Genomic DNA, 52,790 nt, shown 5'->3' on the forward strand with positions numbered 1-52,790 from the left:
GCACCACCCGCATCGTCGCGGGCGTGGGCGTGCCCCAGATCATGGCCATCGACAGCGTGGCCACGGCCCTGCGCGGCACGGGCGTGCCCCTGATCGCCGACGGCGGCATCCGCTATTCCGGTGACATCGCCAAGGCCCTGGCCGCCGGCGCCAGCACCATCATGATGGGCGGCATGTTCGCCGGCACCGAAGAGGCGCCCGGCGAAGTGATCCTGTTCCAGGGCCGCAGCTACAAGAGCTACCGCGGCATGGGCTCCATCGGCGCCATGCAGCAGGGCTCGGCCGACCGCTACTTCCAGGAATCGAGCACCGGCAACCCCAATGCCGACAAGCTGGTGCCCGAAGGCATCGAAGGCCGCGTGCCCTACAAGGGCTCGATGGTCTCCATCGTCTTCCAGATGGCGGGCGGCGTGCGTGCGGCCATGGGCTACTGCGGCTGCGCGACCATCGAAGAGATGAACAACAAGGCGGAGTTCGTCGAGATCACCACCGCCGGCATCCGCGAGAGCCACGTCCACGACGTGCAGATCACGAAGGAAGCGCCCAACTATCGCGCGGATTAGAAGGGTACATCCCCCTGAGGCGCTTCGCGCCTTCCCCCTTCTCTCGAACGGCTGCGCCGTTCGGGAAGGGGGACGCAGCCGGTACGGCGGGGCGGCCCTTGCACGGCTGCCCGCGCGTTGGGCCGCTGTGGCATTGTGTGCCATGACGAAATTGGCGCTTACGGACATTCTGGTCTGATTGTCATTTTCTGGTCGGTTTGGTAAAGTCTGGTCTGAATTCTTGTTCAGGCCAGACTTTTCTTTTTCCGGAAGCCTTTGCGCATGCAGACCGTCGGCATCTACGAAGCCAAGACCCGCTTTTCCGCGCTCATCGAGGCGGTGGAGCAGGGCGAGGAGGTGCGCATCACCCGGCACGGTAAAGAAGTGGTGCGCATGCTGCCGGTGCGGCGCCGGCCGGTGATCACCGACGAGCAGATCGCGCGCGAGCTGGGGCAGATCGATGCGCTGCATGCCAGCATCCGTGCCGCGACCGCGCACACGGCGGCGCCGGCCCTGCGCCGCAGCGGGCAGAGCACCGCCGCATGACCATGTCCACCACCGCCTTCGTGCTCGATGCCTCCGTGACCGCCGCCTGGCTGCTGCCCGATGCGGCCGGCGAACACACGCGGCGCCTCTATGCCCGCATCCGCCGCGACGAGGTCGAGCCGCAGGCACCCAACCTCTGGCAGTGGGAATGCGGCAACCTGATCGCGAGCGGCGTGCATGCCGGCCGCATTCCTACGGGGTCCGTCGAAGGCCTGTGGGCCGTGCTCGAGGCCATCCGCCACCGCGTGGAGCTGCACGAGCTGGCGCCCGCGCAGCACAAGGCCGTGCTCGACGTCGCGCTCGATACCGGCCTGCCCGTCTACGACGCCGCCTATCTCTGGCTGGCCCGCTCGCTGCGCCTGCCGCTCGCCACCTTCGATACCGCCCAGGCCGAGGCCGCCACGCGCACCGGCGTGGCGCTGCTCGATCTGTCCACGTTCTGAGTTCCTGCCGTTTTCTTACCGTCTTTTCCCGACCACCGTTTCGCACCCGATCGACCACCATGCAACACCAGAAGATCCTCATCCTCGACTTCGGCTCCCAGGTCACCCAGCTCATCGCGCGCCGCGTGCGCGAGGCCCACGTGTACTGCGAAGTGCATCCCTGCGACGTGACCGACGCCTGGGTGCGTGAATACGCCGCCGACGGTGCGCTCAAGGGCGTGATCCTGTCCGGCAGCCACGCCAGCGTGTATGAAGAAACCACCGACCGCGCGCCGCAGGCCGTGTTCGAGCTGGGCGTGCCGGTGCTGGGCATCTGCTACGGCATGCAGACCATGGCGCAGCAGCTCGGCGGCAAGGTCGAGGGCGGCCACAAGCGCGAATTCGGCTATGCGGAAGTGCGCGCCCACGGCCACACCGCGCTGCTGAAGGACATCGCCGACTTCACCACGGCCGAAGGCCACGGCATGCTCAAGGTCTGGATGAGCCACGGCGACAAGGTCGCCGAGATGCCGCCCGGCTTCAAGCTCATGGCCTCCACCCCCAGCTGCCCGATCGCCGGCATGGCCGACGAGGCGCGCCGCTTCTATGCCGTGCAGTTCCACCCCGAGGTGACGCACACCGTGCAGGGCCGCGCGCTGCTCGACCGCTTCGTGCTCGGCATCTGCGGCGTGCAGCCGGACTGGGTCATGAAGGACCACATCGCCGAAGCCGTCGAATCCATCCGCGCCCAGGTGGGCGACGAGGAAGTCATCCTCGGCCTCTCGGGCGGCGTCGATTCCAGCGTGGCCGCCGCGCTCATCCACCGCGCCATCGGCGACCAGCTCACCTGCGTGTTCGTCGACCACGGCCTGCTGCGCCTGAACGAAGGCGACATGGTGATGGACATGTTCGTGGGCAAGCTGCACGCCAAGGTCGTGCGCGTGGATGCGAGCGAACTCTTCCTGCGCGAACTGGCCGGCGTGAGCGACCCCGAGCAGAAGCGCAAGATCATCGGCCGCCTGTTCGTGGACGTCTTCAAGGCCGAGGCCGCCAAGCTCACGGCCTCAGGCGCATCGAAGAAGGAAAAGGGCGCCACCTACCTCGCCCAGGGCACCATCTACCCGGACGTGATCGAATCCGGCGGCGCCAAGAGCAAGAAGGCCGTCACCATCAAGAGCCACCACAACGTGGGCGGCCTGCCGGAGCAGTTGGGCCTCAAGCTGCTGGAGCCGCTGCGCGACCTGTTCAAGGACGAAGTGCGCGAACTCGGCGTGGCCCTCGGCCTGCCGCACGACATGGTCTACCGCCACCCCTTCCCGGGCCCGGGCCTGGGCGTGCGCATCCTGGGCGAAGTGAAGCAGGAATACGCCGACCTGCTGCGCCGCGCCGACGCGATCTTCATCGAGGAACTGCGCAACCACGTGGACCCCGAAACCGGCAAGACCTGGTACGACCTCACCAGCCAGGCCTTCACCGTCTTCCTGCCCGTCAAAAGCGTCGGCGTGATGGGCGACGGCCGCACGTACGACTACGTCGTCGCCCTGCGCGCCGTGCAGACCAGCGATTTCATGACCGCCGACTGGGCCGAGCTGCCGTACGCGCTGCTCAAGAAGGTGTCGGGACGGATCATCAACGAAGTGCGCGGGATCAACCGGGTGACGTACGACGTGTCGAGCAAGCCGCCGGCGACGATCGAGTGGGAGTAAATTTCTCCAGTTTCAGGACTTCCCATAGCGTTCCGGTTTTTCCGGGAAGCATAGTTCTGACAAGGGGTTAGCTTCTCACTCGGTGTCATGCCGTTTCACCGGTGCCCGACGCTTTGTCGGTACGGGTGACGGTACCGGTCACCTGATCCTCCAAATACCCAACTTGATACCGTCATCTGGTCTGACGGTATCAACTGACGGTATCACGTTGGAGGAAAAGATGATTACTGACAAGCAGTTACGGGCGCTGAAGGCATCTGACAAGGTCTACAAGGTCGCCGACCAGCAAGGGTTATACGTAACGGTTCTGCGAACGGGGAACATCAGCTTTCGATACGACTATCGGCTCAATGGACGCCGTGAAACCCTGGTGATCGGGCAGTACGATCCGGCGCTTGCGGCCAGGAAACCGCGTGAGATGGCGACGCTCGAGTACGGCATGCTCTTGTCGCTTGCCGAGGCGCGTTTGCTTCTGGCGAATGCACGGCGAACCATTGAGCAGGGCGAGAGCCCGTCTCGTGCGAAAGTGGAGAGGCGGGCGGAAGCCAATGAGGGGATGACGTTTGGCGGGTGGGCCGAAAAGTACTTCGCTGAAGCCAAGTTGGCAGAGTCAACCCGTGCGATGCGCAAGTCCGTCTACGACCGCAACCTAGCTAACGAGTTCGGCCGCCTCAAGTTGGAAGAGATCACGCCATCACGATTGATGGCGAGATGCGAAAAAATCAAAGAACGCGGTGCACCAGCGCCAGCCGTCCAGTCGCGAGACATAGTGCTGCAAATCTTCCGTTTCATTCAGGCGAGAGGGTTGAGGATCGAGAACCCCGCGGAAGCAATTCGTCCGAGCGCCATTGCTGCCTTCAAAGTCAGGGATCGGGCCCTATCGCCTGAAGAGATCCACAAGTACTTCAATGCGCTCGAGGAGGTCTCTTCGGCTGCGACCTTGCGCCTCGCAGTCAAGTTCATGTTGCTGACGATGGTGCGAAAGAGCGAGTTCACCCAGGCCAAGTGGGAAGAAGTCAATTTCGAAACGGGCGTATGGACGATTCCCAAGGAGCGGATGAAGGCGAGTCGACCCCACAACGTCTATCTCAGCCAGCAGGCCATCGACATCCTGGTGGCCTTCAAGACCTGCTACGGTGCTAGCCCCTACCTCCATCCTGGACGCTACGAGTCGGATTTCCCGATGAGCAATGGAACCTTGAACCGGCTCGTTGTCGCTGGCACCGAGGTGATCGTCGCTCGTGGTGAAGAGTTCGAGCCGTTTACGGTGCACGACCTTAGGCGGACCGCCAGTACCCTGCTGCATGAGGCGGGATACAACAGCGACTGGATCGAAAAGTGCCTTGCTCACGAGCAACGGGGCGTGCGCGCGGTTTACAACAAGGCGGAGTATGCCGAGCAGCGACGGGCGATGCTTCAGTCGTGGGCAGATATGGTGGATACCTGGATCGCGAATGGGCCCAGTCCTGTTCGGCCCATCAATCTGGGCTTGCCGCCGGAGACGCGCTTGGAGGAGTTTCAACTGCTGGGGCCAGCCCAGGCCGTGTGATCAGGACGCTGCGGAGCGCCGGCAAGCAGCATGGAACGTGCGGGAGGAGGTTGGTGCGAGCCTCCTTCTCACGCATCGTCCCGATTGTTCAGATCCCGTTGCGCCGCGATTGCTCAGTTGAACACCTCGACGCGGAGCAAGGACATAAAGCGAAATCTGGTGCCATAGGAAAGTCAGCCGGATACAGCGCCGTTGTCGGTGGCGCTCATTCCCCAACGCTTGAACGGCATCGGTTGGCCTCGTCAAATGGAGCTACCTCTCCATCTGATGAAGGACTGAGATGTTGACTGACAAGCAGTTGAAGATGCTGAAAGCGTCCAACAAGGTCTACAAGATCGCTGATCAGCAGGGACTATATGCCGCTGTTTTGCGCTCGGGAAACATAAGCTTTCGCTACGACTACAGACTTCACGGGCGCCGCGAGACGCTAGTCATTGGCCAGTACGACGCGGATCTGGGCGCCAAGCATCAGCGCGAATTGGAGCAACTCCATTTCGGCATGCCGTTGTCGCTTGCGGAGGCGAGATTGCTTTTGACACGGGCGCGACGATCCCTGGAGCAGGGAGAGAGTCCGTCCCGATCGAAGGTGGAGAAGCGGATCGAAGCCAGCGAGGCATTGACGTTCGGTAAGTGGGCAGAGAAGTACTTTGCCGAAGCAGGGCTGGCGGACTCCACTCGAGCAATGCGTAAGTCAGTCTACGACCGGAATCTCGCGACGGAGTTTGGCCGTTTGATGTTGGAAGAAATTACTCCCGTCCGGCTGATGGCAAGATGCGAGAAGATCAAGGAGAGAGGTGCGGCGGCGTCTGCGGTGCTGGCCCGCGAGATCGTGCTGCAGGTCTATCGTTTCATTCAGGCGAGAGGTTTGAAAATTGCCAACCCGGCAGAAGCAATCCGTCCGAGCGCGATTGCGACCTTCAGGGCGAGGGACAGGGCGCTGTCACCAGCCGAGATCCACACGTTCTTCAATGCTCTGGATGAGGTCGCTTCTGCCCCGACATTGCGCCTAGCCGTCAAGTTCTTGCTGCTGACGATGGTGCGCAAAAGTGAGTTCATCCAGGCCAAATGGGACGAGATTGACTTCGAATCGGGCATATGGACGATTCCGAAGGCGCGTATGAAAGCAGGCCGTCCACACAACATCTATCTCAGTCAGCAGGCGATGGGCATTCTGATGACACTCAAGGCTTGCTGCGCAGGGAGCTCCTATCTGCTTCCCGGACGCCATGAACGCGATTTCCCTATCAGTAACAGCGCGTTGAATCGCGTGCTGATGGTCGGCAGAGATGTGGTCCAGAAGCGGGGTGAGGGGATTGATCCCTTTACCGTACACGACCTCAGGCGTACGGCCAGCACATTGCTACATGAGGCAGGTTACAACACCGACTGGATAGAGAAGTGTCTCGCGCATGAGCAAAAAGGCGTCCGCGCGGTCTACAACAAAGCTGAATACGCGCAACAACGGCGAGGAATGCTGCAGGACTGGGCAGACATGGTGGAGTCCTGGATTCATGACGGCCCAAGCCCTGTATATGTCGGTGCTGGGCCTGGAGTCAGCAGAATAAGTGGCTTGATCAGCTCATCTGGACACGTAAGCCTCCGTGATGTGGCCGTGGTACCCCCCACTTCTTAGCGGTCGTCCTCGTGAGAGGGCATGCTCTCGCCCCACGGGTCTCACGGCGGCGTCGAGCTGAAATCCATTCTGCCTGCAGCGGCGCCAATGGAGTCTGGCTGCGCGTTTCGGCACCATGACGCCTGATTGCAGGTGCACATAGGGATCGGCCTTGTCGCTAGACAACCATGCGGCTGCTGGCGATCTGACTTTTCCCGAGCAGAGTCTGGATCTTCTGCAGCGCAGCACTGAGTTCGGCGTGGCTTCTTGCTCCACCGACGGAGATGCGAACGCCTGAGGGCAACTCGTCCTCTACGCCGAAGGCATTCGTTGCGGCGATGCGGACACCCATGTCTTCCAGGGCTTGGCTGAAGGCAGTTGGCCGCCATTGCGGCGGCAAGGGCAGCCACAGATGAATGCCACTCGGGTGCGCCTGGATGCTCCCTGGCAGAATCGAGCGCGCCAGAGCCTGCCGCGACCGGGCTTCGAGCTGGATTTCTCCCAGCAGCGACTTGGCGGTGCCGTTCACGATCCAGGTCTGGACCAGACCGGCGAGCAGTGCTGAGCAGCCCATGCTGGTCGCGGCGAAGCTCTCCAGCAGAGTGGTGGTGGCCTGACCGGACGGCGCTACTACGTAGGCTGCGCGCAGGCTCGGTGACAGGCATTTGGACAGCGAAGCCAGGTAGTACGAGCGCTCCCCTGATGTGCACGCCGAGATAGGCAGAGGTGCGTCGTTGAGCAAATGACGATACGGGTCATCCTCGATCAAGGTCACCTTCGACTTGCGCAGCACTGCTGCGATGTCCTGGCGCCGTGCAGTGGGCATGGTTGAGGCCGTGGGATTCTGGATCGTGGGATTCAGATAGAGCAGCCCCGCGCCCGTGTCCCGGCAACTGCGCTCCAGCGCGTCGGGAAGCATGCCGGAGGCGTCGCCTGGCACACCGATGATTTTGAGGCCCAGCGCCCTTGCTGCCCGTAGGAAGCCTGGATAGGTCAATGGGTCGCACAGCACGGCGTCGCCGCGCCGGGTGTGCGCCTGTAGCAGGTTGAAGATGGCTCCTTGCGTTCCGGCGCACATCAGCACTTGGCTTTGGCCCATGGCGTCCAGCATCGGGCCCAGCCAGGTCCGTGCCGCCTGCAAGGCTGTCGGCTCAAGCACTGGATGGTGGTAGCCGCTGACAGATTCCGCATCGTGCCGGGTCACTACCTCGGACATGCCCGCCTTGATGTGGTCAGCCAAGGCTCTATTGGCGGGCTGCGGCGGGATGTTCATGGCCAGGTCGACCATGCCCCGCTGTGAAGGATCGTAGGGTTCCGCGATGAAGGAGCCCCGTCCACCGAACGAAGCCAGCAGCCCTCGAACTCGCGCTTCGGCATAGGCGCGCGTCACGGTGGTCAGGTCAACACCGAGCTCGGTAGCCAGCCATCTTTGCGGCGGCACCTGATCGCCAGCCTTCAGTTCCCCGTTGCGCACGGCATGCGCGATCAGATCGGCAATCTGTAGGTATCTTGGCCCGCTGCCTGCAACGAGCGGCTTGAGCCAAGCGGGGCGCCGTTGCATGTCCGCTCCCTGGCTCACGGCCATGCCGCGTTCATGGGCTTGTCGATGTTTCATACGCTAGTGACTATAATACACATACACTTTTATTTTAACGCATACAAAATAAAAGTGTATGGATTTATTGTTCTCCCACTGAATGATCCACACCCGCCGCAGATGCGCTATGAGTCAATCACACATCCACCCGGCACCTGGCATGGGGACGCCTTTTCGGGCCCCGCAGACTGCCGATGCCTACACCGAAGTCATGGTGCCCGTTTATTCCCCGCTGGATGTTCTGGCGGTTCGAGCGCAGGGCGCGACGGTCTGGGACGCCGCAGGCAAGGAGTACATCGACCTGTCGGGTGGAATTGCCGTCAATGCCCTGGGCCATTGCCATCCCGCGCTGATTGAGGCGCTGACAGCCCAGGCCCATCGGCTCTGGCATATCTCCAACACCTACAAATCGGATTCCACGCTGCGCCTTGCCAGAGCGCTTATCCGGTTGACGTTTGCGGAGCGGGTGTTCTTTGCGAACTCTGGCGCGGAGGCGAACGAAGCGGCCTTCAAGCTCGCGCGCCGCTATGGCTTGCACCAGTCGCCGCGGAAATACGAAATCGTCGCGGCGCACAACAGCTTTCACGGCCGGTCGCTGTTCACCGTCAGCGTGGGCGGGCAGCCCAAGTACTCGAATGGTTTCGGCCCGGCCATCGAAGGGATCCGGCACGTGCCGTTCAACGACCTGGGCGCGTTGGAGCATGCCGTGTCGCAGAACACCTGCGCCGTGGTGCTGGAGCCCGTCCAGGGGGAAAGCGGTGTGCTTCCGGCCACGCGGGAATACCTCGCGTGCGCCCGTGCCCTGTGCGACCGCCACAATGCGCTGCTCATCTTCGATGAAGTGCAGACGGGGGTAGGGCGGCTGGGAACCCTGTTTGCCTATGAGCACTTCGGCGTGGTGCCGGATGTAATGACTATCGCAAAGGCCATCGGCTGCGGCATTCCGCTGTCGGCCATGCTGACGATGGACAAATTCGCCGAGCACCTGGGGCAGGGCACGCATGGAACCACATTTGGCGGCAACCCCTTGGCCTGCGCGGTGGGCGAGGCCGCGCTGCATGCGATCAGCCAGCCGGAATTGCTCTACGGCGTTCGGGAGCGCCATGACTACCTGGTCAGCAGACTGCGACAGATCGGTAAGCGCTACGGCGTTTTCGAGGAAGTCCGCGGCATCGGTCTGCTGATCGGCTGCGTGCTTGCCGAGCCTTGGCGTGGCAAGGCCAGAGAGGTTGCCAAAGCAGCGCTGGCGCACGGCGTCATGGTGCTGCAGGCAGGCCAGGACGTGATGCGGCTGGCACCTAGCCTCAACATTAGCTATCCCGAGATCGATGAAGGGCTCGCACGCCTTGAGGTCTTGGCCCAGGAGCTCAGTCACGAAGCGGTGATTTGCTAAGCCTGTCCCCGAACTCCCCACTTTCCATACCGACAACCCAGGAACCCGATATGCAGACCCCCCATCTCCCAATCTATATGGACTACAGCGCCACGACTCCGGTAGACCCGCGCGTCGTCGATGCCATGATTCCGTGGCTCCGGGACCACTACGGCAATCCCGCATCCAACACCCACGCCTGGGGTTGGGAGGCCGAGAAGGCCGTAGAGCGCGCCCGTGCGCACGTCGCCGCGCTGGTGGGCGCAGATCCGCGCGAAATAGTCTGGACTTCGGGCGCCACCGAATCAGACAACCTCGCCCTCAAAGGCGCAGCCCACTTCTACCAGGGCAAGGGCAAGCACCTCATTACGGTCAAGACCGAGCACAAAGCCGTTCTCGACACCATGCGCGAACTGGAGCGGCAGGGCTTTGATGTGACTTATCTCGACGTGAAGTCGGACGGCTTGATTGACCTCGAGACCTTCAAGGCGGCACTGCGCCCCGACACCATCCTGGCATCGGTGATGCTCGTGAACAATGAGATCGGCGTGATCCAGGACATTCCGGCCATCGGCGCCATCTGCCGGGAGCGCGGCATCGTCTTCCACGTCGATGCCGCCCAGGCCACGGGTAAGGTGGATATCGACCTCAAGACGTTGCCCGTGGATTTGATGAGCCTGGCGTCGCACAAGACCTATGGCCCCAAGGGCATCGGTGCGCTCTACATCCGGCGCAAGCCGCGCATCCGCATCGAGGCGCAGATGCATGGCGGCGGCCACGAGCGCGGCATGCGATCCGGCACTTTGCCCACGCACCAGATCGTCGGCATGGGCGAGGCATTCCGGCTCGCTGGCCTTGAGATGGGGACGGAGCGCGAGCGCGTTCGGATGTTGCAGCGCAAGCTGCTGAGTGGCTTGCAGGAGATCGAGCAGGTCACGATCAACGGCAACCTGGAGCATTCCGTTCCGCACTCGGTCAACGCATCGTTCAATTACGTCGAGGGCGAATCGTTGCTCATGGGCATCAAGGCCGTTGCGGTCTCGTCCGGATCGGCGTGCACTTCAGCCAGCCTGGAGCCCAGCTATGTGTTGCGCGCTTTGGGCCTGAGCGACGAGGTGGCGCACTCGAGCCTGCGGATCACCATTGGCCGCTTCACTCAGGAGCACGAGATTGATACGGCGGTGGCCGTCATCAAGCAGCACGTCGCCAAGCTGCGCGAGCTTTCGCCGCTGTGGGACATGTACAAGGACGGGATTGACCTCAGCACCATTCAATGGGCTGCGCATTGAGGCCGAGAGTGGAGAGCGCTATGAGAATTGCCTTCGTTGGTGCCGGAAACATGGCTTCCAGCCTGATAGCCGGAATGGTTGCCATGGGTATTGATGGAGGTCGCATATCAGCAAGCGCTCGGCGGCCTGAACAGCGAGAGCTGCTGAAATCGTGCTACGGGGTTGATGTTCACTCCAGCGCTGGGGAGTGCGCTGCCGGCGCAGACGTGGTGATCCTATCTGTCAAGCCGCAAGTGGCGCAGGTTACATGCCGGGAAATTGCACCGCATCTGTCCGACGATGCATTGATCCTCTCAATCATGGCAGGGATTCCTGTTTTGAACTTGCTGGCGTGGCTCAACTCTTCACGAACGTCTGCAAGGGCGATAGTCCGGTGTATGCCCAATACCCCAGCTTCAGTTGGCTTTGGGATGACGGCGTTGTACGCAAGTGCCGCCGTTAGTCCTTCTCAGAAGGAGTGCGCGTACAGCCTGATGTCCTCGGTGGGGCGGGCTATCTGGGTGGGCGATGAATGTCAGTTCGATGCGGTAACTGCTCTCTCGGGGAGCGGGCCAGCCTATGCATACTTGCTCATGGAGGCCATGGTTGAGGCAGGAAAGGAATTGGGGTTACCGTCTCAAGTCGCGGAGACCTTGACTCGGCAGACGATTCTCGGTGCCGCGCAATTGGCATCTGATCAAGGACGCGCCCTCCAGGAGCTTCGGCGACAAGTGACGTCGCCGCACGGAACTACCGAAGCCGCAGTCAACCTGCTTGAGGCGCAAGGCTTCAAATCGTTGGTTGGACGAGCAGTACGTGGTGCGGCACGCCGATCTGCAGAACTCCCGTTAGAGCTATAGCTGCTGGGTCCAGCGTCGACAGAGGGTAATCACTATGCGGCACGCCGCATACCTGGCTGCAGTCCATATGCCCTGTAGGGCCGATATACCTGAGGCACAGCATTGAGTCATTGTGCCGGCTTCCGCGTGTATCGAATTCGGCATCGATGGGGCGTAAAGAGGACTTGACAGTCGCTGCCATGAATATTGATTTCCAACTAGTATGCTGGTTATGGAACTTGTCGAAATCAATGGAAACCATTTAGAGGTTGAGCGCATTGGCGATTCTCCTGCCTCTGATCATCGGGCACCGCTTGTCTTTTTGCATGAGGGGTTGGGTTCCATCGCTCAGTGGGGCGATTGGCCGGCCAGCCTTTGCGCGGCGACTGGGCGGGAAGGCGTGGTGTATTCGCGGCGCGGCTACGGTGGCTCCAGCCCCGTGCCGGACGTGCGTGGCGCAGGGCGCCTTGGGCCCGACTACATGCATCGAGAAGCGTTGCAGGTGTTGCCTGCTCTGCTTGAGCGCATAGGTATCAGGCAACCGGTGCTGGTGGGCCACTCCGATGGCGGGACCATTGCACTCATCCATGCCGCACACCACCCTGTGTCAGCCTGCGTGGCACTGGCACCGCATGTGATGGTGGAAGACATTTCGGTCAGCGGCATCGAGGAAGCGCGACACGAATACGAACACGGCTCGCTGCGCGAGCGCCTGGCACGTCATCATGACGACGTGGACAGTGCCTTCTGGCAATGGAACGACGTGTGGCTTTCTCCTGCCTTCCGAGCCTTCGATATTCGCAAGGAACTCGGCGCCATCACAGCGCCCTTGTTGTGCATTCAAGGTGAGCAGGATCGATACGGCACGCTGGCCCAGATTCGCGATGTTCAGAGCGCTGTGCCTGCCGCTCTGCTGCTGGAAATCGCTGACTGTGGTCACTCCCCTCATCGTGATCAGCGGGACACGGTAAACGTGGCGATTGCGAATTTCTTGCGCGACGTGAACTGATAACGCCGGAGGGCTCAGGCTGGCTGCAGGTTTGCCGCAGAGAGCCCCCGATCAGGCGGAGGCGGGCCGAGTTTCCTCTACTCTGTATCGATCCGGTATTTGGCGACGGCCTCGCTTAGCTGGGCCGCGTCTCTGCTCATGAGTGCCTGGAATTCGCCAGGTGTGGAGGTTTGGGCGACCGCCCCGCTGATAAGCATCCCGCTGCGAACCTGTGGATCCGTCATTACCTTTCGCAGTGCGGCATTCAGCTTGGCGATCACTTCATCTGGCGTGCCAGCGGGAGCCAGCAGACCGAACCAAGCCTCGGAGACGTAGCCGGGAACGGCTGACTGAATGGTAGGAATGCTGGGAGCGATGGGGTGGCCGGGGCTGGCGCTCGCGATACCTAAAGCCCTCAATGTTCCTTGTTCCACCAGGCTCAGCATGTCGGCGGAAGGGGGCGTCAGCAGGATGTCGACTTCGCCGGTGCGCAACGCGAGCGCACCGTTGGATTGACCTTTGTAAGGAATGTGCTGCAGCTTGATTCGCGCGGCGTCGCCAAGACGCGCGGTTTCAATATGAGTGAGTGAAGCAGTGCCTGACGAGGCGTAGCGCAGTCCGTTGGGTTGTTCGCGGGCATAGTGCAGGAAGTCAGCGAGGTTCTTTGCGGGGAAGTCCGACTTCACCAAAAGAACCATGGGAGATGTCGTCAAGGTGCTGACTGGCTTGAAGTCCTTGAGCAGGTTGTAGCCAGCGCGCTTGTTCACGATGGGAGTGATGAGCAGGCCGTTGTTTGCGTGCAGGAGGGTGTACCCGTCCGGCTTCGCGCGCGCGACGCTCACGGCAGCGATTGCACCCGATGCGCCCGGCTTGTTTTCAACGATGACGGGCTGGCCAAGTGACTCGGACAGTGCCGTTTGGATCTTGCGAACCTGGATGTCACTGCCGCCGGCGGGATATGGAACCACGATGGTGATCGGCCGAGAGGGGTAGGGCTCGCTCGCGTTGGCGCTACCCAATCCGGCGGCGGCGAATACTGCGAGGGCGGTGAGCAATGAGAGAGGATTCATGGTTGTCTCCGGGTGTCAACAAGCGCAAATGGGATGAAGGTCTATGCAACACAGTGCGCGCTCCATGTGTACGTGCGGGGGCGCTACACAGATTCGGTCGATTGCCGCGAAGCTCAGGGCACGAGAAACTGGTTCGTCAAGGCAACCCAGTAGCTGGCTCCCACACCGATGAGGGTGTCGTTGAAGTCATATTTCGGGTTGTGGACGGCGCAGGCTCCCATCGCGTCTCCCGCTCCGTTCCCAACGAAGAAGTAGCAGCCAGGCACTTCCTGCAGCATGTAGGCGAAGTCCTCGCTGCCGAGCATGAGAGGCCCCTGATCGACGACCCGGTCCTTGCCTACGATCTGGTACGCAATATCGCGAGCGAATTCGGTCTCGGAACCGGACACTGGGGGCTCGAGCAAAGGTGGCGATGGAGGCGACCCCCGGGTGCGTGCTGTTGCCGTCGTCGTGCCGCACTTCGTCGCCGGCGAGCTTTCCGAATTGCTCGCCTTGGTCGCTACGGTCCTTGCAGCCGCGTGACTGCCGACGCTACCCACGGTGGCGGTAGGCATCGGTGCGGCGCTTCTGCTGCGGCAATTGTTGGCGTGAACGAATGTGGCCGCTCGGTGCCTCACGCGCGCCGTGGCTGCATCCACATCAGTGCGGCCCAAGGGGAAGGCCGTTGTCGTGAATTCTCAATGCGGCTAGCCGAAGCGCAAGGCGTGGCTGAGTGTTCTTCCATCGCCTCCATGTCCGGCGCACTTTGTCGGACGGGTTGGTCGAACGTTCCTAGCGCTCCGTCTTTTGGACGACGATGATGGTCTGCTGCATGAGCGCGCACAACGCTTCCGCTTCATTCTTGACGACGAATACCTCGGCCTTCGTAACGATCAGCGTTCTGCCCCGACGAACCACCTGCCCGCGAGCAATGAGCTTCTCGCCGTCCGCTGGGGCGAGGAAGTTCAGCTTGTACTCAACCGTCAAGACCGAAGCGCCTGCAGGAGTCATCGTCATCGCCGCGAAACCAGCCGCCGCGTCAGCAATCATCCCAACCACTCCGCCATGCACAAATCCGTGCTGCTGCTCGATGCCATCCCAGTGTGGGACATGGATCTCGGTGGCGCCCTGTTCGATAGCAGGCAACGTCGCCCGAATCAAGCGCATGGCCCTCTGCTTGTCGAAGCTGGCAGCAACATCTTGCCTGAAGTTGGGGTTGGCAGAGTGGGTCATGAAGCGTCCTCGTCTTTGCTTGCACAAGAAGCCGCCCAATCTGGCGCAGAGGACCTAGAGAGAGCGGTCAGCTTGATGGAACTAACAACCTATCTCAGTGCCTGAGGGTGGGGCCTCCTGGCGGACGACTGCCTCTGAATCCAAGCCGACAGTCGCTCAGTCGACACTGAGGCGATCGTGCGTCGAGCCTCTGGCGAAGCCCCGCCGTCCATCAGGCGCAGTCGAACGTCAGTTGCGGTTCGGTCTTGGCTTGCAGATCATCGCGGGAGACGCCGGGCGCAAGCTCCTTGACCACGAGTCCGCCGTCCGTTACGTCGAACACTGCCAAGTCTGTGATGATCTGGTTCACCACGCGTTGGCCGGTCAGAGGTAACGAGCACGCCTTCAGCACCTTCAACGCGCCGTCGCGCGCGACGTGCTCCATCAACACGATCACTCGGCGCGCGCCGCCCACCAGATCCATCGCCCCGCCCATGCCCTTGACCATCTTGCCGGGAATCATCCAATTGGCCAGATCCCCGCGTTCGCTGACTTGCATGCCGCCGAGGATGGTCAGATCCATGTGGCCGCCACGGATCATGGCGAAAGACATCGCGGAGGAGCAGATCGAAGCCCCAGGGGCCATGGTGATGGTCTGCTTGGCGGCATCGATCAGATCGGGATCGATCTCGTCTTCGAAAGGCGGCGGACCGATGCCGATCAGGCCGTTTTCCGATTGCAGCCAGACTTCCATTCCCTCGGGCACGTGGTCCACCACCTTGGTCGGCAGCCCGATCCCTAGGTTCACATAGTCCCCGTCGTGGAGTTCCTTGGCGGCGCGGGCCGCCATTTGTTCGTGTGTCCAAGCCATGTCGATCTCTCAAAGGTTGCGGGTGCGGAAGCTCTTGCGCTCGATGCGCTTCTCGGGATTCGGAACGACGACGATGCGATCCACAAAGATGCCGGGAAGATGCACCTCATCGGGGTCCAGTTGGCCCAAGTCCACGATCTCTTCCACTTCGGCGATCGTCACAGTCCCGGCCATGGCCACTTCAGGATTGAAATTGCGCGCGGTGCGGGAGAACACCAGATTGCCCGATGAGTCCGCCTTCTTGGCCTTGACCAGGGAAACATCCGCTCTCAAGGCACGCTCCATGACATAGGTTTGCCCGTCGAATTCGCGCGTTTCCTTGTTCTCGGCTACCACCGTGCCAACGCCGGTACGCGTGAAAAAGGCGGGTATGCCCGCGCCGCCGGCGCGCAGCCGCTCGGCCAGCGTGCCCTGCGGATTGAATTCAAGCTCCAACTCCCCGTTCAGGTATTGCCGCTCGAATTCCTTGTTTTCTCCCACGTAGGAAGAAACCATGCGCTTGATCTGGCGGGTTTGCAGCAGCAATCCCAGTCCAAAATCATCGACCCCGGCGTTATTGCTGATGCAGGTCAGCCCATTGACGCCGCTGTCGCGCAGTGCTTCGATCAAAGCGGAGGGAATTCCGCACAAGCCAAAACCCCCGACGGCAATGGTTTGGCCGCTTTTGACCACATCGCCTAAAGCGGCCGCCGAGTCTCCATATATCTTTCTCATTTCCGAATCAGCCTTTCAAGACAAATCAAATGGCGAGGAAATGCCATTCAATAGGCTGATGCTAGCGAGGCAGCGGCCGATTCGGCAACAGCTATGGGTGCAAAATAAGGGTGCACCTATGCACAACGATGACAATTTGATTGCGCATTCTGCGATCAGCTCGGGCGGCGGAACAGATCCGGATGCTGCTCGATCAGTTGGCGAATGTGGTCCCAGACAAAGCGGTAGCGCCTGATCTTCAGCAGATCTTCTGGCGCGGCAATCCACAGGCCACGCGTCATCAGCGGCTGGTCGGGAAAAACGCACACAAGGTCGTTGCCCTGGCGCGCGACATACGGCGTCAGCAGGACAAGGCCCAGGCCCGCCGCCGCTGCTGTGCGTTGAGCCAGGACGCTGGTGGTAGAAAAGCTGCGACGCGCGTTGGGCGTCAACTCTTGCAGGATCCGGTAGCGATCGCTGACCGATCCGTCGTGGATGTAGTCCACGAACTCTTGGTGGACCACGTCACCAAGTTCCCGGATGGGTGGGTGCGAGGTCCGGTAGCCGGGTGAGCAATACAGGAAGTAGTCCACCTGCGCCAGCCTTGCGACCTTGTAGCGACCCGCTTCCGGGGGCTCCAGGGTCACCAGAATCTCGACCTCCCGGGTCACGAGGCTGGGGAACTGGGGTTGTGCCATCAACTCGATGTGCAGCCCAGGGTGCTGATCACGCAACCGCGCCAAGCTGGGCGCGAGGACGTGGATGCCGAAGGCCTCGGGCGTTCCCACCCGCACCGTGCCTTCGATGACTTCCGCCTGGCCCAGGCTCTGCTCAACCGCTTCGAGCAGGGCAGCCTCCATCTTCTCGGCATTTGGAATCAGCCTTCGACCGGCGTCGGTGAGCGTGTAGCCGCTGCGGCGACGGTCGAACAACACCGCGCCCAGCTTCTCTTCCAGACGGTCGATGCGGCGCGAGACCGTGGAGTGCTCGATACCCAACCTCTCTCCGGCCAAAGAAATCGTGCCCAGGCGGGCCACCATCAAGAAGACTCTTAGGTCATTCCATTCCGGAAGCTGTTTCATAGGCTTATTGTGCATCAGTGCACAACAAGGGTGCAATCGTTTTCTTTCGCGAAGCAATGGTGCACCAGATAATTTAAAAGCCTTCAGCGAATATTTGCTCGTAGGTGCTCGGCGACTAACGCCACGCTCGGCTTCTAATTATTTGCCGCAGCCGTAGAAATAATAGGCATTGGAGACAAATATGTCATTCGTTGTGGTGCTGTGCGCCCTGGTATTTTTGATGCTCGCCGCATACCGCGGCTACAGTGTCATATTGGCGGCGCCGATTGCGGCACTCGGTGCCGTTATTTTTTTCGAGCCATCCGCCGTCGCACCGGTATTCGCCGGCGTCTTCATGGAGAAAATGGCGGGCTTTCTCAAACTGTACTTCCCGGTTTTCATGCTGGGGGCGGTGTTTGGCAAAGCGATCGAGTTGTCGGGGTTCGCGGAATCGATTGTGGCGACCGCGATCCGCTACTTTGGCCGCTCCAGAGCCAATCTCATCATCGTCTCGGTCTGCGCACTGCTGACCTATGGCGGCGTATCGGTGTTCGTCGTCGTGTTCGCGGTGTATCCGTTTGCGGCTGAACTCTATCGGCAAAGCAATATTCCCAAGCGCTTGATGCCCGGGGCGATTGCCCTGGGCGCCTTTTCGTTCACGATGGACTCGTTGCCCGGCACGCCGCAGATCCAAAACATCATTCCGACGACCTTCTTCAACACCACCTCATGGGCGGCACCGGTGCTTGGCGTGCTGGGCGCCTTGTTCCTGGCCGTGACTGGCCTGGCGTATCTGGAGTGGCGCCGCCGCGTAGCGGCCAGGAACGGCGAGGGCTATGGTTCCGATCACACCAATGAGCCGCAGCAACTGGCAGGGAAGCAGCTCCCATCGCCGCTGTTGGCCGTGCTCCCGCTGCTCGTGGTGGGGATCGGTAACTTCTGGCTGACGAAAGCGATCCCCCAGTGGTACGGCGCACTCCACAGCGTCAGCCTTCCGGGGCTGGCCAAGCCCGTGGAAACCCAAATCGCCGGCTTGACGGCAGTCTGGGCGGTGCAAGGAGCGCTGCTGCTGGGCATTCTTGTCGTGTTGGCTACTGCGTTCTCTGCGGTGAAGCAGCGTTTTGCCGAGGGCAGCAAGGCTGCCGTGGGCGGGGCGATGCTGGCATCCATGAACACCGCATCCGAATATGGCTTCGGCGGGGTCATCGCCGCGCTGCCCGGCTTCCTGGTCATCCGGGACGCTCTGCACAGCGTGCCGGACCCGTTGCTGAATGCGGCAGTCTCCGTGAGCACGCTGGCGGGCATTACAGGCTCGGCGTCGGGCGGCATGAGCATCGCGCTGGCGGCCATGTCGGAGAACCTGATCGCTGCGGCCAACGCCGCCCATATTCCGATGGAGGTGCTGCACCGCGTTGTGGCCATGGCCAGCGGCGGTATGGACACCTTGCCGCACAACGGCGCGGTCATCACCTTGCTTGCGGTTACGGGGCTCACGCACCGGCAAGCCTACAAGGACATCTTTGCAATCACGCTGATCAAGACCTTGGCAGCCCTGTTCGTGATTGCCGTTTTCTATCTCACCGGCCTCGTCTGACCCTCTCACTACCTTGGAGCTGAACATGACCCAGAGCAACCGTTATCAAGGCTATGAAGCCATCGAGTTCGATCGTCCGCTGGAGGGTGTACTGCGCCTGACCTTGAACAAGCCCGAGCGCATGAACGCCCTCGATTCGCGCGGCCATGCCGAACTTGCCGATGTTTGGCGCGAAATCGATACCGACCCGGACGTCAGTGTTGTCGTGCTGCGCGGCGCAGGGCGCGCCTTCTCCGCGGGCGGCGACTTCACCATGCTCAAGGAGATGACGGACGATTTCAACGTGCGTGCCAGGGTGTGGCGAGAGTCGCGCGACCTGGTCTACAACATCATCAACTGCTCGAAGCCCATCGTCTCGGCCATCCATGGCCCGGCAGTCGGTGCGGGTCTGGTGGCAGCCCTACTGGCCGATATTTCCATCGCGGCCAAGACGGCGCGCATCGTGGACGGCCACACCAAGCTGGGCGTTGCGCCGGGCGACCACGCGGCCATCGTTTGGCCGCTGCTGTGTGGCATGGCCAAGGCCAAGTACCACCTGATGCTGTGCGAACCCCTGAACGGCGAGCAGGCCGAGGCGCTGGGGCTGGTGTCTCTTTCCGTCGAAGACGACGCCCTGCAGGAGAAGGCTCTGGAGGTGGCGCAGAAGCTGGCGAACGGCGCGCCCGCAGCGCTGCGCTGGACCAAGTACGCGCTGAACAACTGGTTGCGCCAGGCAGGTCCGATCTTCGACACCTCGCTGGCACTGGAGTTCATGGGGTTTGGCGGCCCCGAGGCGCAGGAGGGTCTCGCCGCCTTGCTGGAGAAGCGCGCGCCGAAGTTCTCGCAGCGTACCCCTGTCTGAGCATTCGGGCCGTGTGCCCGAATGGCAGATCCCAAGAAATCATGACGCCGTGGTGGCGTCAGGCGCCTTCGTGGCAGGCCCGGCCCACGGGAAAGGGTGCGCCTGAGCCGCCGCAGCGAAGGAGACATGCACATGAAACTCAAGACCGTAGCATTCATCGGTGTCGGCAATATGGGCGCGCCTATGGCCCGCTGTGCCCGGCGTGCCGGCTTCGATTTGATCGTTTGCGATCGCAACCAGGCCGTGCTCGAGGCGTTCGCTCAGGAGGGTGCGACGGTCACTACTGACGTCGCTGCCTGTGCAGGCGCGGATGCGGTGGTCGTACTCCTGGCCAATGATGCGCAGATCATGGAAGCCGTGTTGGGCGAGCGCGGCCTGGTGCAGGCGATTGCGCCCGGGCAGCGTCCCATTGTCTGCATGATGAGTACTACCTTGCCGGATACCTTGCAGGCGCTGAAGGGCCCGATCGAAGCCGCCGGTGCGCGCCTGATCGATGCGCCGATCAGTGGTGGCATTGTGGGAGCAGAGCAGGGCACGCTCACCATCATGTTGGGAGGCGACGCCGCCGACGTGCAGGCCGTCATGCCCCTGATGGAGGCCATGGGCGAACGCATTTTCCATTGCGGCGCGCTGGGCGCGGCGGAGGTGGTCAAGGTGATCAACAACATGCTGTGCGTGACCAACATGTTCCTCACCGCCGAGGCCATCGAGCTCGCGCAGCGGCATGGCGTGAGCTTCGAGGGGCTCTCACCGATCCTGGCCGTGAGCACTGGGCTGAATTTTCTCACCGCCGATGCCCAAACGGGCAGGGCGCAGTACCGCGCATGGGCGCGCTCGGAGGAGGCCTATACCGCCATCTACAACGTGGTCAGCAAAGACTTGCACCTTGCGTTGAAGCTGGCGGATCTCGCGCAACTAGATCTGGGGCTGCTCAAGGGCGTCTCGCAGTACGTGGATTCTGCCGACCCTCAGGCTATGGGGCGCTGGATGCGCAGCGGCCAGGTCAACTGAGACGCGGCGTTGTCGGGTTGCCAGTTCAGTCCAGATCAAAGGTACTGGAGATGTCTAGAGCGAACTCCGGCGCAACCCTATGTTGCCCAAGACCTTGCCTTCTGGACGACAAAGTCGATGAGCGTGCGGGTCGCAACGGTTTGATAGGCGCCGGGCATGCGAAGCAGGAACATGCGGGTACCGAATACGCTCAGGCGCCAATCGGACAAAGCGGTGACCATGCGTCCCTCGGCTACATCCTGGCGGACGACATAGTCGGGGACGAGACCGACGCCCAGACTGGCGAGGATGGCTTCGCGAAGGAACTGGAAGTTTTCCGATGCCAGGGTGGGGTGCAGCGTGAGTTCGCGCCGTTCCTCACCTTCTTGATAGGCCGAGACTCTCAGGTTGCGCCCTGCCACAGCCGACGTGATCAGGGGAACATTGCCGAGTTCCTCCAGCCGCTCTGGCATCGCGTGCCCGCGGGCGTAGTCGATCGATGCGCAGGTGACGTAGCGCACCTGGGCCAGCTCGATGGCCACCATCTGTTGCGGAGGCTCCGACATGACGCGCACCGCGATGTCCACTTCGTCGCGCAGGAGATCGTCGACGCGGTTGTCGAACAGCAGATCGAGATCGATGTCGGGATAGAGGCGCTTGAACTCGATCAGCCAACTGGACATCACCATGTGCCCGAATCCGGTGGGCAAGCTGAGCCGAACCGCGCCATGCAGGCCTTTACCGAACACGGCCACCGACTCCTTGGCGGCGAGCACTTCATTGCGAATGACACACCCGTGGTGGTAGAGGCGCTGGCCGATGTCCGTGAGCTCCACGCGCCGCGTCGTGCGCCGCATCAGCTGCATCCCGACCGACCTTTCAAGCTGGGTCAGGTGATAACTGATATTGGCCCGGCTCATCTTCATGTTGCGCGCGGCCAGGCTGAGATTCCCCGCTTCCACGATGTCGACGAAGAGTGTGAGTGCGTGGGCGTCCATGGATCCTATATGTCGAAATTTTTGAACAGAATGTTCATTTTCTTTCTAATTGTCAAGTTCATTCGATCATTAAACAATCCTGCCCATTCAAAGGAGATTCCCCATGGCGCTTGATCAAGAAACCTTCCAACTGCTGAAAGACAGCGTTCAACGCTTTGTCCGCGAGCGGCTGGTGCCCGCCGAAAACCATCTCGAAGAGCACGACGAAGTACCGGCCGACATCGTGGCCGACATGAAAGAGCTTGGCCTGTTCGGCATCTCGATTCCTGAGGAGTACGGCGGCGTTGGCCTGTCGATGGCACAGGAGTGCGAGGTGGCCTATGAACTCGGCCAGACGGCGCTCGCTTTCCGCTCGGTGGCGGGGACGAACATCGGCATCGGCTCGCAAGGCATCCTGATGGATGGCACGCCCGAACAGAAGGCCGAGTACCTGCCGCGCATCGCCAGCGGCGAATTGATCATCTCCTTCGCGCTCACGGAACCCGATGCGGGGTCGGATGCTGCCTCGCTGAAGACCAAGGCCGTGGCGGACGGCAGCGACTACCTGATTAGCGGCACCAAGCGCTTCATCACCAATGCGCCGCGCGCAGGTGCCTTCACGCTGATGGCGCGCACCGGCGGCTCGGGCGCGGGCGGCATCTCGGCCTTCATCGTCCCCGCCGGCCTGCCAGGTCTGACGCTTGGCAAGTCCGACAAGAAAATGGGACAGAAAGGCACGCGCACCTGCGACGTCAACCTCGATAACGTGCGAGTTCCCGCCGCCAGCATCATCGGCGGCGAAGCAGGCAAGGGCTTCAAGACGGCAATGAAGGTGCTCGACCGTGGCCGCTTGCACATCTCGGCGCTGGCCTGCGGCATGGCGCAGCGCATCCTGCGGGAGAGTGTGGCCTACGCGCAGCAGCGCAAGCAGTTCGGCCAGCGCATCGGCGACTTCCAATTGGTTCAGGCCATGCTGGCCGATAGCCAGGCCGAGTTGCTGGCCGGCTGGGCGTTGGTGCGCGAAACCGCCCAGCGCTACGACGCCAAGCCCTTTGGGGTCACCGATCCGGAAGTGAGCATGCGCGCCTCGTGCACCAAGATGTTCACGACCGAGATGGTGGGCCGCGTGGCCGACCGTGGCGTGCAGATCCACGGCGGCTCGGGCTACATCAACGAGTTTCCGGTCGAGCGCTTCTACCGCGACGTGCGCCTGCTGCGCCTGTACGAAGGCACCACGCAGATCCAGCAACTGGTCATCGGCAAGCAGCTGATGAAGGCCGAGTGAGGTTGCCCATGCTCGACATACGCAACGGCATCGCCGTCATCGCCCTGGACAACCCGCCCGTCAACAGTCTGGGCCACGCATTGCGCGAACGCATCGTGCAGCACCTCGACGCCGCGGAGGCCGACTCCGCCGTGCGAGGCATTGTGCTGACCGGTAGCGAGAAGGCATTCTCGGCCGGTGCGGACGTAACCGAGTTCGGCACGCCGCGCCAGTTGCAGGAGCCCATCCTCCGCACAGTTATCGCCCGTCTCGAGGCGAGCAGCAAGCCCGTCGTGGCCGCGATCTCCGGCGTTGCCTTGGGCGGTGGCTTGGAACTGGCGCTGGGCTGCCATGGGCGTATCGCACAGGAAAAGGCCCGAATCGGGCTTCCCGAGATCACGCTGGGCCTGATCCCCGGCTCTGGCGCAACGCAGCGGCTGCCTCGCCTCGTAGGCATTGCCGCCGCCCATGCGCTGATGTCCGGCGGTCAGCCCCAGGGCGCTCGACAACTCGCCACGTCGGGCCTTTTCGACGACGTGGTGGCCGGCGATGTCATTGGCGCAGCCGCTGCGCGCGCGACGGCGCTCGCGGAAAAGGGCGCTCCCTATCCGCGGGCTCGGGATGGCGAACTCGATGCTGCGGAGGTGCAGTCCACGGTGGCTGCGCAGCGGGCGAAGCTCACCGCCCGTCAGAAGCTGCAGCCGGCTTATGGCGCGCTGCTCGACGCGCTGGCTGCGTCGACGCTGCCGTTCGACGCAGGCCTGCAGAAGGAGCGCGAACTGTTTCTGGCCCTTGTGCCCACGACTGCCGCCCAGGCGCTGCGATACCAGTTCAAGGTCGAGCGGGAAGCCACCAAGCTGCCGCAGGCGTTTCAGGCTCCTGCGCGCGAGGTGCGTTCCATTGCCGTGATCGGGGCTGGCACCATGGGCTCGGGCATCGCCATCTCGGCGCTCGACGCGGGCTTGGCCGTGCTGTTGCTTGAGCAGGACGGAGCTGCGCTGGAACGAGGGCGGCAACGCATCACGGACCACTACCGTGAGCGCGTCGCTGCAGGCAAGCTCTCGGCCGATGCCGCGTCGTCCAATGAGGCACGCCTTCAGACCAGCCTCGAATGGGAACGTCTGCAGCAGGTCGACCTGGTGATCGAGGCGGTCTTCGAAGACATGGCCGTCAAGCAGGAGGTCTTTCGCAAGATCGACGCCCATGCGCGGCGGGGTGCCGTCTTGGCGACGAACACCTCCTACCTCAACATCGACCCGATTGCTGCGGCCACTTTGCGGCCACAGGATGTGCTGGGGCTGCATTTCTTCAGCCCGGCCAACGTGATGAAGCTGCTGGAGGTGGTGCGCGGCGCAAAGACCGCCCCTGATGTGCTGGCCACCGGCATGGCGCTCGGTGCCACCCTCAAAAAGATGCCCGTGCTGACCGGCAATGCCTTCGGCTTCATCGGCAACCGCATCTACAACGCCTACCGCCGCCAGTGCGAGTTCATGCTCGAGGACGGAGCCTGGCCTGAGGATGTGGACAACGCGCTGACCGGGCTGGGCTTTGCGATGGGACCGTTCGCTGTGGCCGATCTCTCCGGCCTCGACATTGCCTGGCGCATGCGCAAGGCGCAGGCGGCGACGCGTGATTCGCGCGAACGCTACGTGTCCATTCTGGATCAGCTGTGCGAGGCTGGGCGCCTGGGGCGCAAGACAGGTGCGGGCTACTACGCCTATGTAGACGGCAAGCAAGAGAAGACCACCGATGCGGCTGTCCGCGATATGGTCCAGCAGGCGAGCGCGCAGCGCGGCATCACCCGGCGCAGGCTCGCACCTGAAGAGATCCAACGCCGGGCTCTACTCGCCATGGTCAACGAGGCCGCCTTGCTGTTCGCCGAAGGAGTGGCGTCCCGCCCCAGCGACATCGACGTAGTGCTGGTGCAAGGCTATGGCTTTCCTCGCTGGGAGGGCGGCCCGGTGTTCTGGGCGCGCCAGCAGGATCGCGACCAGCTCGAGAACGATCTCCAGCGTCTCGCGGAGGAGGCCGGCTTCGGCTTCACCCTGGGCGACCTCGACCCGCTGCTTTCAACCTGATTCAAAGATCATCATGAACACTTCAGAAGCCTTCATCTGCGACGCCGTGCGCACCCCCTTCGGCCGCTACGGCGGCGCCCTGGCCGGCGTGCGCACCGACGACCTCGGCGCCGTGCCCATCAAGGCGCTGATGGAACGCAACCCCAACGTGGACTGGACCGCCGTGGCCGACGTGCTCTACGGCTGCGCCAACCAGGCCGGCGAGGACAACCGCAACGTGGCGCGCATGTCGTCGTTGCTGGCCGGCCTGCCCATCGACGTGCCCGGCGCCACCATCAACCGCCTGTGCGGCTCGGGCCTGGATGCCGTGGGCTCGGCCGCGCGCGCCATCAAGGCCGGCGAGGCCCGCTTGATGATCGCCGGCGGCGTGGAAAGCATGAGCCGCGCCCCCTTCGTCATGCCCAAGGCCGAAACCGCCTTCAGCCGCAACAACGCCGTGTACGACACCACCATCGGCTGGCGCTTCGTCAACAGGCTGATGAAGGCCCAGTTCGGCGTGGACTCCATGCCCGAGACCGCCGAGAACGTGGCCGACGACTTCAAGATCGAGCGCGCAGCCCAAGACCGCATGGCCCTGGCCTCGCAGCAAAAGGCCGCCGCAGCCATTGCCGCCGGCCACCTGGCGAAAGAGATCGTGCCCGTGTCCATCGCGCAGAAGAAGGGCGACCCCATCGTCGTGAGCCAGGACGAGCACCCCCGCGCCACTACGCAGGAGGCGCTGGCCAAGCTCAAGGGCGTGGTGCGGCCTGACGGCAGCGTCACCGCCGGCAACGCCAGCGGCGTGAACGACGGCGCCTGCGCCCTGCTGCTGGCCAATGAAGAGGCCGCCAAGCAGTATGGCCTCACGCCGCGCGCCCGCGTGGTCGGCATGGTCACCGCCGGCGTGGCGCCGCGCATCATGGGCTTCGGTCCCGCGCCCGCCGTGCGCAAGGTGCTGGAGCTGACCGGCCTGACGCTGGCCCAGATGGACGTGATCGAGCTGAACGAAGCCTTTGCCGCCCAGGGCCTGGCCGTGCTGCGCGACCTGGGCATCGCCGACGACGACCGGCGCGTCAACCAGTGGGGCGGCGCGATTGCGCTGGGCCACCCGCTGGGCGCCTCGGGCGCACGCCTGGCCACCACCGCCGTGAACCAGCTGCACACGCTGGGCGGCCGCTACGCGCTGTGCACCATGTGTATTGGTGTGGGGCAGGGTATCGCTGTCATTCTCGAAAAAGTCTGACGTTCCAAGCCAATCGATCACCGCGTTGTCCGGCGCGGTGGGCCGCTTTTCCGGACGGGGAGCAGTGGCATAGCCAGAAATACAGTCAATGGAGACTACCCACCCATGAGCCCTGAGGACATTCATAGTACCTACGGCCCGCGTGAAGCGATGGAGTACGACGTGGTTGTCGTTGGCGGCGGCCCGGCGGGCCTCGCCACCGCTATCCGGCTCAAGCAGCTCAAGCCCGACGCCAGTGTCGTTGTGCTGGAGAAGGGCTCAGAGCCCGGCGCCCACATTTTGTCAGGCGCGGTGATGGACCCGCGCGCGATGGAGGAGCTGTTCCCGAACTGGAAGGAGCTGGGCGCCCCGCTGGGTCAGCCCGTCGCCGGCGACGACGTGCTCTTCCTCAGCGCGACGGGCAGCTCGCGCACGCCCGACTGGCTGGTGCCGCGCAACTTCCACAACCATGGCTGCTACGTCATCAGCCTGTCCGACGTCACCAAGTGGATGGCCCAGCAGGCCGAGAGCCTGGGCGTCGAGATCTTCCCGGGCTTCGCCGCCGCCGAGGTGCTCTACGATGAGCAGGGCCGCGTGAAGGGCGTGGCCACCGGCAACATGGGACTGGGCAAGGACGGCGAACCAACCGACCACTTCCAGCTCGGCATGGAGCTGCTGGGCAAGTACACCGTCTTCGCCGAGGGCGCGCGCGGCCATCTCGGTAAGCAGTTGCTTGCCAAGTACAAGCTGACCGAAGGCAAGGACGTGCAGACCTTCGCCATCGGCATCAAGGAGCTGTGGGAGGTCCCCGCCGACAATGCCCAGCCCGGCAAGGTCGTGCACACGGCCGGCTGGCCGATGGAGAGCGACACCTTCGGTGGCGGCTTCCTCTACCACCTCGAGGGCAGCCGGGTCACGATGGGTTTCGTCATCGGGTTGGACTACGCCAACCCCTACATCAGCCCCTTCGAGGAAATGCAGCGCTGGAAGACCCACCCGGCCATCGCCGCCCACATCGAAGGCGGCAAGCGCATCGGCTACGGCGCCCGCGCCATCAACAACGGCACGCCGCAGGCCCTGCCCAAAACGGTCTTCCCTGGTGGCTGCCTGGTCGGCTGCGATGCCGGCTATTTGAACGCGGCCCGCATCAAGGGCAGCCATGCCGCCATCAAGAGCGGCATGCTGGCCGCCGAGGCGCTGGCCCCTGCGCTGGAGGCTGGCCGCGCGCAGGACGAGCTGACGGCCTATCCGGAAGCCTTCGAAAAGAGCTGGCTGAACGAAGAGCTTCAGCAGACCCGCAACTTCAAGCTCTGGTTCAAAAAGGGCAAGACCACCGGCCAGTTGATGACCGGCATTGAGCAGTGGCTGCTGCCCAAGCTGGGCGTCAAGAGCCCGCCATGGACGCTGCACAACCACAAGGCCGACCACAACGCGCTGCGTCCGGCGAGTGAGTTCTCGCCGATCAGCTACCCCAAGCCCGACGGCAGGCTGAGCTTCGACAGGCTGTCGTCGGTGTTCATCAGCAACACCAACCACGAGGAAAATCAGCCGGCCCACCTGACGCTGAAGAATGCGGCGGTGCCGGTGCAGGTCAACCTCGCGAAGTTCGCCGGGCCCGAGAGCCGCTACTGCCCGGCCGGCGTCTACGAGTTCGTGACGAACGACGACAACAGCGAGCGCCTGCAGATCAACGCGCAGAACTGCGTGCACTGCAAGACCTGCGACATCAAGGACCCGACGCAGAACATCGTCTGGGTCACCCCGGAGGGCGGCGGCGGGCCGAACTACGCCGGGATGTAGGCGCCGCCCGTGTCCAACCACATGAGGTAACCTTTTCGCCGATGAACATCTTGACACGCGAGCACCTTCTCGACGGAAGCTATCTGGCCCGCTTGGCGTTGCCGGCAGACTTTTCCTGGTCTGAGGAAGATGTCAATCGTTCCCTGGCGCAAGCGCTTGAAGGCAGGCCATCCGACATGATCTGGGTGTTCGCCTACGGCTCGTTGATGTGGAATCCAATGCTGGAGCTGGCGGACAAATCACCGGCTGTGCTCGACGGATGGCATCGCAGCTTCAGCGTGCGCTCGATCTCAGGCCGCGGCACGCTAGAGCACCCAGGCCGTGTGCTGGCTTTGGAAGCAGGTGGACAAGTACAGGGGGTTGCCTTGCGCATCCGCCCAGAAGTTGTCGACACCGAAATGCGGCTCCTATGGCTGCGCGAGATGGCCGGGGGCGCCTACTTGCCGAGCTGGGTTCCCGTTGTGCTTGCTAGTGGCGATAGTGTCGAGGCCCTGGCCTTCGTGGGTAACCCTGCTCACCCACAGCATGAAACGGATGTATCTGTGGAAACGGTTACCCGATTGGTTGCCAAGGCGGCAGGCCGCTTTGGCTCGAACGCCGACTATGTTCTTGCACTTCACCAAGCGCTGATCGAGCTTGGCCTTGAGGATGAGTACATCAAAGCCATTGCAGGCGGCTTGCAGAGCCAATCACGCTAGATCGGCGCATCCAAAGTGTGTTTGACCCTCTGCACCCCTTTGCTGCGAGCCCGGTGTCTGCCCAGGAATACCCTGTAGGCATCCCGAGGCATCCCGAGGCATCCCGAGGCATCCCGAGGCATCCCGAGGCATCCGAGAAGAGCTTGCCGAAGCTGAAGGACGCGGCGCTCAGCGCAGGAGAATGGCCAACGGTCTGGGATGGCCAGTCCCAGCGGCTGACGCATCAGGCTTCTTCGTACTCGAGCAACCCGTTGTCGAGCACGACGATGCCGCGCTCGATCACCCGGCACCGGAAGCCCGCCAGCCCTTGTGCCTCCCTCCAAATGTCGGTGCAGAGTGTTTCGCCGGGATAAACCGGCTTGGAGAAGCGCGCGCGCAGGCTGCGAACACGCGCAGAGTCATAGTGGCACAGTGTCTTGAGGAGGGCATGGCCGGCAACGCTGACCGTGCATAGGCCATGCAGAATGGGCCGCTCGAATCCTGCGCCTTGTGCCACGACAGGATCAGCGTGCAGTGGGTTGGAGTCCCCATTCAGGCGGTAGAGCAGTGCAGCCTGCGGCAGAGTTGGGAGCTCGCAGCTGGCATCAGGGTGTCGCGCGGGGAGTGCGTGCAGAGGCCGAGCCGTGGCAGCGGGGCCGCCGAATCCTCCCTCGGACCTGCAGACGTAGGTAGAGCGCACTGTGCAAAGCCGTTGTCCACTCGATTGGTCGGTCACCGTGCGGGATGTATAGATCAAGGCGCCCTTGTTGATCCCTCTGTCGATCACGTCGTCGATCGTCGTTCGGCCGATCACCACCCCTTGACTGGGCAGCGCCGCATGGAGCTCGATGCTGACCTCACCGTACAGCACGCGGGACCAGTCGAGGCCGAACTCGGGGTCGTGGAACCACAGTGCGGAGTCGCCCAGCACCAGGGACATTGTCGGCAGCACCTGAAGTGCCTCTCCGTACACGTACCGGAGTTGATGGGGGTCCGTGGGGTCGGCGCCGAGGCCGACAGACAGCGCGTAAAGAATGGTGTCGCGCGCCGAGTAGGCATGCACGACCTCTTGGAAGGGCCAATTCTTCAGGCGGACGGGATCAATGGGCATATGCGGGCACTGGTTAGCTAGGGCCCGATGTCTCGGGTGGATCGCGGCGCCGGCATGCTCTGAATGAGTTCACTGAGCACGGTGCCGACGCGGAGTGCGGGGGGGGGGGAATCTGGTCAGAGCGGGATGCTAGGCAGGCAATCAGGGCGCGTCGGTCGGGCCGGAGGATCCTCGCGCGGAGCGTCGGCGTCGGGTTTCGCGCCACGCATTGAATTCGCCCACTATCCCGCGGCGGAACAGCATGACGCACAGCACGAAGATTGCGCCCATGATCACGGTGACCCAGGAGCCGACGCGGTCGGCGAGTTGGTTCTCCAGCGAGACGATGGTCAGCGCGCCCACGGCAGGGCCCAAGATCGTTCCTAGGCCTCCGACGATCGTCATCAGGACCACTTGGCCCGACATGTGCCAGTGCACGTCCGTCAGTGTCGCGAGTTGGAAGACCAGCGACTTGAGCGCGCCGGCGACGCCGGCCATCGTCGCCGAGAGGATGAATGCCAGCAGCTTGTAGCGTGACACGTCGTAGCCGAGAGAGATCGCACGGGGCTCGTTTTCACGAATCGCGGTCAGCGCATGTCCGAAGGGCGAGTGGATGGTTCGATGGATGAGCCAGAAGCCTGCTGCGCAGACGGCGAGCACGAAAAAGTACATCGCAAGGTTGTCTGAGAGGTCGAGGACACCGAACAGGCGGCCGCGCGGCACACCCTGGATGCCTTCCTCGCCACCCGTGAAGGGCAGTTGCAGGGCCAGGAAGAAGATCAGCTGCGAGAGCGCCAGCGTGATCATGGCGAAGTAGATGCCGGCGCGGCGCACGGCGATCCAGCCGAATATCGCCCCCAGTACCAGCGCGTACAGCGCACCGGCCAGGATGCCCAGTTCCGGCGTCAGGCCCCATTGCTGGACCACCGTCGCGCAGATGTACGCGGCGCCGCCGAAGAAGGCCGCGTGACCGAAGGAAAGCAGGCCCCCGAAGCCGAGCAAAAGGTTGAAGGCCGTGGCGAACAGCGCGAAGCACAGGACCTTCATCAGGAAGGTTGGGTAGATGAAGAAGGGGGCCGCGATGGCCAGCAGGATTAGGAGGATGTAGCGCGCGCGCATGCTGAGATTCCTTGGATTCGAGTTGAACGCGCCGCTCAGGCCGTCTTGCCGAAGAGACCGGCGGGACGTACCAGCAGGACCATGACCATGACGACGAAGATGACGATGGCCGACGCCTCGGGATAGAAGACCTTGGTCAGGCCCTCGAGCAGACCAAGTCCCAGACCGGTGACGATGGAGCCCAGGATCGAGCCCATGCCTCCGATCACGACGACAGCGAACACCACGATGATCAGGTTCGATCCCATCACCGGGTTGACCTGCATGATGGGCGCCGCCAGCACCCCGGCATAAGCCGCCAGCGCTACGCCGACCGCATAGGTCGCGGTCACCATGACGGGCACGTTGATTCCCAGCGCTTGCGTCAGCCGAGGGCGTTCGGTGGCTGCGCGCAGCCGTGCTCCAATGGGCGTGCGCTCGATCACGTACCAGGTCGCGAAGCAGACGATCAGGGAGGCGACCACGACCCATGCACGATACAGGGGCAGGTACATGATGCCGATGTCCACGCCGCCTTGCAGCGCGGCAGGGATGGGATAGGGCGCCCCCGAGATGCCGAAGGCCCAGCGGAAGAAGCCCTCGGCCATCAAAGCGAGTCCGAAGGTCACCAGCAGGCCGTAGAGGTGGTCAAGCTGGTGGAGATGCCGCAGCAGCAGGCGTTCGATAAGAACCCCCAGCGCGCCCACGACGACGGGGGCGATGATCAGCGCCCCCCAGTAGCCGATGCCAAACCATTGCATGGCCAGCAAAGCGCAGAACGCGCCGATCATGTAGAGCGCGCCATGGGCGAAGTTGATGATGTTGAGCAGGCCGAAGATCACCGCAAGGCCCAGACTCAGGATGGCATAGAACGAGCCATTGATCAGGCCCAGCAGCAGCTGGCTCAGGAGGGCTTGGGTGCTCATCGGGATCTCCGGCCGGACTTCAGGACTTCTTGATCAGTGGGCAGCGCGACGCGGACAGCGGCTGGAAGGCCTCGGCACCGGGAATCGTCGCGCGGACGTGGTAGTAGTCCCAGGGGGCCTTGGACTCGGACGGCTTCTTGACTTGGAACAGGTACATGTCGTGCACCATGCGGCCGTCCTCGCGGATCTGCCCGTTCTTGGCGAAGAAGTCGTTGACCGGCGTCTTGCGCATCTGCGCCAACACCTTCTGGGTGTCGTCGCTGTTGACGGCCTTGACGGCCTTCAGGTAATGCGTGATCGCGGAATACTGGCCCGCATGGATCATCGTGGGCATGCTCTTGCGTTTCTCGAAGAAGCGCTTGGACCAGGCGCGGGTCTCATCGTTGAGATCCCAGTAGAACCCCTCGGTCAGGTACATGTTCTGGGTGTAGTTCAGGCCAAGCGAATGGACGTCGGACAGGAACACCAGCAGGCCCGCCAGGGATTGCTTCTGCGAGATGCCGAACTCGGCCGCCTGCTTGATGGTGTTGATCATGTCGTTGCCGGCGTTCGCCAGGCCGATCACCTGCGCGCCAGAGCTCTGCGCGCGGAGCAAGTAGGACGAGAAGTCATTGCCGGGGAATGGGTGGCGCACCGCCCCGACGACCGTGCCGCCGTTGGCTTTGATGACGTCGGAGGCGTCTTTCTCGAGCGAATGCCCGAACGCGTAGTCGGCAGTGATGAAGTACCAGCTCTTCCCGCCCTTCTGCACCATTGCACGCGCCGTGCCGTTGGCCAGCGCGTAGGTGTCGTAGGTCCAATGGATCGTGACGTCGTTGCAGTCCTCGTTGGTGACCCGGGTCGACGCAGTCGCAGTGTTCAGCGCGATCTTGTTCTTTTCCTTCGCGATCTTCTGCACCGCCAGGCCGACGGAGGTGGTCACCAGCTCGGAGGCGATGTCCACCTTGTCGCGCTCGAACCACTCGCGCGCCTTGTTGGAAGCGATATCGGGCTTGTTCTGGTGGTCCGCCGTGACCATCTCGATCTTGAAATTCGGCTTCTCCTTCGCGATGAAGTCGTCGATGGCCATCTGCGTGGCGACCACCGAGCCAGGACCTGCAAGGTCGGAATAGGTGCCGGAGAGGTCGGTCAGCACGCCGATGCGCACGACGTTGTCGGAGATCTGCGCGTGCGCCGATGCTCCGAACAAGGTGGAAATGGCGGCGCAAAGCGCCAGCGCCTTGAATTTCATGGCTGTCTCCTGGGTGGGGTGGGGGTGTTAGACACCGAGCAGTTCGTGCAAGGTATCGGTGCGGTCCGCAAGCTCGGTCCGGTCGATGGTGAGAACGACCTGGCCGTGCTCGAGGACGTAGTGGCGATCGGCCAGCGGTGCGGCGAACCGGAAGTTCTGCTCCACGAGGACGATCGTGTAGCCGCGCTCCTTGAGCTGGCGGATGGCTTTGCCCAGCGCGGTCACGATGACCGGCGCGAGGCCTTCGGTGATTTCGTCGAGCAGCAGCAGTCGGGCGCCGGTGCGAAGGATGCGGGCCATGGCCAGCATTTGCTGCTCTCCGCCGGAAAGGCGCGTGCCGGGACTGCGACGGCGCTCGTGGAGATTGGGGAACATGGCGTAGATTTCGTCCACGCTCATGCCGCCCGGCTGCACCACGGGTGGCAGCAGCAGGTTTTCCTCCGTCGACAGGCCGGCGTAGATGCCTCGCTCTTCCGGGCAGTAACCGATGCCGCGCCGGGCGATCTCATGGGGCTCGAGCTTGCCGATGTCCTGGCCCTTGAATCGCACCGCGCCGGTCTTGCGGTCGGTGAGGTTCATGATCGCCTTCAGGGTGCTTGTCCGGCCTGCACCATTGCGGCCCAGCAGGGTGACGAGTTCACCCGTGCGGACTTCGAGGTCAACGCCATGCAACACGTGGGACTCGCCGTAGTAGGCGTTCAGATCGCGTACTTCAAGGAGGATGTCGCTCATGCTGCCTCCGCTTCGGCGCCCATATAGGCCTCTCGCACACGCGCGTCGTTCGAAACAGTCTGGTAATCGCCTTCGGCGAGGATGGCGCCGCGCTGCAGCACGGTGATCGTGTCGCACAACTGGGAGACCACGGACAGGTTGTGTTCCACCATCAGGATCGTCCGGTGGGCGGCGACCTTTTGGATGAGGCCCACCACCTGTCCCACGTCCTCGTGGCCCATGCCCTGGGTCGGTTCATCCAGGAGCATCAGCTCTGGCTCGAGGGCCAGGGTGGTGGCTAGTTCGAGCGCGCGCTTGCGGCCGTAGGGCAGTTCCACGGCCTTCACGCCGGCCAGGCCACCGAGGCCGACCGACTCGAGCAGTTCCATGGCTCTGGCGTCATGCACGCTCAACGCTTTCTCATGGCGCCAGAACTCGAAGGACGCGCTTTGCCTGCGCTGAAGCGCAACCCGCACGTTTTGCAACACGGTGAGATGCGGGAACGTGGCCGAGATCTGGAAGGACCGGACGATGCCCCTGCGAGCAGTTTTCGCGGGGGTCTCGTGGGTGATGTCGTCGCCGCGGTAGCGGATGGTGCCGCTGGACACCGGCAGAAACTTCGTCAGCAAGTTGAACACCGTCGTCTTGCCAGCGCCGTTAGGGCCGATCAGGGCGTGGATCGAACCCCGGCGCACGCGCAGGTTGACCTTGTTCACGGCAGTGAAGCCACTGAACGTCTTGGTGAGATCGGTGGTCTCGAGGATGGTGTCGGATCCCATGGGCGTCCTTCTCGGGCTGATGGTGGGCAGAGCGGCGCGTCAGGCGTTGCGGGAGGCGAGGGCCTCGGTCGCATTCGGTCGTCGCCGGGTGGCTAAATCGGTCGTGCGAAGCTGTCGGGAAGAAGTGGGCCGGCCCGGGTGGACGGCCCTTGGAAAGCAGATACCGGATCCCATACGTTGTCTCGTGAAACTTCTTGAAGTCTTTTGGATGCCGAGAATATACGTCAATAACTTGATATAAAAACTAGGGAAAACCTGGGGCTTTTACTGTGGTGTGAGAGATGTGGGTGGTTAAGGTATATAAGGATGTAGATGTGAATCCGGGGTGTCCTTGGCTCTGGCTCCTGTTTGGGGTGCCATGTTTCCCCCTGATGAACTGCTGGGCGCCAAGGCCGCGAGACACTGCGCGAGCGGCCGCGAAGTCCGTCGCCGTGATGGGCTTTGTGTGACTAGGCCGCTTTTCCTTTCGGGCCGCGGGCGTCAGCTTGTCGGACAGCGGGGTGATGACTTCCTTGAACGACTCTTGGCGACGCCGATGATCCGGGCGACCGCGGCAACTGCGGTAAAGCGCCGACATGAGGAGTGCCCCATCTCTTGGCGAGTACCTGACGGGCAATTTGGGCCCGGCCTTCAATCCAAAGGGGGTTTATGTCAACATCCTTGCGCAAAGCCGCTAAGATGGACAAATGGCTGTCGATGCTCGCGGCGCTTAGGGGAAGACGCGTTTTCGCGGATCGCGGTACGGCGCCTGTCCGTCGTTCCCGTGAGGTGTTCAGCTACCTGATGGCTCGGTTCTGAACTCTTTGAAGCTCCCTGACTACTAACCTGCGCATGTCTGATAACGAAAACTACGATCAATCGGTTTCCGCCGTTCACAACCGATTGTTTTTTCGCCTGTTCCAAGCTGGCAACACCTTGGATCGCCAGTCCGTCAAGGAGCTTGGCATCACCACAGTCCAGTGGGCGACGCTGGGAGCCTTGTCGCGTAAGCAGGTGAAGGATGGAATGTCGTTTTCCGACCTGGCGGACTATCTGGTCGTGAGCCGCCAGAGTCTCGATGGGGTTCTCAAGCGCCTGGAGCGCGAAGGGCACGTGGCTCGCGTCGTGGATCCAGCTGATAGGCGCGCCAAGAAAGTTGTGATGCTGCCACCGGGTCGGGCGTTCTGGGACGGAATCCAGCCAAGAATCTACGAGTTCTATCGTCAAGCGGTGGCAAGCTTTCGCTTCGACGACAAGATCTCTCTGCTGCACCACATTAACCAGCTCAATGACGGGATGTCGAAGGTCGCCTTGGAAATGGATGCTATCCCTGAGGAAGATGAGGGCTAGAACCGAGATTCCGAGGTGAGTTATCGTCCGCTGTAGGGCGTTCTGGTTGAGCGTCATGGCTAGGGCGCCACGTCGCCGGAGGTGGATCCGAGGCAATGCAACGGCAACGGTGGTTCAAGCGTTTGCTTGATCGGGGAGCAAGGGTGTCCGTCTGCACGCCTCACGAAACTTCGCCAAATCCTTCCACGATCATGAGAGATCCTTTCGAGGCTCCTTGGCGAATTGGTACCAGCGCCTGGTACTCGGGTGATTCGTACCAGGCGCGGGCTTGGGCCACGGACGGGAACTCCAGGACGACGAGGCGGTCTGCTGGAAGCGCTCCTTCGCGCAGTTCCTTGGCTCCGTTGCGGATGAGGTACTTGCCGCCATGGGCTGCGATCGTTGCAGGTGCGCCTGCTGCATAGGGGGCATAGCTTGACGGATCTTCCACGTCAATGAATGCCAGCACGTAGCCTTTCATCCAAGTCTCCGAAGTGAGTAGTGAACAGTGCTAGTGGATGGTTAGGACAAGCTTCCCGATCACCCCTCTTGATGTCAGCCGGGCGGCTGCGTCAGCGAAAGATTCAAGAGCGAACACTTGCGTGATGTGTGGGCGCAAGAGTCCCTGCAGGTAGAGTTCGTTCAGTTTTGCTTGAGCCTCTGCGACGAGCTCGGGCGAGTAGGTCGGGTAGTCCGTCCACTGCATACCGGAGACAGAGATGTTCTTGAGCAGCAGGTAGGAGCCTTTGATCACCGGAATCTTGCCAGCGGCGAACCCGATGATCACCGCCCGGCCGCGCCGCGCGAGCGAGCGAATGCACGCATCGAACACATCGCCGCCCACGGGATCGAGGAAGACGTCGGCTCCTTTTCCATTCGTAGCGCGATGCACTTGCTCGCGAGTGGACTCGGGAAGGTTGGCGGCCGAGAGGTCAATCACCTCATCGGCTCCGGATTGATGCACTGCTTTCGCCTGGGCTTCCGAGGTCACGCCCGCGAGGACTTTCGCGCCTAGGGCCTTGGCGATCTGAACGGCGGCAAGCCCTACACCCCCGGCAGCTCCACTGATCAGCACGGTCTCTCCGTTGCGGAAATTGCCGCGGTCCGTGAGCGCAAAGTACGCCGTCTGGTACACGAGGCCCATCGCGGCCGCATCAGCGAAGGGCATTTCTGTTGGTATCTTTTGTGCGCTCGACTGAGGAACGGACAGGCGACTTGCGAAGCAGCCGTTCTCCACTTGGGCCACAACGTGGTCCCCTTGCTTGAAGGTGCGGACGTTCGGGCCGACGGCCTCCACGATGCCAGCTGCGTCCTTTCCAGGAGTGAACGGGCGCTCGGGAAGGATTTGGTACTTCCCGCTCATGACCAGGAGATCGGGAAAGTTGAGAGACGCTGCTTTGACAGCGATCAGGATGTCATCGGAGCCGACAACCGGTTCGGCCACTTCTTCGACGTGATGTGTGCGAGGGTCCTCGCTGAACTGACGAATGAGTACGGCTTTCATGCTGCTCGGAGGGGGAGGGGTGATGGGGACGTGTCAAAACTACGGACTCAAGTTGCCCAATTCTGCTGATGATTCTGATGCGTCGATTCTTGGAATTATGTAATCATATTTGCATAGATCGGTTTGATTTTCCGTATAAATATAGGTGTAAACCCTAGTCTTTAGAGAAATTATGTATCAATAACTTGATATAAATTGCTGGCTCTGCAAAGATCGCGCCGTCGCTAGAGCGATGGGCTGCGCGCAGGTCTGTTCTGGTCGCTTGTGCTTCGCATGAGCGCGCCGATGTAGCACGTCTTGGTCGTGGTTCCGATGTATCCCTACCGAAACAAGGAGACAAGACCCATGCGAGAGATCAACGTGCACGAACTTGCCGATGAGGCCAAGTTCAATCGTTTCCATGCCAAGGTGCTGGCCTGGTGCTTCGTGGTCATCATCATTGATGGCTATGATTTGGCGGTCGCTGGAGCGGCGCTTCCGGCCATCATGAAGGAGATGGGCGTGGAAGCCGCGACCGCTGGCTTCATGGCCAGCTCGGCTCTGTTCGGGATGATGTTCGGCGCTATCTTTCTGGGCGCGCTGTCGGACAAGATCGGCCGCCGTTGGACGATCTCTCTTTGTGTGTTTCTCTTCAGCGTATTCACCGCGGCAGCGGGGCTGACCAAAGATCCTGTCACCTTCAGCATCGCGCGCTTCATCGCGGGGCTGGGCATTGGCGGCGTGATGCCGAACATCACAGCTCAGATGACCGAGTACGCGCCCAAGCGGATCCGGAGTTTCCTGACGACCGTGATGTTTTCCGGCTACGCCATCGGCGGCATTCTGGCTGCCGTGCTGGGAAAGCAGTTCATTGCGCAGTTTGGCTGGCAGATCGTGTTCTTTGCCGCCGGTGTCCCGGTGCTGCTGATCCCCTTCATCCTGAAGTCGATGCCTGAATCGCTGTCGTTCCTGGTATCCCGGCGAGACAGTGCGCAACTGCGTCAGATCGCCCAATCCATCGATCCGGGGTTGAAGATCGGCGCCAACGACACCTTCCATCCGCCTCGGGCCACCAATGCTGGGGCCGGTGCCACCGTAGCGCAACTGTTCCAAGATGGGCGCGGACTGAGCACGGTGATGTTCTGGGTGGCTTTCTTCACTGGCTTGTTCATGATCTACGCGCTCAGCACCTGGCTGACGAAGCTGATGGCCATGTCGGGCTACAGCCTTGGCTCCGCATTGAGTTTTGTCATCGCACTCAATGTGGGTGCGGTGATCGGATCGATCGGCGGCGGGTGGCTTGCGGACCGGTTCCACATCAAATGGGTCGTGGTCTGCATGTACGCGTTGGGCGGCGTCTTCCTGTACATGATGACGCTGAAAACCTCGACGGAGGTGCTCTATTTCATCATCGCAGCGGTTGGGGCTTGCTCGACGGGGGCGCAAATTGTGGTCTACGCCTACAGCGGCCAGTACTACCCGTCAGACATTCGGTCCACCGGCATCGGCATGGCGTCGGGCATCGGGCGCATGGGGGCGATCGCTGCGCCTTTGCTGATCGGGTTGATCGTGTCCCTGCAACTTCCTCTTGAGCAGAACTTCCTGGTCATCGGTGCCGCAGGCGTTGTGGGAGCGATTGCGCTTGCGTGCATCAACCATGGCCGATCGGCTTCGGAACTGACCCTCAAGACCCTCAAGACGAGTACTGCCACGTGAGTGGCATGGATGTGGGGGCCTCGCGGCCTGGCCAGGTGCTGCTAGCCCAACCTCGCCTTGCCGGGGGGAGGGGGCGCCGCGCGTCGAATGCGAGTTCCACACCTGGTTCGGCATCCCCGCACGCCTGTAGGAGCTGTCATCGTCGTAGCGCCGATCGCTTTCATTTGTGTAGTGATGTTGATGGTTATTTGGATTGAGATGTTATATGAAGTAGGTGTTAACCCTGTATTTCTCAAATAAAATACGTCATGATCTTGACGTAAATTGATGGGGCGAGGATCATTGCACTCACCCCAAACCCAGCACGAGAGACAAACATGTCAACCTATCCACACCTCCTGAGCCCCCTGCGCGTCGCTGGGGTAGATCTGCCGAACCGCATGGTGATGGGCGCAATGCATACGCGCCTGGAAACAATGGATCGTCCCCATGAAAGACTGGCGGCCTTCTACGCGGCCCGTGCCGCAGGTGAGATCGGCCTCATCCTTACCGGCGGCTACTCCCCCGTGCCCGAAGGGGTGATGGATGAAGGTGGTCTGGTGCTGCAAAAGCCCGGGGATTTGGGCGAGCATCGCGCGATCACCTCGGCGGTGAATGAGGCCGGTGGACGCATCGTCCTGCAGATTCTTCACGCAGGCCGTTATGCCAAGGTGTCCACCTGTGTGGCGCCGTCGGCCGGCAAGGCGCGGATCAACGTCTTTCCTCCACGTGCGCTGACGACCGAAGAGGTCTGGGCAACGGTCGAGAGCTTTGCGAACACATCGGCACTGGCAGAGCAGGCTGGCTACGTGGGTGTCGAAATCATGGGCTCCGAGGGCTACCTGATCAACGAGTTCACCGCAGCATTGACCAATCAGCGCGACGACGAGTTCGGCGGCGACTTTGATCGCCGGATCCGCTTCCCCCTTGAAATCGTGAAGGCCGTGCGGGCGCGGGTCTCGCCCGAATTCATGGTCATCTACCGCATCTCGTCCATCGACCTGATGGACGGGGGTATGACCGGCGAAGAAGTGGCCGAACTCGCCCGCCGGGTCGAAGCGGCGGGTGCCGACATGATCAACACCGGCATCGGCTGGCACGAATCGTCCGTGCCGACCATGGCAGCGCCGGTCCCGCGTGCGGCATGGATCGACGCGATCCGCAACGTGAAGCGTGCGGTCGGCATTCCGGTGATGGCGTCCAACCGCATCAATGCTCCTGATGTGGCTGAAGAGATCATCGCTTCCGGCGCTGCCGATCTGGTTTCGATGGCCCGTCCGCTGCTCGCCGATCCCGAGTTCGCCCGCAAGACGCGCGAGAACCGCGCCGACGAGATCAATACCTGCATCGCCTGCAACCAAGCCTGCCTTGACCGCATTTTTACCGACCGCGTGGCGACTTGCCTGGTGAACCCGAGGGCAGGGCGCGAGATCGAGTTCGACGATAGCAAGACCACCGCGCCCAAGCATTTCGCCGTTGTCGGTGGCGGGCCTGCCGGCATGGCCTTTGCGATCAATGCCGCGCAGCGTGGTCATCGGGTCACCTTGTTCGAGGCAGGCGATCAGCTCGGTGGCCAACTGAATATGGCTCGCAAAGTGCCGGGCAAGAACGAGTTCAACGAAATGCTGCGCTACTTCCGGGTCTCGCTGGAGCGCCTGAAGGTCGCGGTGCATCTGAAAACCCGAGCCGATGCGGAGGATCTCGCCGCGCGTGTGCGTTCGGGTGAGTTCGACGAGGTGGTGATTGCGACGGGCGTGATCCCGCGCGAGCCCGAGATCAAAGGCCTTGATCACCCGAAGGTGGTCAGCTACCTGGATGTGCTGGCCAACGGCGTGCCGGTGGGCAACAAGGTCGCCATCATCGGCGCGGGCGGAATCGGCTTCGACGTGGCCGAGTACCTGGTCGGCAGTGCCGAGGAGTCGCTCAAGCCAAAGGTATTCATGGATGCCTGGGGTGTGGATACGGCCATTCGCAGCGCGGGCGGGCTCAAGGCGCCTGCGCAGCACGGCACCGAGCGCGTCATCCACATGTTCCAACGCAAGCCCGAGTCACTGGGCAAGAACTTGGGCAAGTCCACCGGGTGGATTCTCAAGGCCAAGCTGCGCAAGGCAGGCGTGGCGATGACGGCCGGAGCAAGTTACCAGGCCGTTGACGACCAGGGCCTGCACTACAGCGTGAATGGCGAGGCTCGCGTATTGGACGCGGACACTGTCATCCTCTGCGCGGGACAGCTCTCGAACCGGACGCTGTTTGATGGTTTGGCCGAGCGAGGCGTCAAGCCCTACGTGATCGGCGGAGCCGATGTTGCTGCCGAATTGGACGCATTGCGCGCCATCGACCAGGCAACGCGTCTGGCCGTTTCGTTCTGACTTTGACAGCCCTAACTCAGAGACAAGCATGACGAACAAATTCAAACAAGGTCTTGACAAGAACCCGGCCAACTACCAGCCACTGACCCCGCTGGCGTTGCTCGACCGAGCGGCGGACATCCATCCAGACCGCATCGCTGTCATTCATGGCGAGCGGCGCTATACATGGGCCGCCTACGCCCAGCGTTGCCGCAGCCTGGCACGCGCGTTGATCGGCGCGGGCATCCAGCGTGGAGATACGGTCGCCATCCTCGCGGCCAATATCCCCGAGATGCTGGAGGCGCAGTTTGGGGTGCCCATGGCGGGCGCTGTCGTCAACTCCATCAACATCCGCCTGGACGCGGCGGCGATCGCCTTCATCCTGCAGCATTCCGAGACCCGGTTGCTGATGGTGGACCAGCAATTTGCCGAGGTGGCGCGTGCGGCGGTGAAGCTCTCCGGCTTGCAAATGGATGTGGTGGACATCCGTGCAAGCGACGTCCCAGACGCCGACCCGGTGGGTGTGATCGACTACGAGCGTTTCCTGGCCGATGCGCCTGCTGATGCGCAGCTGCGCTACCCCGAGGACGAGTGGGACGCCATCGCGTTGAACTACACCTCGGGAACCACGGGCAACCCCAAGGGCGTGGTCTACCACCACCGTGCGGCCTATCTCAATGCGCTCGGCACCTCCCTCTATGCGCGGTTGAACGTAGGAGTCCCGGTCTACCTGTGGACCTTGCCGCTGTTCCATTGCAACGGCTGGTGCTATGCGTGGGCCCTGGCCGCCGTGGCCGGGACGAGTGTGTGCCTGCGCAAGGTGGTCGCGGAGGACATCTACGACGCCATCGGCCAGCATAGCGTGACGCATTTCTGCGGCGCCCCGGCGGTGCTCAGTTCGCTGATCGCAGGCAAGCCGCAGAACTGGAGCAAGCCAAGCTCCCCCATCTGGGTCGCCTGCGCCGGAGCCTCGCCGCCAGTGTCGGTGATCGCTCAAACCGAGGCCCTGGGCTTCGAGGTGCTGCACGTGTATGGCATGACTGAGCAGCACGGTGTCAACACCACCTGCGTGCCTCAGGATTCGTGGGCCGCCATGCCGGCTGAAGAGCGTCTGCGCCACATGGGCCGTCAGGGCGTTCGCACGGCGGTCGCGGGAGACATGATGGTGGCCAATCCCCATACCCTGCAGCCCGTGTCCCGCGACGGCAAGACGATCGGCGAGGTGCTTTTCCGAGGGAATCTGGGCATGAAGGGCTACCTCAAGAACCCCGAGGCTACGCGAGAGGCCTTCGAGGGTGGCTGGATGCACAGTGGCGATCTGGCCGTGGTGTATGAGGACGGCTACATCGAGATCAAGGACCGCTCCAAGGACATCATCATTTCCGGCGGCGAGAACGTCTCTTCCATCGAGGTCGAGGAGGTCCTGTTCACGCACCCGGCGGTGTTCCAGGCCGCGGTGGTCGCCGTGCCGGACGAGAAATGGGGTGAGGTCCCCTGTGCAGTGCTGGAGCTGCATCCGCAGCACGTCGGCACCTTGACGCAGGAAGAGGTCATCCAGTTCTGCCGCGCCAGGCTACCGGGTTTCAAGACGCCGAAGCACGTGCTCTTCGAGCCCATCGTGCGCACTGCCACCGGCAAGCTGCAGAAATTCAAGCTGCGCGACCACGTCGCTCAGGTCATCGCCAACCGCAATCACTGACTCAATTTATTTACAGGAGAGCATTCCCATGCGTGGACTCAAAGACAAAGTGGCCATCATCACTGGCGCAGCCGGCGGCATCGGGCGCAGCCTGGTGCAGCGTTTCCTGGAGGAGGGTGCGCGCGTCGCCGCACTGGATCTGAACCAGGCTGGCCTCGATGAAATCAAGGGCCAGTTCCAACAGTACGCGGGTCAGCTGACCACGGCTCAGCTGGATATCACGGATCACGACGCGGTTGCCAAGGCTGTGCAGAAGATCCACGCCGATCTCAAGCAGATCGACATCCTCGTCAACAACGCCGGCTGGGACGTGGCCAAGCAGTTTGTCGAGACCACGCCCGATCTGTGGGACAAACTGATCGCGATCAACCTCAAGGGCCCCCTGAGCCTGCAGCATGCCGTGGTGCCTTTCATGGTGGCGGCCGGCGGCGGCAAGATCGTCAACATCGCCTCCGATGCGGGGCGCGTCGGTTCGTCCGGCGAATCCGTCTACTCCGCATGCAAGGGCGGCATCATCGCCTTCAGCAAGACGCTGGCCCGTGAGACGGCACGCAGCAATGTGCGCGTCAACGTGGTGTGCCCGGGGCCCACCGATACCGCGCTGCTGCAGTCCTTCACGGGCGGCGGCGAGTTCGGCCAGAAGATCTACGACGGTCTCAAGCGGGCCATTCCCCTGAAGCGCCTTGGCCAGCCCGAGGACATTCCCGGCGCCGTGGCGTTCCTCTCCAGCGACGACGCCAACTTCATCACCGGCCAGGTCATCTCGGTGTCCGGCGGCCTGACCATGCACGGCTAACCCCACCAGGAGACGACCATGAGCAACTACACGGACATCCTCTACGAAGTGAAGGGCGGCGTTGCCCGCATCTCCATCAACCGTCCCGAAAAGTACAACGCATTTCGCGGCAAGACCTGCGACGAACTGATCGACGCGCTGCACCGTGCCGGCTGGGACAAGAGCATTGGCGTCATCGTGCTCACCGGCGTGGGCGAGAAGGCGTTCTGCACAGGGGGCGACCAGTCGGCCCATGATGGTGGCTACGACGGCCGGGGCCTGATCGGTCTGCCGGTCGAGGAACTGCAAGGAATGATCCGCGAGGTGCCGAAGCCCGTGATTGCCCGCGTCAATGGCTTTGCCATCGGTGGCGGCAACGTGCTGGTGACCTGCTGCGATCTCGCGATTGCTGCGGACACGGCTCAGTTCGGCCAGGTCGGCCCGAAGGTCGGCTCGGTGGATCCCGGCTTTGGCACGGCCTATCTCGCCCGCGTGGTTGGCGAGAAGAAAGCCCGTGAGATCTGGTATCTGTGCCGCCGCTACAAGGCGCAGGAAGCGCTCGCCATGGGGCTAGTCAACGCTGTCGTTCCCATGGCGGAACTGGATGCCGAAGTCGATCGCTGGTGCCAGGAAATCATGGAAAAGAGCCCGACAGCGATTGCCATCGCCAAGCGCTCCTTCAACGCCGATTCGGATTCGATCCGTGGTATTGGCGGCCTGGGCATGCAGGCGCTGGCGCTGTACTACGGTACCGAAGAGTCTCACGAGGGTGTCAAGGCGTTCCTGGAGAAGCGCAAGCCGCGTTTCCGTCCCCAATCCGACGAAGGCAGCCAGGCATGAGCGCGGAGCTGACCTACCGTGATGGTGTCGCGATCCTGACGCTGAACCGCCCGAAGGCCTTGAATGCGCTGAACGCCGAGATGGTCGGAGAGATCTCCAACCGTCTTGACGAGGTCGCGGTATCGGACGCCCGGGCACTGCTCATCGTTGGTGCAGGCGGCGGCAAGTCCTTCTGCGCGGGCGCCGATGTGAGCGAACTGCAGGGCAAGAATGCCGGCGAGCAGCGCGAAACCGCACGGCGTGGTCAGTTGGCGTTCGCCAAGCTGGACAGCCTGCGCATTCCTTCCGTCGCAGTCATCACTGGCGTGGCGTTCGGGGGCGGGCTCGAGCTGGCGATGGCGTGCACCTTTCGGATCGCGACGCCCACGTCGCGGCTCGGCCTCCCCGAGATCAAGCTGGGCCTGATTCCCGGCTACGGGGGAACGCAGCGGCTGCCGCGCCTGGTGGGCGTTGGGCGAGCTGTGGAGTTGATTGCCAGCGGCCGTGCGATCGATGCCCAGGAAGCAGAGCGCATCGGCCTGATCCATCGCATCGTCGAGGTCGAGGATCCGATCGATGCGGGAGTCGCCTATCTGAAGAGCCTCGGCGAGCCGTTTCCGGCGTCCCTGGGCCATGCGCTCGAGGCGATCCGGCATTCGCAGTCCATGCGCATGGAGGACGGGCTGCAGCAGGAGGCGGAGTGTTTCTCGGCGGCGACCCAGACCGGTGATGCCGTCGAAGGAGTCACTGCCTTCCTGGGCAAGCGCAAGCCTCTGTTCACCGGACACTGAGTGGTTTCCCCACGCAGTCTTTGATTCAGGGAGTCCCTATTTCCAGCGCATCTGATCTCCGGGAGCCAGCGCATTCGGCGGCAAGTCCGATGCTGGTGCGCTCGATGCCCCTTGTGTTCGTGGTCATCTGGGCCACGGGCTTTGTCGTGGCCAGGTACGGCATGCCGCATTCGCCGCCCATGAAGTTCCTGGCGGTTCGCTATGCCTTGTCCGTCGGCTGCTTTGGCATTTGGGCCGTTGCCGCCCGGGCGACGTGGCCGCGGGACGCCCGGAGCTGGCTGCACCTGAGCGTCACCGGGATGCTGATGCACGCCATCTACTTGGGCGGCGTGTGGGCCGCAGTGAAGATGGGGATGGGCGCGGGCCTGACTGCATTGCTCGTCGGGTTGCAGCCCGTTCTGACGGCGATCTGGCTTTCCCGCCGAGGCGGCAGCGTGACAAGAGCCCAATGGGTGGGGCTTGTTCTCGGACTGCTGGGATTGCTGCTGGTGGTTTGGGCAAAGCTGGGGTTCGGGGAGGTCGGCCCTGCCAGTTTGGGTTGCGCGTTGACGGCTCTGCTGGCCATCACCATGGGAACCCTGTACCAGAAGCGCTTCGTGGCTCCCTGCGATGTTCGGACCGCCAGCTTCATCCAATTGCTGGCGGCGTTTGTGGTGACCACACCTCTGGCGTTGCTGGAAACGGAGCCGATGCGGTGGGTCGGCGCCGCTGGGGGCCTGAATTCGGAGCTGGCGGGGGCCATGGCCTGGTCCGTGCTGGGGCTGACGTTGGGAGGCAGCTCTTTGCTGTATCTGTTGATCCAGCGAGGCGCCGCAACCTCCGTCACCAGTCTTTTCTACCTAGTACCTCCCACGACAGCGGTGATGGCGTGGGTGCTTTTTGGCGAGCCGGTCACGGGGCTGACGGTCGCCGGGATGGTCGTCACCGCAATCGGCGTCGGGATCGTCGTGCGCAAGCCGAACTGATTCCGATCACGTCCTGAAGGAGTTGAAGCATGACATTCAAGAACATTCTTTTCACGGTGGACAGCGGCGTGGCGCGCATCGTGCTGAACCGGCCGGAGAAGCTCAACAGCCTGGACGCCGAGACCATGGTGGAGCTCCATGAGGCCATGTCCCGAATTGAAGCCGACCGCCAGTTGCGGGTGCTGGTGCTTGGCGGGGCGGGACGTGCCTTCTGCGCGGGGCAGGATCTTGCCGATCCCGCCATGCAGGAGGTCGATGGCAAGTTGCCGGACATCGGCAATCTGGTGGAGCGGTACTTCAAGCCGCTGGTGATGCGCTTGCAGAGCCTGCAGGTTCCTACTGTCGCGGCGGTGCAAGGGTTGGCTGCGGGAGGCGGCGCATCCATCGCGCTGGCTTGCGATCTGGTGGTGGCCGCCCAATCCGCTTACTTTCTGCAAGCCTTCTCCAGGATCGGGCTGACGCCGGATACCGGCAGTACCTGGTTTCTCACGCGATCCGTTGGCACCGTGCGTGCTCTGGGTCTGGCAATGCTCGCCGAGAAGCTCCCAGCCGCGACGGCGGCTGAGTGGGGGCTCATCTGGCAGGTGGTCGAGGACTCGAAGTTCGCCGGCACCATCGATGCCTTGGCAGCACAAATCGCCCAGATGCCGACCAAGGCGTTGGTACGCACCCGGCAGTTGATGCATGCGGCCACCAGCCATTCGCTGGAGCAGCAACTGTCCATGGAGGCCAGCTTCATTCGCGAAATGGGCTGGAGTGCCGACTACCGGGAAGGTCTGCAGGCGTTCTCCCAAAAGCGGCCCCCGAACTTCACCGGCGAGTGAGCGGCATGCTCTTGCAGCAAGCCCTTGCGATGTCTCAGGCAGCGGTACTTCACGACCGAGGCATCGCACACGGTTGGAGATCCGAATAAGAAATTTATCCATCTGTTTGCGTTGTTGAACGCAAGCGCTTCGCCACAGGAGGCACTATGAGTCAGTACACCCCACCTTTGCAGGACATGCAGTTCGTTCTGAATGAGCTCGCGGACCTGCATGAAATCGCAGCGCTGCCCGGCTATGGCGAGGCCACTCCCGACCTTGCTCGCGCAGTGCTGGAAGAGGCTGGAGTCTTTGCCTCGGAGGTCATCGCTCCTCTGAACCACTCGGGAGACATTGAGGGCGTTCGCCTTGAAGGTGGCGCGCCCCGTATGCCAGCGGGCTGGGCGCAGGCGTATGCGCGTTTCGTCGAGGCCGGTTGGCCTGCACTGTCCGCGCCTGAAGAGCAGGGCGGACAGAATCTTCCCGGCGTGCTGGCCGCTGCAGTCGAAGAAATGTGGAACAGCGGCAGCGTCGCGTTTGGCCTGCTGAGCCTGCTGTCGCGAGGCGCGGTGAACGTGCTGCGTCACGCTGGTTCGCCTGAACTGCAGCAGCGGTACCTGCCGCGCATGGTCAGCGGTGAATGGACCGGCACGATGGTGCTGACCGAGCCGCAGGCAGGCTCTGACCTTTCCGCCGTGCGCACCCGCGCCACCCGCGCGGCCGATGGCTCGTACCGGTTGCATGGCACCAAGATCTTCATCACCTACGGGGACCACGATCTGGTTCCGAACGTGGTGCATCTGGTGCTTGCGAGGGTCGAAGGCGCCCCGGCCGGAACCAAGGGGATCTCGCTGTTCGCGGTGCCGAAGGTGCTGGTCAATGAAGATGGTTCGCTGGGCGAGCACAACGACGTGCGAGCAGTGTCGATCGAGCGCAAGCTCGGCCTGCATGCCACGCCCACGTGCGTCATGGCTTTCGGCGACGGTGCGGGAGCGGTCGGCTATCTGGTCGGTGAGGAGAACCGCGGGCTGGAGTACATGTTCATCATGATGAACTCGGCGCGCTTCGCCGTGGGCCTGGAGGGCATTGGGCTGGCCGAACGCGCTTACCAGAAGGCCAGGGCATATGCGCGGGAGCGGGTTCAAGGCGTGGAGCAAGGCGGTGAGACCAGCGCCAAAGTTGCGATCATCCGGCACCCCGATGTGCGCCGAATGCTGTTGAGCATGAAATCCCGGATTGAGGCCATGCGCGCGCTGGCGGCGGTGATGGCGGCAAGCATGGACCAGGCTGCGCTGAATCAGGATCCGGAAGTCCGGGATGCCCACCAGGCCTTCGTCGAACTGATGATGCCGGTCGCCAAGGGGTGGTTCACGGAAACCGGTCTGGATATCGCCTCCATGGGGATCCAGGTTCACGGCGGCGTGGGCTTCATCGAAGAAACCGGAGCCGCGCAGTATCTCCGCGACGCCCGCATCACGACGATCTATGAGGGCACGACCGGCATCCAGGCGATGGATCTGGTGGGACGCAAGATCGGCCGCGATGGCGGACGCGCGATTGGTGCGGTGATCGTGCGTATGCGGCAGGTCCAGGCTGACCTGGAATCCCATGCGCATGCCGAACTCCGCGCCATTGGTGCTCAGTTGAACAAGGGTATCGGCGACCTCGAGGCAGCAGTGGAGTCGCTTGTGAAGTCTTGGGAGGGCGGTCCCAAGCCTGCCCTGGCGGGTTCTGGTCCGTTCCTGGAACTCCTGGGCATCGTCGCGGCTGGATGGCAAATGGGACGGGCCGCATTGGCTGCCGACCGCCTCCTCGCATCGGATCCTGGCTCGGACTTCTTGACCTACAAGATTTTGACCTGCCGCTTCTACGGTGACCACGTTCTTTCCAAATCGGCGGGGCTGCGGCATGCAATCGTCTCTGGCTCGGGCGCCACGCTGGAGTTCTCTGACGCAGCGTTCTGAAGAGGCAATTGCTTGTATTGCAGACGCGGTCACTCTCTGTGCCGTGAACCTGCGAATGCTGCAATCGGCCAGTCAAGCGGCCTGAATCTGCGGGAAGCCCCGGTGGGGATTCTCGTTGGGAATGCCGCCTGCGAAACCGTCGCTCTATCTCATGCCGCTGCAGGTGTTCATTCCGGGATACCCGCCAGTGAGGGATGGTTGCTAGAGGCGGTGAAGAGAAGAGGTTTGACGAAGTAGTTTCTTCAACGCTCCTTCGAGGGCAGGTGCACCGCTATGCACCAGAAGGAATGCCACATATCGAGAGGAGTATTCATGCAGTCAGCCCCCAGCGCAGCAATGCATCGCCGTGACGCCCAGTGCATTGGCATTCCCCGCGAAACCTTCCCGCTCGAAAAACGCGTCGCCACCGTGCCCGACGTGGTCGAAAAGCTCATTAAGCTGGGCTTCAAGGTCTCCATCGAATCCGGCGCGGGTGAAGCCGCCAACTTCAGCGACGATGCCTACCGCGCCGCCGGGGCCGAGGTGCTGCCGGACGCGGCCGCGCTGTGGGCCGCGTCGGACATCGTGTTCAAGGTGCGCCCGCCGAGCGAGGCCGAAGTCGGCCTGATGCGCGAAGGCGGCACGCTGATCGACTTCATCTGGCCCGCGCAGAACCCCGAGCTGATGCAGCAGCTGGCCGCCAAGAAGACCACGGTGCTGGCCATCGACTGCCTGCCGCGCACGCTCTCGCGCGCGCAGAAGATGGATGCGCTGACCTCCACCGCCGGCGTCTCCGGCTACCGCGCCGTCATCGAGGCGGCCAATGCCTTCGGCCGCTACTTCAACGGCCAGATCACGGCCGCGGGCAAGGTGCCTCCGGCCAAGGTCTTCATCGCCGGCGCGGGCGTGGCCGGCCTGGCTGCCATCGGCACGGCGGCCAACCTGGGTGCCATCGTTCGCGCCAACGACACGCGCGCCGAGGTGGCCGACCAGGTCAAGTCGCTGGGCGGCGAGTTCGTCAAGGTGGACTACGAGGAAGACGGCTCGGGCGGCGGCGGCTACGCCAAGGTCATGAGCGAGGGCTTCCAGGCTGCGCAGCGCAAGATGTACGCGGAGCAGGCAAAGGACGCCGACATCATCATCACCACCGCGCTGATCCCCGGCAAGCCTGCGCCCAAGCTCATCACCGCCGAGATGGTGCAGAGCATGAAGCCCGGCAGCGTGATCGTGGACATGGCCGCCGAGCAGGGCGGCAACTGCGAGCTCACCGTGCCCGGCGAGGCCGTGGTGCGCCATGGCGTGACCCTCATCGGCTACACCGACCTGGCCTCGCGCCTGGCCAAGCAGTCGTCCACGCTGTACGCCACCAACCTGCTGCGCCTGACCGAAGAGCTGTGCAAGGCCAAGGACGGCGTGGCCGTGGTCAACATGGAAGACGAGGCGATCCGCGGCCTCACCGTGGTCAAGGACGGCGCCATCACCTGGCCCGCACCGCCCCTCAAGCAGGCGCCCGCACCGGCGCCCAAGGCCGCGGCCGCGGCGGTGGCCGAGAAGAAGAACGGCCACGGCCATGGCGCGGGCGCGCCCATGTCCGCCAAGGCGCTGACCATTATCTTCGCCGTGGCGGCCGTGCTGTTCTGGCTCATTGGCGCCTATGCGCCCGCGGCCTTCCTGGGCCACTTCACGGTCTTCGTGCTGGCGTGCTTCATCGGCTACATGGTGGTGTGGAACGTGACGCCCGCGCTGCACACGCCGCTGATGAGCGTGACCAACGCCATCTCCAGCATCATCGCCATCGGCGCGCTGGTGCAGATCGCACCCCCCGAGGCGGGGACCAACGGACGGCCCGATGGGCTCATCATGTGGCTGGCGTTCGCCGCCCTGGTGCTCACGGCCGTCAACATGTTCGGCGGCTTTGCCGTCACGCGCCGCATGCTGGCCATGTTCCGCAAGTAGGCATCGCCACAACAAGAAGAACGAGGAGAGCACAACACCATGTCCCCAAGTCTCGCCACGGTCGCCTACCTGGGCGCCGCCATCCTGTTCATCCTCAGCCTGGGTGGCCTGTCCAACCCGGAGACCTCGCGCCGCGGCAACCTGTTCGGCATGATCGGCATGGCGCTGGCCGTGCTGGCCACGGTGTTCGGCCCGCGCGTCAGCCCCTCGGGCATCACCTGGATCGTCATCGCGCTGGTCATCGGCGGCGCCATCGGCCTGTACGCGGCCAAGGTCGTCAAGATGACCCAGATGCCGGAGCTGGTCGCGCTCATGCACAGCCTGGTGGGCCTGGCGGCCTGCCTGGTGGGTTTTGCCAGCTACATCGACACCTCGGTGCAGTTCCAGGGCGCGGAAAAGATCATCCACGAGGTGGAGATCTACATCGGCATCCTGATCGGCGCCGTCACCTTCTCCGGTTCGCTGATCGCCTTCGGCAAGCTCAACGGCAAGATCGGCGGCAAGCCGCTGCTGCTGCCGGCGCGCCACTGGCTCAACCTGGTCGCGCTCCTGGTCGTGATCTGGTTCGGCCGCGTGTTCCTGAACGCGCACGGCCCCGGCGCGGGCATGACGGCGCTGGTCGTGATGACCGTGATCGCGCTGCTCTTCGGCGTGCACATGGTGATGGCGATTGGCGGCGCCGACATGCCGGTGGTGGTGTCCATGCTCAACAGCTACTCGGGCTGGGCGGCCGCGGCCACCGGCTTCATGCTGAACAACGACCTGCTGATCGTCACCGGCGCGCTGGTGGGCTCGTCGGGCGCGATCCTGAGCTACATCATGTGCACCGCGATGAACCGCAACTTCATCAGCGTGATCGCCGGCGGCTTCGGCTCGGGCGCGCCCAAGAAGGCCGATGGTGGCGCCGCTGCCGCCGAGCCGCAGGGCGAGGCGGTGCCCATCAGCGCCGTCGAAACGGCCGAGCTGCTGCGCGAGGCCAAGAGCGTCATCATCGTACCCGGCTACGGCATGGCCGTGGCCCAGGCCCAGCACACGGTGAACGAAATCACCCAGACCCTGCGCGCCAAGGGCGTGGAAGTGCGCTTCGCCATCCACCCGGTGGCGGGCCGCATGCCCGGCCACATGAACGTGCTGCTGGCCGAGGCCAAGGTGCCCTACGACATCGTGATGGAGATGGACGAGATCAACGAGGACTTCCCCGACACCGACGTGGCCATGGTCATCGGCGCGAACGACATCGTGAACCCCAGCGCCCTGGAAGACCCGGACAGCCCTATCGCCGGCATGCCGGTGCTGGAAGTGTGGAAGGCCAAGACCAGCATCGTGATGAAGCGTTCCATGGCCTCGGGCTACGCCGGCGTGGACAACCCGCTGTTCTACAAAGAGAACAACCGCATGCTGTTCGGGGATGCGAAGAAGATGTTGGACGAAGGGCTGGCCGCGCTCAAAGGCTGAGGGCGAGTGTGCGAGTCGAGTCCGAGAACTGATACGACGACTGAATGGGCACGTATCTGCTCGGAGGATGTAAGGGTGGTGGGGGGCGTTCAGGAGTCCAGAACGAGAGGTTTGTGCAGCAAGTTCGCTTGCATCGGATGGCGATTCAATTCTCGAAGTGGGCGGACAG

The 52,790-nt window shown here is 62.8% G+C and carries 46 protein-coding genes (1 of these 46 cut by a window edge); 30 read left to right on the forward strand and 16 right to left on the reverse strand.

From position 1 onward, the window contains the following. The 6 genes from guaB to Q9R47_RS18180 form a co-directional block, all read left to right on the forward strand. Positions 1-563: the 3' end of an IMP dehydrogenase gene (gene guaB, locus Q9R47_RS18155; protein WP_311234581.1), read on the forward strand. Its footprint begins 907 nt before the window's first position; 563 of the gene's 1,470 nt are visible here — the last part of the coding sequence; the start codon falls outside the window, past its left edge; its stop codon occupies positions 561-563. Positions 564-824: 261 nt separating this feature from the next. After that, complete coding sequence (locus Q9R47_RS18160; protein WP_311234582.1) at positions 825-1,088, forward strand: type II toxin-antitoxin system prevent-host-death family antitoxin; 264 nt, start codon at positions 825-827, stop codon at positions 1,086-1,088. A 2-nt stretch (positions 1,089-1,090) separates the two neighbouring features. After that, positions 1,091-1,531: a type II toxin-antitoxin system VapC family toxin gene (locus tag Q9R47_RS18165; protein ID WP_311234583.1), complete on the forward strand. Its 441-nt coding sequence runs from the start codon at positions 1,091-1,093 to the stop codon at positions 1,529-1,531. A gap of 59 nt (positions 1,532-1,590) precedes the next feature. Beyond that, complete coding sequence (guaA, locus tag Q9R47_RS18170; protein ID WP_311234584.1) at positions 1,591-3,216, forward strand: glutamine-hydrolyzing GMP synthase; 1,626 nt, start codon at positions 1,591-1,593, stop codon at positions 3,214-3,216. 220 nt (positions 3,217-3,436) lie between these two features. Beyond that, positions 3,437-4,765, forward strand: a complete 1,329-nt coding sequence (locus Q9R47_RS18175) for a tyrosine-type recombinase/integrase (RefSeq protein WP_311234585.1) — start codon at positions 3,437-3,439, stop codon at positions 4,763-4,765. Positions 4,766-5,045: 280 nt separating this feature from the next. Then, entirely contained in the window at positions 5,046-6,398 is a 1,353-nt protein-coding gene (locus tag Q9R47_RS18180) for a tyrosine-type recombinase/integrase (RefSeq protein ID WP_311234586.1), read from the forward strand. A 157-nt stretch (positions 6,399-6,555) separates the two neighbouring features. Here Q9R47_RS18180 and Q9R47_RS18185 read toward each other — a convergent pair whose 3' ends face one another. Then, entirely contained in the window at positions 6,556-7,962 is a 1,407-nt protein-coding gene (locus Q9R47_RS18185; protein WP_311234587.1) for a PLP-dependent aminotransferase family protein, read from the reverse strand. Positions 7,963-8,101: 139 nt separating this feature from the next. On the opposite strand from Q9R47_RS18185, the gene Q9R47_RS18190 reads away from it, so the two are divergent. From Q9R47_RS18190 to Q9R47_RS18200, 4 genes are all read left to right on the forward strand, one after another. Continuing rightward, the gene (locus Q9R47_RS18190) at positions 8,102-9,367 is read left to right on the forward strand and encodes an acetylornithine/succinyldiaminopimelate transaminase (RefSeq protein ID WP_311234588.1); all 1,266 of its coding nucleotides are present in this window, start codon (positions 8,102-8,104) and stop codon (positions 9,365-9,367) included. 50 nt (positions 9,368-9,417) lie between these two features. Further along, positions 9,418-10,635: an IscS subfamily cysteine desulfurase gene (locus Q9R47_RS18195; protein WP_311234589.1), complete on the forward strand. Its 1,218-nt coding sequence runs from the start codon at positions 9,418-9,420 to the stop codon at positions 10,633-10,635. 20 nt (positions 10,636-10,655) lie between these two features. Next, positions 10,656-11,474, forward strand: coding sequence for a pyrroline-5-carboxylate reductase (proC, locus tag Q9R47_RS24340; protein WP_180551558.1), 819 nt, complete (start codon positions 10,656-10,658; stop codon positions 11,472-11,474). Between the two features lie 211 nt (positions 11,475-11,685). Beyond that, a complete protein-coding gene (locus tag Q9R47_RS18200; protein WP_311234590.1) occupies positions 11,686-12,462 on the forward strand; it encodes an alpha/beta hydrolase in 777 nt (258 codons plus the stop codon). 77 nt (positions 12,463-12,539) lie between these two features. Here Q9R47_RS18200 and Q9R47_RS18205 read toward each other — a convergent pair whose 3' ends face one another. The 6 genes from Q9R47_RS18205 to Q9R47_RS18230 all read right to left on the reverse strand — a co-directional run bounded on the left by Q9R47_RS18205 (position 12,540) and on the right by Q9R47_RS18230 (position 17,384). After that, positions 12,540-13,511 (reverse strand): tripartite tricarboxylate transporter substrate binding protein, encoded by a 972-nt coding sequence (locus Q9R47_RS18205; RefSeq protein WP_180551557.1) that lies wholly within the window; start codon positions 13,509-13,511, stop codon positions 12,540-12,542. Positions 13,512-13,624: 113 nt separating this feature from the next. Beyond that, positions 13,625-14,065 carry a M20/M25/M40 family metallo-hydrolase gene (locus tag Q9R47_RS24345; RefSeq protein WP_377561321.1) on the reverse strand — a complete coding sequence of 147 codons (441 nt, stop codon included), beginning with the start codon at positions 14,063-14,065 and terminating at the stop codon, positions 13,625-13,627. A gap of 217 nt (positions 14,066-14,282) precedes the next feature. Next, positions 14,283-14,723: a PaaI family thioesterase gene (locus tag Q9R47_RS18215; protein WP_180551555.1), complete on the reverse strand. Its 441-nt coding sequence runs from the start codon at positions 14,721-14,723 to the stop codon at positions 14,283-14,285. Between the two features lie 211 nt (positions 14,724-14,934). Continuing rightward, a complete protein-coding gene (locus Q9R47_RS18220) occupies positions 14,935-15,573 on the reverse strand; it encodes a CoA transferase subunit B (protein WP_180551554.1) in 639 nt (212 codons plus the stop codon). Between the two features lie 9 nt (positions 15,574-15,582). Next, entirely contained in the window at positions 15,583-16,287 is a 705-nt protein-coding gene (locus Q9R47_RS18225) for a CoA transferase subunit A (RefSeq protein ID WP_311234591.1), read from the reverse strand. Between the two features lie 155 nt (positions 16,288-16,442). Continuing rightward, on the reverse strand, positions 16,443-17,384 hold the full coding sequence (locus Q9R47_RS18230; RefSeq protein WP_180551888.1) for a LysR family transcriptional regulator: 942 nt from the start codon (positions 17,382-17,384) through the stop codon (positions 16,443-16,445). A gap of 145 nt (positions 17,385-17,529) precedes the next feature. Between Q9R47_RS18230 and Q9R47_RS18235 the strand changes: the two genes are divergently transcribed. The 3 genes from Q9R47_RS18235 to Q9R47_RS18245 all read left to right on the forward strand — a co-directional run bounded on the left by Q9R47_RS18235 (position 17,530) and on the right by Q9R47_RS18245 (position 20,773). Then, on the forward strand, positions 17,530-18,921 hold the full coding sequence (locus Q9R47_RS18235) for a GntP family permease (protein WP_311234592.1): 1,392 nt from the start codon (positions 17,530-17,532) through the stop codon (positions 18,919-18,921). Between the two features lie 25 nt (positions 18,922-18,946). Next, positions 18,947-19,762 carry an enoyl-CoA hydratase/isomerase family protein gene (locus tag Q9R47_RS18240; protein WP_180551553.1) on the forward strand — a complete coding sequence of 272 codons (816 nt, stop codon included), beginning with the start codon at positions 18,947-18,949 and terminating at the stop codon, positions 19,760-19,762. Positions 19,763-19,894: 132 nt separating this feature from the next. After that, positions 19,895-20,773, forward strand: a complete 879-nt coding sequence (locus Q9R47_RS18245; RefSeq protein ID WP_180551552.1) for an NAD(P)-dependent oxidoreductase — start codon at positions 19,895-19,897, stop codon at positions 20,771-20,773. Positions 20,774-20,850: 77 nt separating this feature from the next. Here the strand turns inward: Q9R47_RS18245 and Q9R47_RS18250 are convergent, their stop codons facing one another. Further along, complete coding sequence (locus Q9R47_RS18250) at positions 20,851-21,750, reverse strand: LysR family transcriptional regulator (RefSeq protein ID WP_180551551.1); 900 nt, start codon at positions 21,748-21,750, stop codon at positions 20,851-20,853. 103 nt (positions 21,751-21,853) lie between these two features. Here Q9R47_RS18250 and Q9R47_RS18255 point away from each other — a divergent pair, with 103 nt between their 5' ends. The 5 genes from Q9R47_RS18255 (at position 21,854) to Q9R47_RS18275 (ending at position 28,770) form a co-directional block, all read left to right on the forward strand. Beyond that, positions 21,854-23,014, forward strand: a complete 1,161-nt coding sequence (locus Q9R47_RS18255; protein WP_180551550.1) for an acyl-CoA dehydrogenase family protein — start codon at positions 21,854-21,856, stop codon at positions 23,012-23,014. A gap of 8 nt (positions 23,015-23,022) precedes the next feature. Next, complete coding sequence (locus Q9R47_RS18260; protein ID WP_311234593.1) at positions 23,023-25,071, forward strand: 3-hydroxyacyl-CoA dehydrogenase NAD-binding domain-containing protein; 2,049 nt, start codon at positions 23,023-23,025, stop codon at positions 25,069-25,071. Between the two features lie 13 nt (positions 25,072-25,084). Further along, a complete protein-coding gene (gene pcaF / locus Q9R47_RS18265) occupies positions 25,085-26,293 on the forward strand; it encodes a 3-oxoadipyl-CoA thiolase (RefSeq protein WP_311234594.1) in 1,209 nt (402 codons plus the stop codon). A 105-nt stretch (positions 26,294-26,398) separates the two neighbouring features. Further along, on the forward strand, positions 26,399-28,072 hold the full coding sequence (locus Q9R47_RS18270) for an electron transfer flavoprotein-ubiquinone oxidoreductase (RefSeq protein WP_180551549.1): 1,674 nt from the start codon (positions 26,399-26,401) through the stop codon (positions 28,070-28,072). A gap of 41 nt (positions 28,073-28,113) precedes the next feature. Further along, positions 28,114-28,770: a gamma-glutamylcyclotransferase gene (locus tag Q9R47_RS18275; RefSeq protein WP_311234595.1), complete on the forward strand. Its 657-nt coding sequence runs from the start codon at positions 28,114-28,116 to the stop codon at positions 28,768-28,770. 223 nt (positions 28,771-28,993) lie between these two features. Here the strand turns inward: Q9R47_RS18275 and Q9R47_RS18280 are convergent, their stop codons facing one another. The 6 genes from Q9R47_RS18280 to Q9R47_RS18305 all read right to left on the reverse strand — a co-directional run bounded on the left by Q9R47_RS18280 (position 28,994) and on the right by Q9R47_RS18305 (position 34,584). Beyond that, positions 28,994-29,860: a MaoC/PaaZ C-terminal domain-containing protein gene (locus Q9R47_RS18280; protein WP_311234596.1), complete on the reverse strand. Its 867-nt coding sequence runs from the start codon at positions 29,858-29,860 to the stop codon at positions 28,994-28,996. 141 nt (positions 29,861-30,001) lie between these two features. Beyond that, positions 30,002-30,958 (reverse strand): branched-chain amino acid ABC transporter permease, encoded by a 957-nt coding sequence (locus Q9R47_RS18285; protein WP_180551548.1) that lies wholly within the window; start codon positions 30,956-30,958, stop codon positions 30,002-30,004. Between the two features lie 35 nt (positions 30,959-30,993). Further along, positions 30,994-31,863: a branched-chain amino acid ABC transporter permease gene (locus Q9R47_RS18290; RefSeq protein ID WP_311234597.1), complete on the reverse strand. Its 870-nt coding sequence runs from the start codon at positions 31,861-31,863 to the stop codon at positions 30,994-30,996. A gap of 19 nt (positions 31,864-31,882) precedes the next feature. After that, positions 31,883-33,094, reverse strand: coding sequence for an ABC transporter substrate-binding protein (locus Q9R47_RS18295; protein ID WP_311234598.1), 1,212 nt, complete (start codon positions 33,092-33,094; stop codon positions 31,883-31,885). 27 nt (positions 33,095-33,121) lie between these two features. Beyond that, complete coding sequence (locus Q9R47_RS18300) at positions 33,122-33,826, reverse strand: ABC transporter ATP-binding protein (RefSeq protein WP_180551547.1); 705 nt, start codon at positions 33,824-33,826, stop codon at positions 33,122-33,124. Then, positions 33,823-34,584, reverse strand: coding sequence for an ABC transporter ATP-binding protein (locus Q9R47_RS18305; RefSeq protein ID WP_311234599.1), 762 nt, complete (start codon positions 34,582-34,584; stop codon positions 33,823-33,825). Before Q9R47_RS18305 ends, Q9R47_RS18300 begins: the two co-directional genes overlap by 4 nt. An 831-nt stretch (positions 34,585-35,415) precedes the next feature. Between Q9R47_RS18305 and Q9R47_RS18310 the strand changes: the two genes are divergently transcribed. After that, positions 35,416-35,913 (forward strand): MarR family transcriptional regulator, encoded by a 498-nt coding sequence (locus Q9R47_RS18310; protein ID WP_311234600.1) that lies wholly within the window; start codon positions 35,416-35,418, stop codon positions 35,911-35,913. Positions 35,914-36,073: 160 nt separating this feature from the next. Here the strand turns inward: Q9R47_RS18310 and Q9R47_RS18315 are convergent, their stop codons facing one another. Together Q9R47_RS18315 and Q9R47_RS18320 are read right to left on the reverse strand one after the other, a co-directional pair. Continuing rightward, positions 36,074-36,373 (reverse strand): DUF1330 domain-containing protein, encoded by a 300-nt coding sequence (locus Q9R47_RS18315; RefSeq protein ID WP_180551546.1) that lies wholly within the window; start codon positions 36,371-36,373, stop codon positions 36,074-36,076. A 30-nt stretch (positions 36,374-36,403) separates the two neighbouring features. Further along, positions 36,404-37,396 (reverse strand): NADPH:quinone oxidoreductase family protein, encoded by a 993-nt coding sequence (locus Q9R47_RS18320; RefSeq protein WP_180551545.1) that lies wholly within the window; start codon positions 37,394-37,396, stop codon positions 36,404-36,406. A 345-nt stretch (positions 37,397-37,741) separates the two neighbouring features. Between Q9R47_RS18320 and Q9R47_RS18325 the strand changes: the two genes are divergently transcribed. From Q9R47_RS18325 to pntB, 11 genes are all read left to right on the forward strand, one after another. Continuing rightward, on the forward strand, positions 37,742-39,091 hold the full coding sequence (locus tag Q9R47_RS18325; RefSeq protein WP_180551544.1) for an MFS transporter: 1,350 nt from the start codon (positions 37,742-37,744) through the stop codon (positions 39,089-39,091). Between the two features lie 317 nt (positions 39,092-39,408). Then, on the forward strand, positions 39,409-41,439 hold the full coding sequence (locus Q9R47_RS18330) for an FAD-dependent oxidoreductase (protein ID WP_311234601.1): 2,031 nt from the start codon (positions 39,409-39,411) through the stop codon (positions 41,437-41,439). Positions 41,440-41,467: 28 nt separating this feature from the next. Beyond that, positions 41,468-43,117: an AMP-binding protein gene (locus tag Q9R47_RS18335; protein WP_311234602.1), complete on the forward strand. Its 1,650-nt coding sequence runs from the start codon at positions 41,468-41,470 to the stop codon at positions 43,115-43,117. Positions 43,118-43,145: 28 nt separating this feature from the next. After that, a complete protein-coding gene (locus Q9R47_RS18340; protein WP_180551543.1) occupies positions 43,146-43,913 on the forward strand; it encodes a glucose 1-dehydrogenase in 768 nt (255 codons plus the stop codon). Positions 43,914-43,931: 18 nt separating this feature from the next. Further along, positions 43,932-44,732, forward strand: a complete 801-nt coding sequence (badI, locus tag Q9R47_RS18345) for a 2-ketocyclohexanecarboxyl-CoA hydrolase (RefSeq protein ID WP_180551542.1) — start codon at positions 43,932-43,934, stop codon at positions 44,730-44,732. Further along, complete coding sequence (locus tag Q9R47_RS18350) at positions 44,729-45,502, forward strand: enoyl-CoA hydratase-related protein (RefSeq protein WP_311234603.1); 774 nt, start codon at positions 44,729-44,731, stop codon at positions 45,500-45,502. The genes badI and Q9R47_RS18350 overlap by 4 nt, the downstream gene beginning before the upstream one ends. Positions 45,503-45,591: 89 nt before the next feature. Beyond that, on the forward strand, positions 45,592-46,467 hold the full coding sequence (locus tag Q9R47_RS18355) for a DMT family transporter (RefSeq protein WP_311234604.1): 876 nt from the start codon (positions 45,592-45,594) through the stop codon (positions 46,465-46,467). Between the two features lie 29 nt (positions 46,468-46,496). Then, positions 46,497-47,291 carry an enoyl-CoA hydratase-related protein gene (locus Q9R47_RS18360; protein WP_180551541.1) on the forward strand — a complete coding sequence of 265 codons (795 nt, stop codon included), beginning with the start codon at positions 46,497-46,499 and terminating at the stop codon, positions 47,289-47,291. A gap of 146 nt (positions 47,292-47,437) precedes the next feature. Further along, positions 47,438-49,231: an acyl-CoA dehydrogenase gene (locus Q9R47_RS18365; protein ID WP_180551540.1), complete on the forward strand. Its 1,794-nt coding sequence runs from the start codon at positions 47,438-47,440 to the stop codon at positions 49,229-49,231. 336 nt (positions 49,232-49,567) lie between these two features. Then, the gene (locus tag Q9R47_RS18370; RefSeq protein WP_377561324.1) at positions 49,568-51,166 is read left to right on the forward strand and encodes a Re/Si-specific NAD(P)(+) transhydrogenase subunit alpha; all 1,599 of its coding nucleotides are present in this window, start codon (positions 49,568-49,570) and stop codon (positions 51,164-51,166) included. A 39-nt stretch (positions 51,167-51,205) separates the two neighbouring features. Then, complete coding sequence (pntB, locus tag Q9R47_RS18375) at positions 51,206-52,621, forward strand: Re/Si-specific NAD(P)(+) transhydrogenase subunit beta (RefSeq protein ID WP_180551539.1); 1,416 nt, start codon at positions 51,206-51,208, stop codon at positions 52,619-52,621. Positions 52,622-52,790: the final 169 nt, after the last annotated feature.

Origin of the sequence: Acidovorax sp. PRC11, from assembly GCF_031844105.1 — a bacterium.
In the GTDB taxonomy this organism is placed as follows: domain Bacteria; phylum Pseudomonadota; class Gammaproteobacteria; order Burkholderiales; family Burkholderiaceae_C; genus Paracidovorax.

Excerpts from the sequence above, each read along its gene's own strand:
- Q9R47_RS18270 (WP_180551549.1), top strand. The coding sequence starts at position 26,399 with ATGAGCCCTGAGGACATTCATAGTACCTACGGCCCGCGTGAAGCGATG.
- Q9R47_RS18315 (WP_180551546.1), bottom strand. The coding sequence starts at position 36,373 with ATGAAAGGCTACGTGCTGGCATTCATTGACGTGGAAGATCCGTCAAGC.
- Q9R47_RS18255 (WP_180551550.1), top strand. The coding sequence starts at position 21,854 with ATGGCGCTTGATCAAGAAACCTTCCAACTGCTGAAAGACAGCGTTCAA.
- Q9R47_RS18310 (WP_311234600.1), top strand. The coding sequence starts at position 35,416 with ATGTCTGATAACGAAAACTACGATCAATCGGTTTCCGCCGTTCACAAC.
- pcaF (WP_311234594.1), top strand. The coding sequence starts at position 25,085 with ATGAACACTTCAGAAGCCTTCATCTGCGACGCCGTGCGCACCCCCTTC.
- Q9R47_RS18285 (WP_180551548.1), bottom strand. The coding sequence starts at position 30,958 with ATGCGCGCGCGCTACATCCTCCTAATCCTGCTGGCCATCGCGGCCCCC.
- proC (WP_180551558.1), top strand. The coding sequence starts at position 10,656 with ATGAGAATTGCCTTCGTTGGTGCCGGAAACATGGCTTCCAGCCTGATA.
- Q9R47_RS18235 (WP_311234592.1), top strand. The coding sequence starts at position 17,530 with ATGTCATTCGTTGTGGTGCTGTGCGCCCTGGTATTTTTGATGCTCGCC.
- Q9R47_RS18305 (WP_311234599.1), bottom strand. The coding sequence starts at position 34,584 with ATGGGATCCGACACCATCCTCGAGACCACCGATCTCACCAAGACGTTC.
- Q9R47_RS18340 (WP_180551543.1), top strand. The coding sequence starts at position 43,146 with ATGCGTGGACTCAAAGACAAAGTGGCCATCATCACTGGCGCAGCCGGC.
- pntB (WP_180551539.1), top strand. The coding sequence starts at position 51,206 with ATGTCCCCAAGTCTCGCCACGGTCGCCTACCTGGGCGCCGCCATCCTG.
- Q9R47_RS18335 (WP_311234602.1), top strand. The coding sequence starts at position 41,468 with ATGACGAACAAATTCAAACAAGGTCTTGACAAGAACCCGGCCAACTAC.
- Q9R47_RS18180 (WP_311234586.1), top strand. The coding sequence starts at position 5,046 with ATGTTGACTGACAAGCAGTTGAAGATGCTGAAAGCGTCCAACAAGGTC.
- Q9R47_RS18360 (WP_180551541.1), top strand. The coding sequence starts at position 46,497 with ATGACATTCAAGAACATTCTTTTCACGGTGGACAGCGGCGTGGCGCGC.
- Q9R47_RS18240 (WP_180551553.1), top strand. The coding sequence starts at position 18,947 with ATGACCCAGAGCAACCGTTATCAAGGCTATGAAGCCATCGAGTTCGAT.
- Q9R47_RS18280 (WP_311234596.1), bottom strand. The coding sequence starts at position 29,860 with ATGCCCATTGATCCCGTCCGCCTGAAGAATTGGCCCTTCCAAGAGGTC.
- Q9R47_RS18225 (WP_311234591.1), bottom strand. The coding sequence starts at position 16,287 with ATGAGAAAGATATATGGAGACTCGGCGGCCGCTTTAGGCGATGTGGTC.
- badI (WP_180551542.1), top strand. The coding sequence starts at position 43,932 with ATGAGCAACTACACGGACATCCTCTACGAAGTGAAGGGCGGCGTTGCC.
- Q9R47_RS18215 (WP_180551555.1), bottom strand. The coding sequence starts at position 14,723 with ATGACCCACTCTGCCAACCCCAACTTCAGGCAAGATGTTGCTGCCAGC.
- Q9R47_RS18320 (WP_180551545.1), bottom strand. The coding sequence starts at position 37,396 with ATGAAAGCCGTACTCATTCGTCAGTTCAGCGAGGACCCTCGCACACAT.
- Q9R47_RS18190 (WP_311234588.1), top strand. The coding sequence starts at position 8,102 with ATGAGTCAATCACACATCCACCCGGCACCTGGCATGGGGACGCCTTTT.
- Q9R47_RS18295 (WP_311234598.1), bottom strand. The coding sequence starts at position 33,094 with ATGAAATTCAAGGCGCTGGCGCTTTGCGCCGCCATTTCCACCTTGTTC.
- Q9R47_RS18160 (WP_311234582.1), top strand. The coding sequence starts at position 825 with ATGCAGACCGTCGGCATCTACGAAGCCAAGACCCGCTTTTCCGCGCTC.
- Q9R47_RS18245 (WP_180551552.1), top strand. The coding sequence starts at position 19,895 with ATGAAACTCAAGACCGTAGCATTCATCGGTGTCGGCAATATGGGCGCG.
- Q9R47_RS18195 (WP_311234589.1), top strand. The coding sequence starts at position 9,418 with ATGCAGACCCCCCATCTCCCAATCTATATGGACTACAGCGCCACGACT.
- Q9R47_RS18290 (WP_311234597.1), bottom strand. The coding sequence starts at position 31,863 with ATGAGCACCCAAGCCCTCCTGAGCCAGCTGCTGCTGGGCCTGATCAAT.
- Q9R47_RS18200 (WP_311234590.1), top strand. The coding sequence starts at position 11,686 with ATGGAACTTGTCGAAATCAATGGAAACCATTTAGAGGTTGAGCGCATT.
- Q9R47_RS18220 (WP_180551554.1), bottom strand. The coding sequence starts at position 15,573 with ATGGCTTGGACACACGAACAAATGGCGGCCCGCGCCGCCAAGGAACTC.
- Q9R47_RS18165 (WP_311234583.1), top strand. The coding sequence starts at position 1,091 with ATGTCCACCACCGCCTTCGTGCTCGATGCCTCCGTGACCGCCGCCTGG.
- Q9R47_RS18300 (WP_180551547.1), bottom strand. The coding sequence starts at position 33,826 with ATGAGCGACATCCTCCTTGAAGTACGCGATCTGAACGCCTACTACGGC.
- guaA (WP_311234584.1), top strand. The coding sequence starts at position 1,591 with ATGCAACACCAGAAGATCCTCATCCTCGACTTCGGCTCCCAGGTCACC.
- Q9R47_RS18325 (WP_180551544.1), top strand. The coding sequence starts at position 37,742 with ATGCGAGAGATCAACGTGCACGAACTTGCCGATGAGGCCAAGTTCAAT.
- Q9R47_RS18175 (WP_311234585.1), top strand. The coding sequence starts at position 3,437 with ATGATTACTGACAAGCAGTTACGGGCGCTGAAGGCATCTGACAAGGTC.
- Q9R47_RS18330 (WP_311234601.1), top strand. The coding sequence starts at position 39,409 with ATGTCAACCTATCCACACCTCCTGAGCCCCCTGCGCGTCGCTGGGGTA.
- Q9R47_RS24345 (WP_377561321.1), bottom strand. The coding sequence starts at position 14,065 with ATGCCTACCGCCACCGTGGGTAGCGTCGGCAGTCACGCGGCTGCAAGG.
- Q9R47_RS18350 (WP_311234603.1), top strand. The coding sequence starts at position 44,729 with ATGAGCGCGGAGCTGACCTACCGTGATGGTGTCGCGATCCTGACGCTG.
- Q9R47_RS18205 (WP_180551557.1), bottom strand. The coding sequence starts at position 13,511 with ATGAATCCTCTCTCATTGCTCACCGCCCTCGCAGTATTCGCCGCCGCC.
- Q9R47_RS18250 (WP_180551551.1), bottom strand. The coding sequence starts at position 21,750 with ATGGACGCCCACGCACTCACACTCTTCGTCGACATCGTGGAAGCGGGG.
- Q9R47_RS18185 (WP_311234587.1), bottom strand. The coding sequence starts at position 7,962 with ATGGCCGTGAGCCAGGGAGCGGACATGCAACGGCGCCCCGCTTGGCTC.
- Q9R47_RS18355 (WP_311234604.1), top strand. The coding sequence starts at position 45,592 with ATGCTGGTGCGCTCGATGCCCCTTGTGTTCGTGGTCATCTGGGCCACG.
- Q9R47_RS18275 (WP_311234595.1), top strand. The coding sequence starts at position 28,114 with ATGAACATCTTGACACGCGAGCACCTTCTCGACGGAAGCTATCTGGCC.
- Q9R47_RS18370 (WP_377561324.1), top strand. The coding sequence starts at position 49,568 with ATGCATCGCCGTGACGCCCAGTGCATTGGCATTCCCCGCGAAACCTTC.
- Q9R47_RS18260 (WP_311234593.1), top strand. The coding sequence starts at position 23,023 with ATGCTCGACATACGCAACGGCATCGCCGTCATCGCCCTGGACAACCCG.
- Q9R47_RS18365 (WP_180551540.1), top strand. The coding sequence starts at position 47,438 with ATGAGTCAGTACACCCCACCTTTGCAGGACATGCAGTTCGTTCTGAAT.